This window comes from Brevibacillus sp. MER 51, assembly GCF_023714195.1.
In the GTDB taxonomy this organism is placed as follows: Bacteria; Bacillota; Bacilli; order Brevibacillales; family Brevibacillaceae; genus Brevibacillus.
In genome coordinates this window covers 1-57,671 of sequence record NZ_JAMAUS010000020.1, presented here as the reverse complement: position 1 = coordinate 57,671, position 57,671 = coordinate 1, and the positions used below count along the sequence as shown (strand labels likewise).

The window sequence follows — 57,671 nt, the reverse complement described above, 5'->3', positions numbered from 1 at the left end:
ACAAAGAAGCGCTCGTCAATACGCTGTTTCAAGAATGTGTGGGGGAGCTGCTTGAGACAATCAATGATGGTTATCCTCGCACATCTGATGACTTACGTGAGCAATTTCGGCATATTGCGAATCAGGTGATTCGCTACGCCAAAAAGAATTTGAACGCCTTGCTGTTTCTGGATTCCCATACAAACGGTCACTACCTGGACGAAGCCAGCCGCGAAGCATACATGAAGCTGCGAACATTTTTATGCGAATTCATTGAACGGGGACAAAAAAATAAGGTTATCCGTCCATTGCCAGCGGATGCATTGATTGCGATTATGGACGGGGCATTCATCGCATTGAACAAGTGCATCAAGGCTGGCGAAATCGAAGAAACCCCGGAATTGCTTGCCGGTGTAGAGGAAGCTTGCTGGGATGCGATCAGAATTCATTAATTCTGATCCTTCTTTTGAACAATTCGGAATGAATATTCATTCCGGGATACTTTTCTATAAAGCAATAGGAGTGAGGCCTACATGAATAAGACGGGAAGAAAAGTGGTGGGGATGTTGCTGATCATCTCCCTTGCAGTGATTGGGACGGCTTGCAATCAGATGAAGCAGTTAACGGAAAGCGAAGTCCAAGCCGAGGCCAAAATTGTGGAAGCGGAGCCGGTCGAGCTGAAAAGCTTCCGATCGAGCAGTGAACTGTCAGGGACACTTGCGCCTATCGAAGAGACGACTGTTTCTTTTGAAGTAGCCGGGGAAATCAAATCATTGCCATACAAAGAAGGAGATGTTGTCAAGAAGGGAGAAGTGCTCGCCCGCCTCAATGCTACAGACTACTCTCTCCAGTTGGCATTGGCAAACGCTGAGATGCATGGTGCGAGCGCCGAGCTTTCCAAAGTAAAAAACGGAGCCCGGGAACAAGAAGTTCAGCAAGCGAAAGTAGCGGTCGAAGCGAAGAAAATCTCTCGGGATCAAGCACAGAAAGACTATCAGCGCATGGAACAGCTCTATAAAAATGGGGCGATCTCCGAAACCGAATTTGAAAATGCCAAGAATGCCTTTGAACTAGCAGATAAAGATTATGCAGAAGCGCAAGAGACGTATTCGCTAGTGATAGAAGGCGCTCGGACTGAGGATATCAGCGCGACAAATGCCAGCTACCAAGGGGCGATGGTCACTCGCGATCAGGCTGCAGCTACTTTGGCAAAAACGGAAGTGAAAGCACCTATTCAAGGAACAGTGCTAGCGAAAATGGCTGATGTTGGGCAACTCGCAAGTTCAGGGGCTCCTGTCTATCGAATCGGCAACATCCAACAGTTGAAAACAGTCTTGCCTGTACCGGACAAGGACATCTCAGCGTGGAAGGTGGGAGATGAGGTCGAGATTCGTTTGTATGAAGACAAACGAATCGGAAAGGTTACGACGATTTATCCGGCGACGAACGAGCAGACGGGCACGATTAGCGTGGAAGTCGTCATTGATAACACCAAAAAAGATTGGTTTGCAGGGCAAGTCATCAGCGCAAAGCGAACCTTGTCTCAAAAGAAAGGCATTTTTGTCCCTGCCAAAACCGTTTTTAGCCGTGGTTCTGAGCCTTACGTTTTTTTGCTAGCGGATGGAAAAGCGATCAAGACCACTGTCACGATTGGCCAGTATGTTGACAATCATTTGGAAATTACTGCTGGCTTGCAAGCAGGCGACATGTTGATTACGAAAGGTGCTGATCGTTTGCTTGGCGGGGACTCTGTCACCGTGAAAGGAGGCAATCAGCCATGATCGAGTTTTTCATCAACAAGCGCAAAATCACCCTCGTTTTCTTTTCGATGCTCGTGCTGATTGGTATGTTCATCTCAGTTACGCTTCCGAAGCAAGAGCAACCAGACATTATCGTCAGCATGGCTACCATTACCACCGTGTATCCGGGAGCGACTCCTGAAAAGGTGGAGCAGACAGTCACGAAGAAGCTGGAAGAAAAAATCAACGAGGTGCAAGGAGTCAAATCCATTAGTTCGGAGTCCCGATCAGGTGTATCCATTATCAACGTGCGAACAGAGAATGACGTTGAACCAAAAACGGTGTTTGAAGATGTACGGAAAAAGGTAAAGGATGCCGAGGCCGATTTACCCGATGAAGCAGAGCAGCCCATCATCAATGATGACATGAGCCGGACTTTCATCCAGACCTTTCAAATCACAGCCAACTCTTTTGAAGAAATCCTCCAATTACGCGATATGCTTGATCTATGGAAGGATCAGCTTCGAACCGTGCCAGGCGTATCCGATGTTTCGATCCAAGGATTGCCGGAGCAGGAAGTAAAGGTCGCGGTCGATGCACAGAAGCTGCAACAATACGGCATTTCCTGGGCGCAAGTCATCCATGCTGTCCAAACGAAAAACGAAACAACACCCCTAGGTGATGTCAATATTGATACGCGAAAATATCAGCTCACATTACCAGTCAGCTATGAAGTAGCGACTTTTGAAAAGGTAGTCGTGACACGTACGCAGGAAGGAATGCCCGTCTATTTGAAGGATATTGCCACCATTTCCGACAGTACCAAACGGGTGGAGTATCGAACCTATTACAACGGGAAGCCTGCTGCGACCATTAGCATCAACGCTGAGCTGGGAAGCGATGTTCCAGCTGTGCAAAAAGCGGTGGATACGAGGCTTGCCACGTTGGAAAAGAGTCTCCCGGCGTGGGCGAAAAAAGAGCCTGTGTTTTTGCAAGTGGATCGAATCGACAGTATTTTTTCCGAATTGTATCTGGAAATGATCATTGCGATCATAGCCGTACTTTTTATTTGCATCCTTGGTTTGAATGTAACGACATCCTTGATGGTTGCATTGGCGATCCCCATCTCTTTGGCAGCTGGGATGGTGATTCTGCCCTTCTTTGGCATTACGCTCAATCAAATGACCGTATTCGGGCTCATCATTGTTCTCGGTATTTTGGTAGACGATGCAGTGGTGGTAAATGACAACATCGAGCGCAGATTATCTGTTTTGGGCGAGGATCCGTACACGGCTGCTGTAGCCGGGACGAAGGAAGTGGCCATCTCCATTGTCACTGCTACCCTTGCTACCATCTCTGCGTTTGGGCCGATCATGTTTCTGCCTGGTGATGCTGGTCAGTTTATTTTTCCGGTACCGCTCATTATCATTTTTACGATGGCGGCCTCGATGTTCATGTCACTTACGATCATTCCGATTTACCGGGAATGGAACGAGCGAAGGAACAAGAAACGGAGCAAAGCAGAGACGGACTACCGTAAGCCAGCGGGCTTATTAGGCAAACAAATCGATGCATTGACGAATTGGTATGGCGATCGTGTTCTGAAAGCCATGTTGAAACATCCGCTGAAAACAGGAGTGAGCGGAGTACTGATTGCCACTGCTATCTACGGACTCGCTGCGGTTGTTCCTGTTCAGCTTTTCCCTGATGATGACAGGCCACAGATGGTTGTGAATATAACGACGCCGATTGGCGGCAATTTACAGGAAACGGATCGAATTGCCCTGGGTGTTTCCAAATGGATCGCGAAACAGGCACACATTCAAAAGGTTGCATCTTTCGTAGGTGGCAATGCGCCACAGATGATGCCCTCAGCACCGCCGGTTGGTACAGGTGAACATGTAGCGCAATTGATCGTTACCTTTGACAATCACAAAATGGATGCGCGAAAGGTGCTGGCGCCGTGGTCGGAGCAGTTTAAGAGGATGTATCCAGAAGCCAACATCATTCCGTACAGCGTAAAGGCGGGGATGTATTCTGGTAACCCGGTTGGAATTCGGGTGTATGGGGATGATCTGCAACAGCTGTACGCGATCTCTGAGCAAATCAAGCAGCTCATCATGGAGTCAAAAGGAACGTACAACATCAACGACACGCTCGGAAATGAACAGTACTCCCTTCAATTCCATGTGAATCGAGAAAAGATGGACAAGGAGCTGATCAACGAAGCGGATTTGACCAGAACGTTGCGTTTGATCAGCCAAGGCATTCCAATGGGACAATTTGACAATGGGAGAAACTTGATCGATATTACGCTGGTAGCCGATCAGCCGGGAATGACGACAGAGCAAGTCTTCGCGCAACTCACGGTTCCGAATGCACGTGGGCAGCTTATTCCGGTTTCGCAAATTGCAGAAATGAAGCCGGATTTATCGATGCAGAGTATTCCTCGTTACAATATGTCCCGTAGTGTCACGATCACGAGTGATGTCCGAGATCGGACGGCTGCAGACGTGATGAGCGAAATAACAGCGAAAATGGAGCAATTGGAATTGCCAGACGGGTATGGCTGGAATGTAACAGGTGAAACAGAGGAGGAGTCGGAAGTTTTGCTCGATTTGGGTGTGCTTGCGATTGTGGCGGTCTTTCTCATCTTTTTGCTGATCGTGCTGCAGTTTAACTCGTTGTCTATTCCTGTCTTGGTCATGAGTACAGTCTACCTCGCCATCGCGGGCAGCTTGATCGGGCTATTTATCACTTCCACACCGATTGGATTCATGACAGTAGCAGGCTTTATCGCATTGGCGGGTATCGTCGTTCGCAACGGGATCGTACTAATCGAGTTTATTGAGGAAGCGAGGCATCAAGGCGTCTCTCTGAACGATGCAGTCATCAGGGCGGGGAAAGCAAGGTTGCGCCCGATTTTACTGACGACCTTTGCCGCAGTAGCCGGTCTGTCACCGATGGCGATTACGGGAAGCGTGCTGTTTCAGCCGCTCGCCATTACGATCATTTCTGGCTTACTGTTCTCGATGCTACTTACGCTGATTGTTGTTCCTTCTCTCTATACAGTCATAGCCATCCAGAAGGAGAAAAAGCGGGTAAAAAAGGAAGCGCAGAAGCAGCTGACAATCTGAGCTTTTCAGAAGGAATGTTCAGATCAATGGAGAAAGGGGTAGGGGCACGAAGACGAACCTTCACCAGGAAGTGAGGAAATGCAGATGGACCAAGTGAAATGGAACGTTGGAGTTATTGGCGCAGGCGTTATGGGCGAGCGCATGATGAACGCGATCCGTACCCACGAAAAATTTCGAGTAGCCGCAGTCAGTGATGTATCTTCGGAAAGAGCACAGGAAGCCGCGCAAAAGTCCGGCGATGTGCCTTGGTACACAGATTATAAGGAACTATTGAAAAAGGTAGAACTGGACGTCATCTATTTGGCGGTTCCTCCCAAGTTCCATCATGCGATTGCCTTGGATGTACTGGCGCATAAAAAGCATTTGCTCTGCGAAAAGCCATTGGCTAATTCATTGACAGAAGCGCAAGAAATGTTGGAAGCAGCAAATGACGCAGGGGTTGTCCATGCGATGAACTTCCCGCTCTACTATCAAGGTGTTTTTCCTGAGATCTCCCGCAGACTCAGAGAAATCGGAGATGTCCGCCGTATCGATATCCTGACGCATTTCCACCAGTGGCCGCGTCCATGGCAGCAAACACCCTGGCTGGCTGGTCGTGAGCAAGGCGGTTTCATCCGTGAAGTGCTCCCTCATTTCACTCACCTGACTTACGCGCTCTTCGGAGACCTGCATGTAGTTCGCTCAGAGGTAGACTATCCAGCAGATCCTGCGCTATGCGAGACTGGTGTATCGGCCTTCCTGCGTCTGACAGATGGTACCCCGGTTACGATCAATGGCTTGGCGGGTATCGCGCACGAGGAGCATTTGGATTATCGCGTGTACGGGTCAAAAGGGACGTTGAGCGTCGTGAACTGGAGTAATCTGCTTGTGGGTGGATACGGCGAAGCGCTCGTTCCGGCTGAAGTTCCACAGCAAGACCGTCTCACCCTGTTGTTGGATGAGCTGTCCGTTGCGATGAACGGTGGGGATGCCAGACTGGTTACGTTTGAGACAGGTGTGAAAGTACAGCAGGTGTTGGAAGCATTACTCGGACATGAAAAAGTACACTACATCAAATAGAAATTAGTCCACGAAAAAAGAGCAGGTAGGCAGGGGGAGCACATCCCCTCCGACTGCTCTTTTCTTTTTGCTAGGGCTTGTATGTCTGTAAAAGCTGCTCTATATGCTTGATGGCAAAATGGACATGCTTGTTATCCCGGGTGAGTCTGCTTGCCATGATGGCTCCTTCAATGGAAGAAAAGATAAACGAAGCGATGGCTTCTGCGTCCATGTCAGAACGAAATTCTCCCTGGGCAATTCCTTCTTCCAGCAATCCCTGCATGAACGAAACGACCTCTTGGTAAGCGGTGACAGCATAATCGCGAAGAACAGGGAACGAATGGTCACTTTCGACGGCTGTGTTGAGAAGCGGGCAGCCACCTTGGAGCGGGGGATTGTTTACCGCATCAGAATACACCGTTGCCATGGCTACGATTTTTGCAGTGGCCGTGTCCTGTTTTTCTAGCGCAGCCGCAAAATGTTCCTGTAACACTTCCCCCGCATATTTGAAGGCCTCTATTGCTATTTCATCTTTACTGGCAAAGCCTCTGTAGAGGGCACCTTTGGTAAGTCCCGTGGCATCCATGATGTCTTGCATGGAGGTTCCTGTATATCCGTTTTGATTAAACAGCTCTGCTGACTTCTGGATAATATGCAGCTTTGTTTTTTCGCCTTTTCGCATCGCGATAGTCCTTTCATTCCGGCCAACACGGTCTATATTCGTCCAAGTTATTGTAACATTTCTCTTGTGTACGAAAGAAGGCAATCATGTAAAATCAAAAAGAGACCGAACCGTTCGGTCTCTAAAATCGAACAAAGGGTTGTGTGACAGGTGAACCGTATCAAACCGTATTCGATTGTCATTTTCGTCGCTTGTATAGCCATCACGTATGCACTCGTGCAAAACTTTATCATCGATCCAGAAGCGAAAGGCTTTCTCAGTCACAAATCTGCTTACAACAAAGAGCGAATGAACACATCGATCTGGCTTACGGTCATGTATGTCCATTTGTTTTTCGCCCTGATTGCCCTGGTCTGTGGGGTGGCTAACTTTTCGGACAAGCTGCTCGCCCAGAACCGCAAGCTACATAAAGTAACAGGCTATGTTTATCTGTTTAGTGTGTTGGTTGTAGTAGTTACATCCGGTTATATGGCTCCTTATGTAACGGGCGGTAAAGTGGCGAGTTGGCCCTTCCACCTGTTGAACATCATTTGGCCGGCCATCACCATTACGGCGCTCGTCAAAATTAAAAAGGGTCAAGTCATAAAGCATAAGGAATGGATGGTCCGGAGTTTCGTCTTCTTGTTCACGAACATGCTGATTCATCTCGTGAAGCTGATCCTAGAGAAGGGAGTAGGGTTGCCGTATGAGCTCAGCTACACAATCAGTGTTTATGTCGCCATGATTGGACTTGTCGTGACGGCGGAGATGATCATTCGTACGAAATGGCGAGCTCCGAAAACAGCATGAGTGAGACGAAGGGCCTCTCAAACAAAAAAGCAGCGCAACAGAACCCACGAGGTTAGACTGATGCGATGCTTTTTCAATTGCTACTTTTCTTCGACACTCTCGCTTCCTTGTTTCGGGGGAAATAGTCTCTGTAACCCTCGTTTGTGGTGATATTCATTCTGCAGAAGAGTGGGTTCAACTGCGTAGGCTAGCTCGGGGCTTTCCGGTGCAACGGATTCCAATGTGATGTGGATACTTTTAATGGGGGGCTTGGGGACCTTTTTCTGTTGATTCCTCTTTTTGTTTCTACTTTTGTTTACTGGTTGAGAGTTCGCTACAGGTTCGGTGATGGTTTGCACTTCCTCCACCACTTCCATTTTTCCTTGGAAAAACAAATGGTGTGCTGTTTCGTTTATCGGATCTTTATCCCCTTCTTGCAAAACACGTAATTGAAGTTTCGATCTTTCGATGAGAAGGTTGATCTCGGGCTCTAGGAGCTCTTGGGTAATTTTTTCATGTGGATCGTCCTTCCAAAATGTATTGATCGCCTGCACATCGCCCGCAAAGTATTCCAGCTTATGTCGAGCGTAAATGTGCTTCCAGCATTTTTCCGAAATGACCACATTCACTTTGATTTTTTTATCAAATTCGGTTAGCTGGTAATCCCAGGTAAAGGTCACTTCCTTGAAAGAATCTTGTGCGTCTTGCGTGTTTGATTTCGCTGTTTTGTCTTTTTCATACCCTAATAAATGTTGCTTTGAGCCCAAATCCTCTAACTTGCCTGCTCCCGTTTTTAGCCATTCTGCAGGTACACGCTTCACATTTTTCGTTTCAGATTTGTACCAGATGGTTTCATCATAGCTTGGCTCCTCTGAAAAATCCTCACGTACTTTCTTCAAGCATGTCGTAATGTCATTCATTACTTTGGAAAGCACTTCATCCATTTGTTTGGCCAGATCTTCATGTTTTTTCGTATTGGGAAACAGCGGGGTCAAATGGTAGAGCTTACGTATATATGAATCGATTTCTCTTAGTTTCGCTGAGACTGCCTTTTCACGGGCGATGATTGTCGACTCGTCATCCATGTCTACCATCTCAATTTGTGGATCGAATTTTGAACCGGGATTCCCAGTCGTTTCTTTAAAACCAGGCACCAAGTTTTTATAGAAATTCACCAATTGAATCCTTGTGCATTTTTCCTCGTTATCGGACACCATTTTTATTTCGTTGATAAGAGTAGCGAAGGATTGCTTGGCTGCCTTAAATGTCTTATTCGGCAATTGCTGGATTTCTCCTAATAACTCGCTGAAGGTGATAAGGGAATGCTGTGAGATGGTATGATCCATTTGCATCTCATCATTTTGAAAAGCTTCGCTTCTAGCTGTTTCTGCGTTTACTCGACGCTTCGTATTATACTCATCCTCGTCCTTAAAGCGTTGGATAGGCTGTTTGTTATGCGCGATTCCTTGTCTCTGTGATTTCATTAACTGAATCAGTGCACGATTTCCAATCGACTTCTGCAGCTGGATAAGGTGTGACGGGCTATCGTGCTTGAGGGATGCAGAAGGTGGGGGCATGTTTTTTGGGACGGGCTGCTGCATAGTAGATGCTTGGGCTGAGTGCTGGAATAGATGAGACGACATGGGAAATCACCTCCAGGGGATTTGAATGAATAGAATGCAGTGATCAAGGGTCGTCCAGCATTTCGGGTTTCTGCGCAGATCTCCCGCTACTGCTGCAATGCTTTGCTCTGCATCAAAAAGTCGATAAACGTACGCATAATCCCGTGAACAGGAGTATCCTTGAGGTAAATCAGCTCGAAGTTCCTGTTGATTTGCGGCAGATTCAAGACGTCTACTTCCTGCAGCTCTCCTTCGTCCAAGTCTTTGGAGATAGCAAACCGAGGCAAAAAGGCGATGCCCAGCCGTTGTTTGACCATCCGTTTCACGACCTCGATGTTGTCAGCCTCCATGACGACATTGTTTTGTAGCTGAAAATGGCTAAACGCGTTATTGATCAGCTTCCAGTCGAGCGAGCCCCGATTGAACAAGATCAGTCGTTCACGTGCGACTTCTTCTATGGAAACCTGATGGCGAAATCCAAACGGATGGTCGGGATAAATCGCTAAGACCATGTCATCCGGCATCAGCTGAATCCGGTTAATCTGTGGATGGGTAACGGCACGAGCAATTCCGAATGATACCTCGTGGTTCAGCACCATATCGAGCACCTGATGGGAATGCCCGGTGAGGATCGTCAGCTTGATTTTTGGGTACAGCTGCTGGAATTGCTGAACGAGGTCAGGCAAAATGTAAAAGGCGGAGACAAAAACGGTAGAGATGGTCAATTCTCCCTCTACATCGCCTTGCGATCGCTGAATCGCTTGCTGTCCCTCCTGCAGCATGTGCATGATGTTTTTCGCATAGGGAAGGAACAGATCGCCTTCTTTTGTAAGAGAAATCGTATGACCCGTACGTTGAAACAGCTTACAGCCCATAGTCGTCTCGAGTGCCTTGATCCGCATGCTGACCGTGGGCTGTGACAGATAGAGCAAATCAGCCGTTTTGCTGAAGCTCCCGGTCAGAGCGACAAAGATGAATGCTTCTATTTGCTCCATATTCATGAGTAGTGGCTCCATTATGTGAATTTTTAAATCGTACGAGAAAGTTTACGTGCTTCACAGTGTGAAAGCGACCATGTTTAAACTTTCCGCAAAAACGCGGCTGTTCCTCCTCGAACATGCCTCGATAATGTTTTCTTAAGGGACTTATTGCAATAATTTATTGGATTCGCTCTTCAAAATACATTACCTTAAAATTAACAGAATAGGTAGTGTTCTCAAAGGAAATTAGGACAAGGGATGGATACAGATGGCCAAGATGCCGATTATCGATTTGCACTGTGATGCGCTTCTGAAAATTTGGGAGAAAAATGGGGCTCTGTCCTTTGCGGATGCAGACGAGCTGGACGTCAACAGGAACCGGCTACACGATGGCGGGGTAAAACTGCAGTGTTATGCGATCTGGACATCACCTGAATTGTCCACGGAGCAACGTTTTCAAAAAGCTTTGGATCAAATTCATTACTTTTATACAGAGGTTCTCGGAAAACATCCGGAAATGAAACAAATCCGTGATTGGAGCGATATCGACCGTTTGCAAGAGGGAGAGATCGGAGCGTTGCTAACGTTGGAAGGGGTAGAGCCAATCAGCAACGATTTGAAGAAGCTGCATATTTTTTATCAGCTGGGGGTTCGCTCTGTAGGTCTCACCTGGAACTTCGCAAATCTCGCTGCAGATGGAGCGCTTGAACCGAGGAATGCCGGACTGACGACCTTTGGCAAGGAAATCATTCAGTTCCACAATGAGCATAAAATGCTCACGGACGTCTCACATCTGGGGGAGAGCAGCTTCTGGGATACGATTGAGCTCGCTACATACCCGATCGCGAGTCATTCAAATGCACGAGCGATCTGCGACCATCCACGCAATCTGACGGATGAACAGGCAAAAGCGTTATTTGCCAAAGGCGCGAATGTACATGTCGTCTACTGCACCCAGTTTATCAAGGAAACGACACCAACAACGATTGATGATCTGATCAAACACATCGATCATTTTTGTTCACTCGGTGGCGTGCGTCATATCGGGCTCGGCTCTGACTTCGACGGCATTACCGCAAAGGTTGTGGGCTTGGAGCATGCGGGACAGAGTCAAAACTTGATCAACGAGCTGCTCAAGCATTATAAGGAAGAAGAAGTGCGCGGGTTTGCCTATGAGAACTTTCTTCGCAATCGTCCGGTGTAAGCGATCGGCACAGCCTTACGAAAGGAAAGGAATGGAAGGCATGACGAAAAAAATTCGGCGATTCGGTGCGACAATCGGGAGGCTGCCGGTCGGTGAGAAAAATGACATTACGGATGTAGCCGGAGTCCGAGTCGGACATGTGACGATCCAGCGTGAGCTAGACAACGGGGACTATGCATGCACCGGTGTGACAGCCATTTTGCCACATGGCGGCAGCTTGTTTCGCGAAAAGGTAACCGCAGCCAGCTATGTGATCAATGGCTTCGGCAAAACGACGGGACTCGTGCAGGTAAATGAGCTGGGGGTGTTGGAATCGCCGATCATGCTCACCAATACGTTTTCCGTTCCCGCGGTTGCGCAAGGGACTCTGCAATACATGCTGGATACAAACGAAGAAATCGGGGACACGACGGGGACGATCAACATTGTCGTGGGCGAATGCAACGATGGTCATCTCAATTCCATTCGCCGCTGTGTCGTGCGTCCAGAGGATGCTAGGGAAGCGATTCAGAACGCAACGGACCGGGCTGTAGAAGAGGGAGCTGTCGGGGCAGGGACGGGGATGGTTGCCTTTGGCTATAAAGGTGGTATCGGCTCGTCTTCTCGTATCGTGGCGGCTGAAGAGCAGACGTTTACATTGGGGGCTTTGGTACTCAGTAACTTTGGCAACAAGAATGATTTCTTGGGAGCAAATCTGTTCACAAGCTGCATAAGCAATGAAAACGCAGTGGAGAAGTCCGAGGATGGCTCCATCATCATCGTACTGGCGACAGATGCGCCGCTCAGTGATCGACAACTGCTTCGGGTAGCCAAGCGCGCAGGAATCGGCTTGGGACGCACAGGGAGCCATTTTGGGCACGGGAGCGGCGACATCGTCATCGCTTTTTCCACAGCCCAAAAGATTCCACATCAGACAACAGCCATTGCGGAAACGCGCGTACAACTACGCGAGGATCACCCGATCATGAACGAGCTGTTTGCTGCTGCGGCGGAAGCGACAGAGGAAGCGATCTACCATTCTCTTGCGCAAGCAGTCACAACTACGGGAAGAAAAGGACGCATCGTTCATGCGTATTCAAGTCAAGGCTTAGGAGAGTAATAACATAACCCTACAACTGGTGACATACCTTGAGTGTAAAGAGGCGCATGGTGTGAAACAGGAGGTAGGGTATGTACATTGAAGTCGAAAAGGGTGTCACAATTTTCGTTGAAGACCTCAATCCTGGTCCGAATAGCAAAACGATTTTTTTCGTTCACGGGTGGCCGCTCAACCATAACATGTTTTCCTACCAATTCAATGTACTTCCCCAGCATGGGTTCCGTTGTGTTGCCATGGAACGGCCAATCGGACAAACCATGGAGCGGCTATACGTATGATCGCTTGGCAGATGACATCTATGTTGTTTTGGAAGCATTACAGATAAGGGATGCTTTCTTGCTAGGCTTTTCGGTGGGCGGAGCCATTTCGATTCGGTATATGTCTCGGTATGAAGGGCGTCATATTTCCAAATTAGCGTTGGTGGATGCGGTTTCTCCGTCCTTTGTGAAAATGCCGGGTTCTCCATACGGCGTCTCGAAGGAGCAAGCGGAGGGGTTGATCAGTCAGATGTACGCCAATATGCCTGAGTTATTAAACACGGTTTCATTACAGTTTTTCAATCGAAATTTAGGGACTGCTACGCTCCAGTGGTTTGTCAAAATGGGGCTGGACTCCGCTTCCTATGCGCTCATCAAAATCATGCAAGCAGCAGCGAGAGAGAATGTAATCAATGACTTGAGCCAAATCAGGGTGCCAACCGGAATCTTTCATGGGATTCACGATCAACTGATTCCATTCAAAAGCGCCGAGCTCACCCAGCAGCAAATCAAAGGGTCAAAGCTGTTTCCGTTTGATAACAGTGGACACGGCTTGCCGATTTGTCAGGCGGATGATTTTAATAAGAAGCTGATCGAGTTTGTTCAATCCTAATTCCTAAGGGAACGGACAGCCGATATTTCTGCCAAAGTGCAGGATATCGGCTATTTCTTTTCGAATTTACCAAAATATATTATTCAATAGCACATGGAAAAACAACGAATAAGGATGGGGAAATTGAAGAAGAAACTGTGGATTTCTATACTACTTACAGCAATAGTTGTAGGAGGGTTTTATTCCCTTGTGAAAGGGAATCCTCCATTGGATATTGGTACCCTAGCTTCAAGCAATGATCATAAATCTGTTGTTGTGGGAATGGGTAATAAGGGCTTTGGTGAAGTGAAAATCATAGATGTTTCCGTGAATAACGATGAAAAACCATCAGAGACAAAAGTGCAGGTTAGTAATGCTTTACAAGGCTTCATCATAACGGATGATTATGATAATCCGGACTCCAAACCGTATGGATTTCAGAATATAGAGGATATAGCGATAAAAGCTGGCACAGCTACAAAAAGCGATGAAATGTATGGACTTAGTCTCATTCATCATGAAGCAATAAACAGAGTGAATATAAAGTACAGCTATCTTGGGATGACATTTGATGAAAGGGTGTTCTTTAAAGTGGGGGTAAATCAATGAGTCAAATGAAAGTAGCGCGGGAAGTAAGCGTGAAAAGGAGTGTTCCAAGGGCATGTTGAATGGAATGAACCACACAAGCGTTTCAGCTCTGGAAGCATTTGTGCAACAGTTCATGGAGAAGGAAAAGGTGCCGGGGCTCTCCCTTGGCATCTCCATGAATGGTGAGACCATCTATCAAAAAGGCTTTGGTGTCATCGATCTGGGAACGAATCAGCCCGTAACACCCGGGACCATTTTCGGCATCGCGTCGGTTACCAAATCGTTTACCGCTGCCGCCATCATGCAGCTCGTGGCAGAAGCTAAGCTGTCTGTTGACGACCCGATTCGCAGCTACTTGCCTGATTTACAAGTAAAGGGGTACATACATACTGACAAAATCACGATCCACCATTTGCTCTCTCATACTTCAGGGGTTCCACCACTGCAGCGCCGTGAAGAACTGACGAAACTCCCCGAGCATATTGCCTATTTGAACGAAGTCCAATTTGCCCCCCTTGGTATACCAGGTGAGTATATCAGTTACAGTAACGACATGTTTCTTCTGCTGGGAGCCATTATCGAGCGTATCACTGGGCAGCGCTACCGTACCTATGTAACAGAACGCCTGCTAGTGCCGCTGGAAATGAATCGCTCGACCTATAACCTAGAAGAAGTCGTTCGCTTTGCGGATGTCTCCGTCCCTTATATCAAAGGGGAGGAGCAGCAACTGAAAAAGGTACCATGGCCCACACTCGGCAATTATGAAGTGGGGGGAGGCATTCGCTCGAATGTCGTCGATTTGCTGAAATACGGTCAGCTCTATATCAATGCCGGGCGTTATAAAGAGCAGCAGGTAGTAGATGGAGCCTTGCTTAGAGCCATGTGGCAGCCGGTTCATCGACTGACAAAAGATGCCTGGTATGGCTATGCGCTCAAAACAACCCCCGGTTATGCAGGAATAACGCTAGTGGAGCATGGGGGAGGTCAGCCCGGAGTGTCGTCGAACTTTGGCTTCGTTCCGGAAAAAGGGCTAGTCGTCACTGTTCTTTCCAACCTGGAAAACGTGCCAATCCGAAACGTCTGGTTGGCTGCCGTGAATGCTGCCCTTGGTTTATCGCTTGCACACAAAGAAGACGAAGCCCTGCTCTATACGCCAACGAGAGAAGAGCTACAGAAACTCGTCGGGACGTACACGTCAGGGGAAGGCGGAAGATTGCGACTCTTCCTTCGAGATAATGCTCCTGTAGCAGAGGTAGCTGGTATGGAGTATGCGTTACGAGCCAGTAGCCACGATACGCTGATCGATGTACAAAATGGTCAACCCCTGCGCTTCTTTTTCAAAAAACAGCAACAAGCATGGGCGGTTCTTATGGGGCTGAGGATGCTCTGTAGGAGCGAAGACAAGTTCTAGGCTGACTCCATAAATGAAGCAGCGGCGACCGAAGACATGATCATAAAGTCTTCGACTCGCCGCTGTTATGACTGTATTGGGATTCCACTGTCTAGGCTAAATAATGATACGTCGAGATTAAAAAGGAGAGAATGCAAAGAACGAGTGCCGGTATTGCTTTCGGAAAAGGATCTCTAGCAATCACAAGTAGAATGAAGGCAGCTACCAACATGGTCACGCCTAAAAGCAATCCAGATAATAATGCCGCGATCGAAAACCATATTCCAATAATCAAGCCAATGGAACTGATGATCTCGATAAAGCCAGTTAAGAAGTTAAAGATGGGCGGGAGTCCAAAGCGGTCAAATTCATTCGCCATTTTACCGGAAATAATTTTTGTACCTGTAAACATAAAGAAGATCGCTACAATGACTTGCAAAACGATTAGGATCATGATGGCTTCCTCACTTTCGTTATTCATTATCAGACTAAGTGTATGCTATAGCATGTATTTGATGGAGAAAATACCTGATCTCTATTTATTCATCTTTTACGACTTGATAGAGTTTGTCGAGCAAAGCATGCAATTCCGCAATCTCTACATCGGTAAGGTTTTGCGTTACATGGTTATGCGCCTCGGTAACAACGGGTAGAAGCTTTGATTTTAGCTCCATCCCTTTGTCACTCAGTAACAAGTTATGTGAGCGTCGATCCGCGTCATTTAAAGTGCGAATGACGATTCCCTTTTTTTCAAGCGAGTAAATCATTCTGACGACGGTGGTTTGATCGCGGTCAATCGCGTCCGAAAGTTCCTTTTGTGTGATCGCTCTTTCTCCATCCATGACACTGAGAATGCCCCATTGCTCTGGCGTGATCTCCAATTGCTTTAACCTCTTCTTAAAATAGTTCGTCATTTTCATATCTGTACGGTGAAGAAGAAATCCAGTCAGATTGAATAATTCCATAGAGAATCCAAACCCCTTTGTTTATATGCTATAGCATATAAGATGCTAACGTATTTGTTCCCGTTAGTCAAATAAAGAGTGTCAGGGAAGCCTCATTGAAAAAAGAGTAAAGAAAACGAAAAAATGGGTAAAGATATTAAAACTTATAATTCAGAAAATTTAATATAATACGAACTGTCTAATAAAAAGATTATGAGGGGGTTCGTGTATGGGATTTCGTTCCTGGATTTCTGTGGCGCTCCAATTAACGATGGCGACAGCATTGCTTGTAGGCTGTAGTCAGCCGGCGGCCACTTCTGACTCAGCATCGCCGTCAGATGCGAATGGCGTCACGCTAAAAATGGTCGAGAGCATTACTAGCCCACAACGAACTGCGCTGTTAAAAGAAATGCTAACCCAGTTTGAAGCGAAGAATCCGGGGATCAAAGTCGATCTGATTTCACCTCCATTTGAAGGAGCGGATCAGAAGATCACGCAGATGCTGATGGCAAAAGAAGAGCTGGACGTACTAGAGGTACGCGAATTCAATGCCAAGCAGTTTTCGATGAACGGCTTTATTGAAAATTTGAAGCCCTACACAGACAAATGGCAAAATTACGATCAGCTGACTGACGTCGCCAAACGTCGAGCCACTTGGGTGGACAAAACTCCTTATTACATTCCGAATGGACTGTACCAGCGCGTTTTGTATTATCGGACGGACTGGTTTGAGGAAGCAGGGATCGAAGTGCCGAAGACGTGGGATGAGCTGTTGGTCGCAGCCAAAAAGCTGACGGACCCTGCCAAAAACCGCTACGGGTACAGCTTTCGGGGAGGAGCGACCGGGTGGGATTACGCGCTGATCACAATGTGGGCCTACAACGGGACAGAGGTCGACCCTGACTCTGCCTTTTTCATGAAGGATGGACGCACGCTCTTCTCCACCCCACAATCATTGCAAGCCATGCAGTATTACAAACAGCTTTACAAGGAAGCCTCTCCAAAAGATTCTGTGAGCTGGGGCTTTCAGGAGATGGTCCAGGGCTTTGTAGCGGGTTCGACTGCCATGCTGATTCAAGACCCTGACGTCATTGATGGAGCCAAGGAGAAGATGCAGGAAGGGACGTGGGCAACTGCTCCGATTCCGCTTGGTCCTTCGGGTGTTGCCCAACAAGTAGTCGGAGGACCGGGCTGGGGAATGACTTCGTACTCGAAGCACAAGGAAGAGGCGTGGAAGCTGATTGAATTCCTCTCTGATCCCGAACAGAGCACTCATTTTGCGAAAAAGACTTCCACAATTCCTGTCGTGAAAAGCGCGGCAGAAGATGAATTTTACAAGACGGGTTACTTCCAGCCGTTTATTGAGATGAGCCAGCAGCCGACGAAGTTCCTCGATGTTTCACGTCCTGTGGACTACAAAGGCTGGGGAGCTTGGCAAAGCACGGCGGATAAAGATATTCAGAGCTTTTTGCTCGATCAGCTCACCGCAGAGGACTTATTGAAAAAATGGGATCAATACTGGACAAAAGAAAAAGCCGAGCGAAAGTAGACGTGGGGGGATGGTAGCTTGGACACACAAAAACCCATCGTCATGATGACGAAGCAGGTTGTGCCGGAAGGGAAGAAATCGTTCCGAATCTCCAAAGAGGGTCGCTTTATATTTTTGTGCCTCTTGCCCGCCATTTTGTTTGTTTCCGTCTTTACGTATTATCCACTCGTGCGTGGAATCATCATGTCTTTTCAGAACTACACGCTTTTTGATTTGATGAATATTCAGTTCATCGGGCTGGACAACTTTGTGAACGTACTGACAAGCCCGGACTTTCCGCGTGTTGCCATGAACAGCTTTTACTGGGTGTTTTTCTCCCTTGTCTTTCAATTGCTGTTTGGATTCATGCTGGCCCTCTTGATGCGTAAAAAATTTCGCGGGAGAGGGATATACCAGGCGTTTGTCTTTTTCCCGTGGGCGATGTCCGGCTTTCTGATTGGGCTGATTTGGCGATGGATGTTCAATGCCCAGATTGGCGTTATTAACGATTTGCTCTTGAAAACGGGTCTGATCGATGCGCCGATCTCCTTTTTGGCGGATGGCACTTGGGCGATGGCTGCGGTCATTATCGCGAACATTTGGTATGGAATCGCCTTTTTTGCCATCATGATTCTGGCTGCCCTGCAATCGATCCCGGAGGAGCTATACGAAGCGGCGGCGATGGATGGAGCGGGGCGGACTCAGCAGTTTTGGCGGGTGACACTGCCGTATATCATGCCTGCGATGCTGGTGACGATCCTGTTGCGGGTCATCTGGATTCTCAATTTCCCGGACATTATTTACGCGATGACGAATGGAGCTCCTGCAGGCTCCACGCATATATTCGCTACCTACATGATCGATAAAGTCATCTTTGGACAAGACTACGGGCAAGCGTCGGCTGTGGGTGTCATCATCGTAGTGATTTTGATGTTGTTCACCATCTTCTACGTGAAAGCGACCAAAGTAGAGAAGGGAGGGGACTTCTGATGCACCGTGAACATCTAGGGTGGAGGACTGGCAGAGCAATTGTCTTGACCTTGTTTCTTGCGTTTGCGATTTTCCCGCTGTATTGGATTATCATTACGTCACTCAAAGGTCAAAAGGAAATCTTTTTGCTCCCGATTCAATATTGGCCGGAGCAGGTGACGTTGATCAACTACTTGGAGATCTTTCAGATTTCCCACTTTCAGGTGTACATCTGGAACAGCTTTCTCGTTTCCTTGGTCGCTTCGGCTATGGTCGTGTTCATCTCGATGCTCGGCGGTTACGTGTTGGCCCGCTTTTCGTTTACAGGCAAGCGTCAGGTGATGTTCGGATTTCTCGTCACCCAAATGATTCCGATGTTCATAGGCATGGCGCCGTTGTACATGATGATGTCCAAGATGCACATCTTAAACAGCCTGTTTTCGTTGATGCTCATTTACACGGTCATGCTCATTCCATTTTGTACGATCATCATGTCCGGCTTTTTCCAACGGATACCCAATGCCTTGGAGGAAGCGGCGATGATGGACGGCTGTTCCCGATTGAGCGCCCTGTTTCGCGTCATCGTCCCGATCATGCTCCCCGGAATTGCCGCCACATTTATTTTCGCCTTCGTTCAATGCTGGAACGAGCTGATTATGGCGGTTCTGTTCATTGATGAAGAGTCAGTCAAAACGATTCCCGTCGCGATGAATGCCTTCATCAAAAAATACGATATCGAATGGGGAGCGATGTCGGCGGCTACGGTGCTGTCAGTCATCCCGACGATGCTGTTGTTTGCGTTTTGCCAAAAGTACTTGGTGGAAGGGCTCACACAGGGTGCTGTAAAAGGCTAGAGGTAGTCCCGCATGCCAGCTTGGTACGCTGTCTCATCGTCGTTTTCCAAACCGAACAACGCTTCCTCCAAGGCAAATGTACTCCGGTAAAATCTCATCCTAGTCATCACCTGCTCAAGCTGGGGGTACACCGGAGTGAAATGCTGCAAGAACGATTCCCCGTAGCTCGCGCAGAGTCCTGCGAGATCGTAAGCAGGATCGCCTACACAAGAGCCGCCAAAGTCGATAATGCCTGTGATGCGTTGTTTTGCAGGGGAGTACAAGATATTCCCTGTGCCAAAATCTCCGTGAGTCAGGCAAGGCTGAAAATCAAAGTGAGCAGGGTCAGCCAGGTATGCTTCAAAGCGCTCTGCTACATCTTTCTTGGCTTGCTCACGCATGGCTGGGAACAACTGCGAAACAATCTGTTCATACAGCTCTGTCAATTGCTTGGCCATATCAAAATCACCAGGGATAAGCTCCGGGAGCAAGGCGGTGACGGGAAGCTGGTGCAGTTTATGAAGAAATTGTGCCAGCTGGGCAGCGACAGTCGGTAAGGAATGCGAGGCTGCTTGAAAAGCTTCTCGGGTAAAAGGCTCACCTTCGAGTTGCAGATATCCGGCAAACACCCGCCCAGGTATTTCCTCAGCAAAGGACAAAAAGATCGGAGCCGGAATCGGCAGGGAGAGATATGGTTTTACTGTGCGTAAAATGCTCGTTTCGATCTTCAGTTGCTCGATACCGGCGGAGTATTTCGGAAAGCGAAACACATACGCGTCATTGACGATAAGCACATCATTGTTTTGGCCCATCTTGTTAAAGTAAGCGGAAGTGATGGTCAATTCTGGATACATTGCTTGAATGTGTTGAATATACGCTTGCGTTGTCGTTGTCATCATGATTCTCCTTCCAATACCCCGCATTTCGAAAAAAGAGCACTCTCCCCTTAGGAAAGTGCTTTTTTGTATTTACGATGCTGCCAGTTCAAATCTGACGAGCGTTTCTTTGGTGTTTGCGAGCTTTTCTAGTTCAACAATTCGCCAGTTAGGGGAGATTGTCCTGCGCATCCACGCCAATGCGTCGTCTCGTAAGCGAACGCGGTGCAGTGCTGTTTCCTCAACGTGATAGTCACGCTCCGCTTGGATGTTGTAGCGTTTGTTCAGCAAAAATTTGATCCCGTTAAAAGTGGTGAACTTGATCTGGTAGCCTTCGCGAATCGCAGCTTCCAGCGTAGAGGGATCATTTTTGGACAGTTCAAAGAGATGGGTGTAATCGTACTTGCCGCCCTCCACGTCCGAAAAAGGCGCAGGGTCACCTTTTCTCAGCTTGTGGATGATTTCTTCATCGACGAATCCATGGGCACGGGCTGCCTCTAACAGCATCGTTTCCCACTGGGATAGTTTTACGGTAGACATGGACTGTCCCTCCTCTTAGCACGATGTAACGGTACAGATTCGCCCGCTTTCTCCCAGTATAAAGCAATGAAATTGTACTTCTCAACTACAATTCCGACTGTTTTACTGTGAAAAGTGCGGCGAACTGCTTTGCTCAGGATGAGAGTGAGGAGAGGTTCTTCTTTTCACGCGGCTCCTTGGAGGTTGTAGTCAAGGTCACGCCTGCAATGATGAGAATCGCACCGAAAAACTGTACGGCTGTTACAGGCTTTGCCAGCAATAATAAGCCGAAAAGCATGGCGATAAATGGTTCGAGATTGGCAAACATCGCGGCTTTGGCAGCCCCTACCTTCTGTAGTTGGCTGTTCCAGATTAAGGTCACTATGCCGTGCATAACGACAGCGGTGACAAACAAGAGAAGCCAGGATGAAAGGCTGGTGCTTACCGTAGCCGTAGGGATGCTGATCAGGACAAAAGGCAGCATCGATCCGAAGCCGATCAAATTGGATACGAGCGTCGTCACGAGTGGAGGGAGTCGATGTCCCAACAACCTGACGAGGATGATCGAGGTAGCGAATGTCAGCATCGTCAATACAATCCAGAGGATACCGACATCAAAATGCAGCTCTGCCCCTGTATAAATGACGAATAAAACGCCTGATGTACCGATCACCGAACCGATTGCCAAGCGACCGGTCAGTGATTCTTTCAAGAATAAGGCAGCCAAGAGAGCGGTAGTAATCGGCGTCAATGCCAGGATCAGGGCAGAGGTGGTCGGATCAGCTGTAACGAGCCCTTTGTAGAAGGACCACTGGTTAATGAATACGCCGACAACTCCCAATACCGCGAGCAAAAGCCAGTCCGTACGAGAGAGCTTTGGCATTTTCAGACGTCCTCTGGACCAGATGAGCAGAAACAACACGATAAACAAGAGACGCATAGCTGACAAAAAGAGCGGAGAAAACTCGGCGACGAGCATTTTCCCGAAGACGAAATTGCTGCCCCAAGCGGTTACGCAAAAAATGAGCAGCAAGTAGGAGCGTAGCATAGGATTCGTTCCTTCCTGTGGGTCAGCGAGTGTGATCCGGCGTTCGGATGTACCGTTTCCATAGCCAGGTCATGGACAAGTAGGCCGTTAAAACCAGAGCTGTACATAAGGAGGCAATCCAGATTGCCATCATCGGATCGACGTACATCCGGCTGCTATAGCCTGCGACGAATCCCATTACTGCGCTGATCAAAATGAAAGTAGGTGCTTTTCCCTTTGTCAAAACAATGACGACGACAGGCAAAAACAGCGAGGCATACATAATGCCAAAGAAGAACAGTAAATCCAGCAAGGTCGGCTTGAAGTAGATCGTCAAACCATACGAAAGAGCACCGATGGCAATGGCAAGGATGTAGCCCAAACGTATTTTTTGCCGTTCCGAAGCGTCTGGGCGGAACAGCTGATACACATTGTTGACCATCAGACTGATCATGGAATGAAGACCTGCACCGAAAGCGGACATGATTGCTCCAAAGGCACAGAGGACAAATAATACAAGCAAGATCATCGTGTCAATCTTGCGTACGAGATCAAACAACAGCGAGTAGATATCATCAAATCCGCCCGTAAAAAGGACGATGATGATCAGCGAGGAGAACGCCAGGGGTACGGTGGCAAAAATGAGCCCGGACACCAGAAAGGTAGGGACGATCTTTTTCTCTTCCATCATATAAAGCCGCTGCCACGATGCCTGATCGACAAACACTTGACCAAACCCGATCAACAGTCCGGTAATGATAAAAAAAAGACCCTCGTTGTTGTTGAGCACCAGAAGGTAAGGATGGTACAGGCGCAGTCCGTTATAGACGTGCTCGACACCTTTTCCGACGAAAAAGTAGACGGGAATCAGGATAATGGCTGCAAACGTAATGACAATTTGCACGATGGCAAACCGATGGATCGAGCGGATTCCCCCGATGCCTGCAAACAGCACACAAAACCCGAAAAAACAGAGCAAGCCGAGCGGGATCGGTAAGCCAAACAAGATGTTGAGCAATACGCCCCCAGCCATCCCCTGAACGAACATCGCTTCGATCGTCGTAATCAAAAGGATGATGATCATCAACCAGTAACCAAACGGATGCAGCTTGTCCCGCATGTAATCCCCGATGGTCATCCCTTCTGACAACTCACGCCGGACCTTTCGCCCAAGCAGTCCAAACATACTGAGGGCAAATGCTCCCATCAAAGCGAAGCCGATCCCGCCAAATATTCCGTATTTGACGAGTGCTTCCGGTGAACCGAAGATCGTGTTTCCGGTCACCCAGCGGGCGAGGATCGAGACGACCCCAAGCCCGATGCCGATCTTTGCTGCACCTACCACGTATTCGCGAAACGATAAGTAGGTCAAGATACATTCCCCTTGTCCCGGTATTCTTTCGGGGTTTTCCCCACTACCTTGCGAAAAATGGTGCTGAAATAGTGTTGGCTGTTGAAGCCAGTCCGCTCGGCAACCGTCGATATGCTCCAATCAGGATGAGCAATCAGGAACTTCTTCGACATTTGAATGCGGTACTGCATTAAATACTCAGAGAATGAGACGCCTACTTCTTCATGAAAACGGCGGCTCAAATAGGTAGGATTGATATGGACTTCTGCGGCAAGATCAGCCAAATTCAGCTTCTCCGCGAATTTTTGATGAATGATGTTCATCGCATCAGAAATAATTCGGGTGTAAGCAGAGAGGGCAGGGCTCTTCTGATATTTTTTCAGAATGTCGACCAGCTCGCTCTCAATGACGGGCTTCGTGATGTAATCCACGACACCGAGGCGGATCGATTGTTTGGCATAATGAAAATCTTGATATGCCGTTACAATGATGAGCTCGATGTCTTTGTGCTGGGCTCTCAGCTCCTCGCCAAGCACCAGCCCGGATTTCCCCGGAAGATTAATGTCCAGAAAGGCGAGATGAAGAGGAACCTTCTGGCTGATCGCCATGGCCTTGCTGCCATCTGCGGCCTTGTAGAATTTCCACAAGGGGAACATGGGCTGAATCAAATACTCGAGTTGGTCCAGCTCCAATGGTTCGTCATCCACGAGTAATACGTTCATCTTCTCACCTCAGATCGATTTGTTCATACGTACAGGGCCACCTGACAGACACAAGAGTTCCTCCCTCAGATATCGGAGCAAGCTCCAGATGTGCATGATCACCAAAACAAAGGTGGAGCCGTCTGCGGATGTTATCCAACCCGTGACCGCTCTTCTCATGTGGCTGTTCGGTTTCGATCTCACTTTCATTCTGGAATGCTGTAAGTCCGGAAGAACCGTTGTCGATGACCGTAAGCAGGACATCGTCATCTTGTCGGCTTATGCGGATGTCTATGATAGCTTCGCCCATTTTTCGTTCCAATCCATGCTTAAATGCGTTTTCCACGAGCGTTTGCAAGACGAATGGCGGTATGGATGCCTGCAAGAGATCATCTGCACAATCTAGCTGAACCCGGAGCCGATCGCCGAAACGCAGCTTTTGAATCTCCAAATATTGCTCCGTGTACGTAATCTCCCGCGCCAATGAAATCAACGGCTCTGTGGATTTGTATTTGAATTTGAGAAACTGGGAGAGGACTTCGAGCGCTCTCACCAGTTCCTTCGTTCGGTTTAATCGCGCCAGACTCAGAATGACATTTAGCGTATTAAACAAGAAGTGAGGCTGGATTTGTTGATTCAATTGATTGTAGAGCGCTTGCTGAAGCTCTTTTTCCAGCTCGATCTTTAGATTTTTGTTTTCTAATAGATCAATCCGCTTCTCGAAAATAAACAGAAACAATAAAGCAATAGCTCCTACGATAGGAGCCAAAATAAACAGCAGAATGAGTAGTGTGAAACCTTCGAAGCTTATCATGAGATCCCTTCTGTATAGATAGATTTTGCAGTTACCATCATATCATGCTGCTACGTGATCTCTTGCGTTTTTAGAAAATTTTAATCTCTCTATGATTAGACTTGGGCAAGGTGGCAGGCGACTTGGTGCGTGTCGTGCAAACTCGTCAGCCCAGGTACTTCTGTTTTGCAGCGATCAATCGCATACGGGCAACGCGTATGGAAGCGGCAGCCCTGAGGAGGATTGATGGGAGAAGGTACATCTCCGCGCAAAATGATCCGCTCCTGCTTTTTGTTGATATCCGGAACGGGGATCGCAGACAAAAGTGCCTGCGTGTAAGGATGCTGCGGGTTGTCGAACAGCGACTTTTTATCCGCGATCTCTACCACTTTACCGAGGTACATCACCATGACGCGATCCGAGATGTGACGAACGACGCCGAGGTCATGGGAGATGAACAAATACGTCAGCTTGAATTGCTTTTGCAACGATTTCAGGAGATTCAGCACTTGAGCCTGAATGGATACGTCGAGTGCCGATACGGCTTCGTCACAAATGATCAGCTTCGGCTGCATCGCGAGCGCACGCGCAATCCCGATTCGTTGGCGTTGTCCACCGCTGAACTCATGCGGGAAGCGGTCAATTTGGTCCGGACGCAAGCCTACATAGCCGAGCAGCTCGATAATGCGATCACGGCGTTGATGGGCAGGTACGATATTTTGAATCGCCAACGCTTCTCCGAGAATAGCGGATACAGATTGGCGCGGGTTGAGCGAAGCAAATGGGTCCTGGAAAATAACCTGCAAATGCTTGCGCATGTCGCGCATTTGCTTCTTGGACATCGCCAGTAGATCTTGTCCCTCGAATAGTACCGTTCCGCTCGTCGGTTCATCCAGGCGGAGGATGGCACGACCGGTAGTAGATTTGCCACAACCGGATTCGCCTACAATACTCAGTGTTTCTCCTTCATGGATCGTGAAGCTGATGTCATCCACGGCTTTTACATGGTTGACGGTACGGCCTAAAATGCCGCCTTTGATCGGGAAGTGCTGCTTGAGATTTTTTACTTCCAGCAGTGGTTTTTTCGTTGGATTCGCTTGTGTCGTCATCATGATCATACCCCCACTTCCGTAGCAGTCTTGGTGTCGCCGTCCCACTCAGACGTATACATCCAGCAGCGTACTTTGCTTCCGTCTGCATACTCCAAGAGCTCTGGAAGCTTCGTATGGCACAGCTCTGTTGCATGCGGGCAGCGTGGAGCGAAGCGGCATCCAACTGGCATGTTGAACGGACTTGGTACATTTCCTTTAATCGCTTGCAGCTCTTCTACATCCTCATCCAGACGGGGGAGGGAATTCATCAGCCCTACTGTATAGGGATGGCGTGGATTCGCGAACAGATTTTGTGCAGTCGTGTACTCCACCACTTTTCCTGCGTACATGACCGCAACGCGATCGCATGTTTCAGCAACAACGCCTAGATCGTGGGTAATCATGATAATACTCATGCCCATTTCGACTTGCAGCTTTTTCATCAGCTCGAGAATCTGAGCCTGAATGGTAACGTCCAAAGCGGTCGTCGGTTCATCCGCGATCAAAATTTCCGGGCGGCAGGCGAGAGCCATCGCGATCATGACCCGTTGACGCATACCCCCAGACAATTCATGCGGCTCTTGAGTCGCGCGTTTTTCCGGGGAAGGAATACCGACCAGACGCAGCATGTCTACTGCCTTGTCCCATGCTTCCTTCCGTCCCATGTTTTGGTGCAGGCGCAATACCTCTGCAATTTGCTCCCCAACCGAATAAACCGGATTCAGCGAGGTCATTGGCTCTTGGAAAATCATCGAAATCTCGTTGCCGCGGATTGCGCGCATGTCTGCTTCCGATTTTTTCGTCAGATCTTGCCCTTTGAAAAGGATTTCTCCTCCTACAATTTTTCCCGGAGGACTGGCAATCAAACGCAGGATCGAGAGGGAAGTGATACTTTTTCCACAGCCCGATTCTCCTACCAGACCTAGTGTCTCTCCTCTATTTAGAGAGAAATCAACGCCGTCCACTGCTTTACTGACGCCATCTTCTGTGAAAAAATGCGTTTGCAGATTGCGAACGTCCAGGATGATATCTTGTTGTTCCGGCATGGTGATCCCTCCTTAGTTCAGATCAATTCGTTTATTAAAGTAGCGATACAATACATCGACGAGCAGGTTCACGAACACGAAGATAATGGAAGCGATCAGTACGCCGCCTTGTACGACAGGCAAATCACGCATGCGGATCGCATCGACGATCAGACGGCCCAAGCCGTTAATGGCAAAGACAGATTCTACGAGAACCGTACCACCCAAAAGGAAACCGAACTGCAAGCCCACGACGGTAATAATCGGGATCAGCGCGTTTTTCAAAGCATGCTTGTAAATGATGACTGTTTCACGCAAGCCCTTTGCTTTCGCTGTGCGGATGTAGTCTTGACGTACGACGTCGAGCATACTGGAGCGAGTCATACGAGCAACGATGGCAGCCCCGGCAGTACCGAGTGTGATCGCTGGCAAAACCATGTGCTTCCAGGTGCCCCAGCCTGCGACCGGGAAGAGTTGCAGCTTGACGGAGAACGTGTAGATCAAGCTCAAGCCGAGCCAAAAGCTTGGCAAGGATACACCGAGCAAGGCAATGACCATGATCGTAATATCTGCAGCAGAGTATTGCTTGGTAGCAGAAATAATCCCTGCGATCATCCCGAGGACAACCGTTACAAAAATACTGGCAACGGCGAGCTCGATGGTAGCAGGCAAGCGTGCCATAATCTCATCCCACACGGGGAGATTGGAGCGAAGTGATGTCCCTAGATCGCCTTGGAACACATTGACAACATACTGCGCGTACTGAACCATAATCGGCTGATCCAAGCCGAGCTGAGTGCGCATTTTCGCAATCGTTTCTGCAGAAGCGCCTTCACCAGCAAGCAATACAGCCGGGTCGCCAGGAACCATTTGCATGATCAAAAAGACGACCAGAATAACACCGAGCAGGACGGGAATCATCTGCAGCAGGCGACGGGTAATGTAAACAAACATGTAGCATTCCCTCCTATTGTTTCATTCGTGGATCGAGAGCGTCCCTGAGGCCGTCCCCAAAGATGTTGAAGCCGAGAACAAGAGTTGCAATAGCGAAACCAGGGAACATGGCCAGATGCGGAGCGGTAAACAAGAAGTCGCGTCCGTTACTGAGCATGGCGCCCCACTCCGGCAGAGGAGGCTGTGCTCCCAGTCCGAGGAACGAAAGGCCAGCCGCGGAAAGAATCGCAGTAGCGAGGCGCATCGTTGCCTGTACAATAATAGGAGACAAAATGTTTGGAAAAATGTGTCTAAAGATAATCGTGAAGTCATTGGCACCGAGTGAGCGGATCGCATCGATGTACTCCAGTTTTTTCACGGTCAAGGTTGAGCCGCGGACGATCCGTGCAAATACAGGAATCGAGAAGATACCAACGGCGATCATCACGTTAAAGAGACTTGGCCCTAAGGCACTGACAATGGCTAGAGATAGCAAGATTCCCGGGAAGGCGAGCAGGACATCGATGATACGGGAGATGACTGTATCTACCCAGCCCCCGTAGTAACCGGATAATAAGCCGAGAATAATTCCGAAAAATGCACCAATAAAGACGGCAACAAATCCGACGGACATCGAGAGCTGTGTCCCGTATAAAAGACGGCTCAGTACATCCCGACCTTTGTCATCGGTACCCATCCAGTGTTCAGAAGATGGTGGCTTCAACTTGTTAACCAAGTCAATCTCATATGGATCATGGGGAGCGATAAATGGTGCCAACAGGGCAATCGCGATGTAAAAAATCACGATACAGCCGCCTACCATGGCGAGTTTGTTTTTTCGTAGTTTCCTGTAAAAAGTCCGCCATCTGCTAGGGCGTGCAGCCGCTGCTTTCGGCGGAAGAGCTTGATTGGTTGGTGCGATCTCAACCTTCATGGTGTAACCCCTCCTTTGCTTACGTCAAAGTTATCAGAAAAATGTACGAAGTAAAGGCAATTTGAACAAGTCGTAAAAATAGTGAAAATAGACGTAAAGATTGTGCAAATCAAGTCTTTCCGCTTCCTAGATAATGGGGGAGAAAGGAATGGAGAGAGACAAAGAGAGGGTGGATAATGGATGGGCGTTACCTATTGGTTGACCAATGTTCGTTTGGAGACGGGCTACCGTCGGGAAAACGGTGTCGTCACGGGGACAGAGGCATCCTTGTTTCACATTTTGGTTAAAGACGGAAAATTCGCGCGTATTGTACCAGCGACAGAGAAGCTTACAGACGATATTTTGCAAAAGGATGCAAAAGGCTTATTGGCACTCCCATCTTTCGTAGAGAAGCATGTTCATTTGGACAAGACGCTTCAGGGAGAACCATGGCGGGCTGTTATTCCTGTGTCCAATATCATTGAACGCTGTGAAATAGAAAAGCGCACACTGCCGGGATTGCCGACAACTACACAAGAGCGTGCGGAGAATCTGCTGGAGATCCTCTTGTCCTATGGCTCGACACATGTGCGTACACATGTGGACATTTACCCGGAAGTGGGAATCTCCAATTTGGAATCAGTAAAAGCAGCATTAGCAACCTACGCGGATCGAATCACCCACGAGATCGTGGCATTCCCGCAGCATGGCTTGTTGCGTACAGACGCAAAAGCACTCTTGCGTGAGGCATTGCGCCAAGGTGCGACTCATGTCGGGGGCGTGGACCCAGCTAATGTGGATGGCGATATAGAAGAATCCTTGCACCAAATGATGGAGCTGGCGGTAGAAGCAAACGCAGGTGTGGACTTGCATTTGCATGACCCGGGACATTTGGGAACCTACACAATGAAGCGACTGGCAGCAATGACCGTGGATGCTGGCTGGCAAGGCCGCGTAGCAGTCAGCCATGCGTTTGCGCTCGGAGACATCCCAGTGCAAGAAGCAGAAGAGATGGCGACGATTCTGCGGGAAGCAGGCATTACGATTATCACCAGCGTGCCATTTAGCCGCGTGATCCCACCTGTACAGCTACTGCACCAAAATGGGGTAGACGTTGCGGTCGGCTGCGACAACATTTTTGACACCTGGCAGCCATACGGAAATGGTGATGTGCTGGAACGCCTCTGGCGACTGGCAGAACGCAATCGTTGGCTGGACGAGCTGTCTCTGTCTCAATCTCTGCGTTTTATCACGGGTGGCAAAACGACGCTGGATGCCAACGGAACACAGCTATGGCCTGCACAAGGGGAAGACGCTAGCCTGATCCTCGTGGATGCGACCTGCTCGGCAGAAGCGATTGCGCGCCGTGCAGATCGACACGCTGTATTCTTCAAAGGCAAGCTCGCTTCTGGGCAAGTGGAAGAAGTGAACGTTTAAGAGGGGGAAAAGCCGGTGAAATCTTCTCCTTATTGGATCGTCAACGCTCGACTGGAAATCGGGTATGAGAGGGAAGAAGGCGTGATCAGTGGAACGCGGACAGAGCTGTGCGATTTGCTTATTGAGCATGGAAAAATCACACGCATTGTCCCTTCCAGTGAAATTTTGGAGGATGGGCTGCCTAAAAAGGACGCGAAAGGCTTACTGATCTTGCCGTCTATGGCCGAGAAGCACATTCATCTGGAAAAAACGTATTACGGCGGCCCATGGAAGGCAACAACTCCCGTAAAAAACTTGTTCGAACGCCACGCTGAGGACAGAGGGCTGTTGCCGATGTATCTCAAGCAGGCACAGACAGGAGCAGAAAATATTCTCTCGCTGCTGGTGGAAACAGGAGTGACGCATGTTAGAACGCATTGTCATGTGGACTCACAGGTTGGTCTTGGGTTTATGGAAGGAATGAAAAGTGCGTTTGAGACGTATGCAGACCGTGTCTCCCACGAAATTGTTGCTTTCCCGCATTATGGGATGCTGCGTACACAAGCACGCGACATGGTACGTGAGGCACTGCGTCAAGGCGCCACTCATGTAGGCGGCGTCGATCCGGGTGGAGTAGACGGCGACATCGAGCGTTCCCTGCAAACGATGCTAGAGCTGGCAGTCGAAGCAGATGCCGACATTGACATGCATTTGCATGATCCGGGGCATCTCGGCGTGTTTACGATGAAGCGCCTCGCTGCTCTGACGGAAGAGGCAGGCTGGCAGGGACGTGTCACGATTAGTCACGCGATGGGATTGGGCGATGTATCACAGGAGGAAGCTAAAGAGATGGCACAACGACTCGCCTCGCTTGGCATTTCTATTGCATCGACCGTGCCAATCAATCGCCCGACCATTCCGATTCCGTTGCTGCATCAAGAAGGGGTTGCCGTCATGCTCGGCAACGATAGCCTGACAGACAACTGGACCCCCTTTGGCAGCGGAGACTTGTTGGAAAAAGCAGGACGACTGGCAGAACGCTTCCGCTTGACGGATGAAAGATCGTTAGGCGTAGCACTCGGCTTTGTGACAGAAGGGCGGATCACTCTCGATGACACCGGGAATCGCCTGTGGCCATTGGCTGGAGATGAGGCGAGCCTGATGGCGGTCGAAGCGACATGTTCAGCAGAAGCAGTTGCGAGACGTGCGAAGCGCAAGGTCGTGCTTTTCCAAGGCAACCGGGTAGCGGGTGAGTGGTAGTACTACTTTTAAATAGAAAGGATGTCATGGATAGATGTCTACAGCCTATTGGATAACCAACGTCCGCTTGGAGAGCGGATACCGCAAAGAAAATGACAAGGTGGTTGCTACAGATACTGAAGTGGCGCATCTATTAATCGAAGACGGACGAATTGCGCAGATCGTGAGTGGAGCCGCTCCACAAACCGAGCTGCCAACGAAGGATGCCAGCGGTCTGTTGGCACTGCCGTCATTTAGGGATATGCACATCCACATCGATAAAACGTATTATGGCGGCCCTTGGAAAGCCGTGACGCCAGTAAAAAACATCTTGGGTCGACTGGAAGAAGAGAGCCAGCTCATGCCGAAGCTGCTGCCAACAGCACAAGAGCGCGCAGAAAAAATGCTGGAATTGCTGCTGTCCGCAGGCTCCACCCATATTCGCTCCCATTGTAATATCGATCCGTACATCGGACTCAAAAACCTGGAAGCGACGATGGCAGCACTGGAAACCTTCAGCGGCAGATTGCAGTGCGAGGTCGTTGCCTTCCCGCAGCAGGGGCTTCTGCGAAGTAACCAGGTGGAGAACATCCGCCAAGCCTTGAAGATGGGTGCGACCTACGTTGGCGGTGTAGACCCGGCGACCGTGGATCAAAACATTGAGAAATCGCTCGCTACCATTTTTGAGCTGGCAGTGGAAGCGAATGCACCCATCGACGTTCATTTGCATGACCCGGATCATCTCGGGGTGTTTACATTCAAGCGTCTTGCTAAAATGACCGAAGAAGCAGGGTGGCAAGGTCGGGTTACCATCAGCCATGCCAATTCCCTTGCAGACATCAGTCTGGAAGAAGCAGGGGAAGTAGCAGAAATGCTCGCTGGCTTGGGCATTTCGATCACTTCCACTGTACCTGTGAACAGAGGGACGATCCCGATTCCATTGCTGCATGAAAAAGGCGTGTCTGTTTCTCTCGGAGACGACAGTATTACCGATCACTGGTCGCCATTTGGTCAAGGTGACAGCTTGGAAAAAGCGGGCCGATTGGCTGAGCGCTTCCGCATGCAGGACGAACGTTCCCTGTCCCAAGCACTGGGCTTCATTACAGGTGGGAAAACGCCGCTGGATAAAGAGGGCAACCGCCAATGGCCGAATGTTGGCGACGAAGCGGATATTGTATTCGTTCATGCATCCTCGGCAGCAGAAGCAGTTGCACGCCGCGCGAAGCGCCAAGCTGTGATGTTCCGCGGGAATGTCGTTTCTGGGGCTTTGTAAGATCGAAAAGAAAATCTATAACAAAAACAGACACGCGATTGTGACGTGTCTGTTTTTGTGTTCATTTGCCTGCACCTAAAATGCATGGCACCAGCACAAAGGATCATCTCCCCCACAATGTGGGCAACACCCCCCTGTATAGCGAAGTCGAATTTGATCTGAATGGAGCACACCATAGTCGGTAATCGGTTCGACGCCCGGGATTGGTTCGTCCGGGGTCTCGCGCACTTTCATGTCCGACCACTTTCCGCTCCAGGAACATATACGGCACGTTAATCTCTCAGCTGTAGGGTGCAATGCATTCTCGATGACGATCATACATTCTTGACTGTTGGTATTACAGGTAGGACAATCGTGAAGTTTCATGATTCATCACCTCTCAAGTTTGCATACATCCTCAAAATAATCGACAATAACCTCACGGAATTCTTGGGCAGCGCGCGAAATGTACCGACTCTTGTGCCATAATAATGCGATTTCCCGTACCAATTCGTGATTCTCGACTCTTAGATACGAGATTTGTTCACGAGAATCTCTTGCCGTGCTTGGTATGAAGGCTATGCCGATTTCTGCTTCCACCAGTTGGATCAGCCTTGCAGGTTCATCTCCCTCATACACATAGGTGGGTGCGAATCCAACCGACTTGCATATAGCGTCCACGAGATCGCGTGTACCGTACCCTTTCTTGACACCGACAAACGATTCATCCTTCAGCTCTGTCAAAGATACGATGCTTCGGTCTGCCAGTCGATGTCCCCTTGGAACAGCTACGAGGATAGGGTCAATGAACACGATTTGACATTCGATGTCATCGTCTTGTACAGGAGGGGAGGACAAGCAAAAATCGACCTCTCCTCTATGAAGAAGCGTAACCATTTCCTGGGTGGTCAGCATTTGTACATGAAATTGGATATCAGGCCGCTTTTTCCGAAACTCGCGAAGGATATTCGGCAGCGTGCTTGCAGTAGTCACCGCTAATTCAAGAGTACCATGCTCCGGGTTGGATAGGTCGCGAAGCTCCAGTTTCCCTTGTTCCAATTCAAACAGAGCTCTTTCCACCCGACAGAGGAATTTGCTTCCGAACTCATTCAGACGCAGCTTTCTCCCTGTACGATCAAATAGCGGGACTCCCAGATCGTCCTCTAATCGTTGAATCGTTTTACTAAGGGACGATTGGGTCACATGCAGGCTTCGTGCAGCTTCGGTCACATGCTCCATACGAGCAACGGTAAGAAAGTATTGCAGTTGAAGAAGTTCCATTTAGTTCCTCCATTCATTCCTTTGAATCAATGGAATCATAACATAAAATGCGTTGGAGTAAATGTTTGATTTCCAGTACGATATCATCAAAAGCGCTTTAAGGAGGGCTGAAAATGGGTGCTCACAACAGGTGGTTGATGATTTCCGTTGGACTAGGGATATTGTTGAACCCGTTAAATTCTTCGATGATTTCTGTTGCGATTGCAAGGCTGCAAAATGTGTACAGTCTTGATTTCACGGTTGTTTCGTGGATGATTTTCTCGTTCTACATTGCGAGTGCAATCGCTCAACCTGTCATGGGAAAGGCAAGTGATTTGTTCGGACGCAAGAAGATATTTCTTACCGGACTTGTCGTATCTTTCGTTGCTTCCTTATTGGCTCCATTATCTCCAAACTTTGGGTGGCTCATTGTGTTCCGAATTGTGCAATCGATTGGAACAAGCATGATGGTTGCCGTTGGAATCGCCATTGTACGAATCCATATTACGGAGAAACAAGCGACTGCGCTTTCCGTACTGTCCATATTCCTGTCTGGAGCAGCTGCGATTGGACCTTTTATTGGCGGGGTATTGCTTCATTATTGGGATTGGTCTGCGATCTTTCTCGTTAATATTCCGTTCGTGGTGGCGAGCTTGCTGTTAGCCTGGAGGATGATTCCAAAGGATGGATCGGCAGCATCTGTTGCACATAAGATGTCCTTTCGAAAATGGTTGGAATTGATTGATGCAACAGGGATCATGCTATTCGCGGTAGGTCTGGTTGCACTGCTCGTTGGAGTGCTTTTTGCAAAATCATCGGGGCATGTCTCTTGGTGGCATATCCTGGTTGGAGGGATCGGCCTCGTTACACTGGGGGCTTTCGTACGACATGAGTTAAAAACGACTTCTCCGTTTATTCCGCTGCGGACATTCGCGAAGTACCCTGCGATGACGTGGGTCAATATCGAATTCATGCTCGTTAACGTCCTTTTTTATTCGCTTTTTTTCGGCCTTCCATCCTACCTGCAAATCGTTCGTCATGTCAGTGAGTTCCATACAGGAATGCTCATGCTCAGCTTAGGTTTATGCTCCCTCATTGTGTCTCCACTAGCAGGACGATGGATTGATCACTCAGGACCTCGGCCGGTATTGCTCACATCCGCCATGCTGATGACATTTGGGTCATTGTGGATCGTGACGTTAAAGCAAGATTCACATGTGATCAGTGTGTGTGTGGCGTTAGCGGCATTCGGCATTAGCAACGGGTTAAACAATGTCGGCATGCAAGCAGCCTTGTTCAAAAGCTCTCCAAAAGAAATCATAGGCGTAGCATCCGGATTATTTCAAACATCCAGATACCTGGGAACCATTCTCTCCTCATTATTGATCGGCATTGTAATGGGAGATAAGTTCAGCGCCGAGGGTTTGCAAGTGCTTGGCATTATCCTCACGACAATCGCGCTGTCTTTGGTACTCATGAGTTGGCGACGGGAATCAGGGCAGCGAGGAGAGTCGTAGGTTCGCTCATCCCTATTCAAAATCGCAGGCATGATCCATAACAAATTGTTTGAATTTTTCAGTGGCAGGTGATAAATATCTCCCTTCTACCCAGGCAATTCCAATTGTCCGTTGGCACTTCGGGCTTTTGACAGGGATTTGTGTGATCTTACTCTGGTCCGTTCCTTTTAAATTGGGCAACAGGGAGATTCCCAGTCCAGCAGCGACCAGTCCTGCAACGGTATCTGCTTCCTCTCCTTCAAAGGTAATGGGAGGTGTAATTCCCGCTTCCTGAAACAATTGCTCGACAGTGATACGAAGGGAGTATCCTTCTTTTAAATGGATAAAGGATTCATCCGCAATCTCTTCCAACGTAATCGAGGTACGATTTGCATATTTGTGGTCTTTCGGGACAATCACAAAAAGTTCTTCATTCCAAAGCGGCTTCCATACATAGGGAGATTTCATATCCATAGGAGCAAGTAGACAAAGATCAAACTCTCCTCCTTGCAACTGATTCATAAGCGTATGGGAGGGACCTTGTCCGAGTCGAAAATGAATGTTGGGGTAGAGGGAGCGAAAAGAAGCCAGTAAATCAGGGATACGACTGGTACTTAACGTGTGCAGAAACCCAAGAGATACCTCTCCCTTATCTGGATCAAGTAAATCCATGATTTCTTGTTTTCCCTCATGATATTCCTTCATCATATTTTCGACTCGCTTTAAAAAGAGATGACCATATTTATTGAGCCGAATGGAGCGTCCCTGACGGTCAAACAGAGGAACGCCTATTTCATCCTCAAATCGGGCAATCGAACGACTGAGGGCAGACTGGGAAATCGAGAGAGCTTCGGCCGCTTGTGTCACGTGTTGGATTCTTGCCAGGGTTTGAAAATATTCGAACTGTTGCCATTCCATTCGAAAGCACCACTTTCCGTTTAGAGTTTTCATTACATAAATGCATGAAAAACATGATTATAATGAATTATACATCATAGATAAATGGTGGTACCATGAAACCATAATCATCCTGAAATGATATGGTGATCGCATGATACAACAAGGTACAGCACTCTTCCGCAAAACCAGCTTTGCTTTTTTTGCCGCTGGTTTCAATACGTTTGCGATTCTTTATTGCGTACAGCCCTTAATGCCGGAATTTTCAAAAGAATTTTCGGTTAGCCCAACGACAGCAAGCCTTTCCCTCTCCATTACAACAATGGTTCTTGCCGTCAGTATGCTCGTTCTTGGTTCGCTGTCTGAAGTATGGGGACGCAAGCCAATCATGATCGTTTCCATGCTCGCTTCGTCTGTGTTTTGTATTCTCACAGCATTCAGTTCGAATTTTCATGTTCTCCTGGTATTGCGAACGATTGAAGGGATTTCATTGGCGGGTTTGCCCTCCATCGCAATGGCCTATCTTGGAGAAGAAATCGAATCCAAAAGTCTGGGAGCGGCAATGGGTCTCTATATATGCGGGAATTCCATTGGGGCTGTGTTTGGCAGGGTTTTCTCAGGTATGGTGAGTGACTACTTCGGCTGGCAGATCGCAATAGGGGGGATTGGTCTCATCAGTTTGGCTGCCACACTGATTTTTTGGAACACCTTACCACCGTCACAAAATTTTAAGGCACGCCCATTCGTAATAAGAAAGTTAGGTCTGTCTTTAGTAGACCATCTAAAGGCTCCAAGTCTCATTTGTTTATTTGTCATCGGCTTTATACTATTAGGGAGTAATGTAGCGTTGTTCAATTACATCGCTTATGTATTGCTCGAAAAGCCTTATTCACTCAGCCAAACATTTATCAGTTGGACGTTTTTAATTATGATCATCGGAATGTTCAGCTCCGTCTGGACAGGAAAATTAATAGATCGTCACGGTAAGCAAAATTTGTTATTCATAAGCTTGTTTCTCGCATTGATCGGCGTCTGTTTGACGTGGGAAGCGAATCTCATGATGAAGATAGCAGGACTTGGAATTTTTACTTTTGGATTTTTTGGGGCGCATGCGGTTGCAAGCAGTTGGGTAGGACAGCTTGCTTTACAGAACAAAGCACAGGCCTCTTCTTTGTATTTATTTTTCTACTACACGGGTTCAAGTGTAGGAGGAACACTTGGGGGATTGTTTTGGTCCGCATACGGATGGGGAGGCGTCATCAGTATGAATGTCGGCTTTCTCCTAGTCGGCTTCATCCTTTGGGCGTGCGTCTCAAAAATGGTGCAGAACGCGAAGAAAGTGACCAAAATTGCCGAGACTTGTGCCTCAAAATAAAGAAACGGAAAAACTCAGTATCGTTTGGAGATACGAAGTCTTTCCGTTTTTTTATAGGTCAAACGATAAGCCGAATGCCAACGCCATTAAGACGGCGAAAGCGCCACCTGCAAGCGAACCAGCGAGATTGACCGCATCGTTGTTCCAACCAGTGCGACCGCGGATTCGTACGGCTGGCATGCCACAATGACGAGCTTGCTCGATTTCACGACCGCAAGCTGTGCAACGGTACATTTGCTGCCAAGTCGCACCGATCCACGAATCAACCAGTGACCCTATTACGCCAGCCAGTCCTGCTATGCCGATCCAAGCTGCCAGTCTAAGGGCAGGTGTGATCACATCCGGCGCGGGTTGATCGGTTACCGCAAGCAGCAACCACGCTGCACCGCCGATAAATAGTCCACCGGCAAGCGATGCACCCATTCCCAGGCTAGAAACGCCACCGGAAGTGCCAGGCGGAACACACTGCCCCGTTTTGATTGATCGCGGAGGCTTCCGGCTCAGGCCGCCGATTTCTGTTGCCCATGTATCGGCTGTGACCGCTGCCATCACGCCGAGGAACGCGTACCACCAAAGCGGATGCGCCCACACCCAATTTGCTACACATAACAGTAATCCGAGCCCTCCGTTTGCGAGCACCTGGCCAGCATCGCGTCTCCCCGTTTTCTCATAACCGCTCTCGGCCTCTTCCTTTTTATGCTTTTTCCACTTGGATAATAAAGTGGACGAGACAAAAAATGCGATGAGGGAGCCGAACCAGATAGGGCTTCCGAGTGCGTACATCACGGTGCCCAGTATCACCGCCGCCAAAAAGCCGGAACCAGACAGCGACCGTTTTACATAAGCCGCCCCTGCAATCCCAGCGCTGCAGGCCAGACCGATTAACCACTCCACAGTTTCCCGCCCCCTTTGCTTTGAACTATTATACCTCGGAAGTAGGCAAGATGAGCGGTTTCCACTAGAAAATGGTAATGACAGAATAGAGGAGTAACAAACACATGCCCATATTGATTTGCTTATCGTATTTGGCAAAAACCTTTTGAAATGCCGCCCCAAATATGACCCACAATAATAAAGCCGCGCACCCGATCAGTATCGTTGCACACATGGAAAAAAGCATGGCCGCTTGTGAATCATGGTACGGCAGTATGAAAGTTTATCGTGCTATGTTCGAAAAATACCTGGAAGAACGAGGGCTTGCCTTTTCTCAAATGATGGAACTGTGGAGCATTGAGGCAATCAAACGATGTGTAAGGAGTGGGCTAGGTATCACTTGTTTGCCGTTAATGACTGTAAAAGAGGAAATTGAGCAGAGAAAGGTAAAGATCATTCCCTGTGACAGCAGCTTTCCTACTATTTTTGCGCAAGTCGTTTATCACAAAAACAAATGGATTTCTCCAGCCATGACGGAGTTTATTGCGATAACGTTACAACATGCAAAAGTTGGGCATAGATAGACGTGTTGTACGAACGGGTATCTTAATAAAGAAAGGATGATTTGTTATGATGACTTCTCTTAAAGAGAATGCGGTGTCGTTTTTGCAACTGGTAGCGTCGGGGAAGGTGCGGGAAGCATACCAAAGATACACTAGTCCGAATTTCCGCCACCATAATCCCTTTTTCCGTGGCGATGCTCATTCTCTCATGCTCGCAATGGAAGAGAACGCCGCAAAGAATCCGCATAAGATTCTCGAAGTGAAACGTGCCATCGAAGAGGGGGATATCGTTGCCGTCCATTCCCATGTAAAGCAAAACCAAGCGGATCTTGGGGGAGCTGTGGTCCATATCTTCCGTTTTCATAACGACCAAATCGTCGAATTGTGGGATGTAGGCCAGCCCATACCTGCTGATTCTCCCAATGAGAATGGAATGTTCTAAGACAGTAAGTACGGCAGCCAGTGCATTTGGCTGCCGTTTGACCTTACTCAAAGATTGTCATTTCCTTCCTATCGATATCTAGCACTTTCATTTTCACCAAACCGCCAAGATGATGTGGCACGAAATCAGACAATTCTTTAAGCGCCATATGGAACTCATCGCTTCTTGTTTCATCGATTAATTCAATACAGAGGAATGCATTTTTCGTGTTTTCTGTTAGCATCGTCCTCTGAGCTTCACGCCAATTCCAGCATCTGCATATGGCACCGACATCGTCTTTATAAACAATTTCTCCTTCATATGGAGAAGCATTTTCATCCTGTCCCAATGGGATAAACGGTTCGCTGCCATTTGCTTGCGTTAGCCGAATATCGCCTACAAAAGTGTCGATATCTTCTCCGCCACACGGAAGTCCATAACGCAGTGAAATGGAATTATAGATGTCAACAAGCGGGTTTATGGTTCCGATCGGATTGCCATTTTTCACTCTTTTTAATAAAGCTTCAATGGAGCACCTTGCCCCTTTCTTCGTCTTGAATTTCTGAAAAGCTTCTCGCCAAACGGAAATGACAGGATTACTGCTGAATTCCTCCAGACGTAAAAATTTATGTGCTTCCTTCTCTGCCTCCTGCAGCAGCTTCTCGTATTTTTCAACGTCCCTACGTGAATTATCAATCCCCTGGCAAATCACGATGCCTATTTTTGCATGGGGAAATAACGACCAGAAATCATCTTCAATGAGAAATTTCGACATAACCTATCTCTCCGTTTCCTTTCACTAATTATGTTTTGGAGGGGCTCGCAAAGGCAGAGAAAATCCCGAGAGCAATATATAAATAACCAGTGATCCGATTCATTACCTTTGAACTCGCCCTACTACCCACAATCCGCTTTCTCATACTTGCTGCGAGAAAGGCATACAGACCATCGCTAACAAAAGCAAGGATAATAAATATCGTTCCTAAAAGCAAAAATTGAGCGGTGACTGACCCGGCAGTAGGTGATATGAATTGCGGAAAGAAGGCTAAAAAGAAGAGTGCTGTCTTGGGATTCATTACCTCTACAAGCGCTGATTCGTAAAAAACCTTTCGTAATTTTTTGCGAGGGGCTTTTGGAATGTCAGAAGCCGTGCTATCAGCTTTAGAAAGTAATGTCTTACACCCCAGATAGATAAGATAAGCAGCACCCAGGTATTTCACGATATGAAAGGCTGTTGCTGATGTCATCAGGATCGCAGAAACGCCAATTGCCCCAGCTAAAACGTGAACAGAACCACCAAGAGACACTCCTAGAACTGATACCAGACCAGCTTTCTTCCCTTGATCGATACTTCTTGCCATAATATAAAACACAGCTGGTCCAGGTATGATTAACAATGTAGAAGCGGCAATGACAAATAGCCAAATAGTTGAAAACTCCATAAGAAGCAACTCCTTGTTGTATCTATAGGCTGATCATTTAAATAACTCTTTTCGTTGCTCACGCATCCACTGAGCAACCTGAATCTCCCCTTGATCATTTGATTTTTCAAGCTCTGCCACAATCGATTGATAATCGGTGTTGTTGCGATTTTGACTCATTTTGGCTGCCCCTTGGATCGAGGTGATTTCAATTTCAAAACCAACGATTCCTTTCATTTCTCTCTCAAGCAATTCAGGATCAAATGTCTCCCAGAGCCGACCATTTTCTCGGTGAGATTCATAGTGTGTCAGCATCGTATCCAAAGCCGACTTGAGTTCCTCTTTCGTCAGAATACGTGCTGTCCCATACGCATGTACAGCGAGATAGTCCCATGTGGGAACCTGTTCACTCTCATACCAGCTTGAGGAAATGTAAGCGTGCGGTCCTTGAAAAATCAGCAAAACATCTCGATTGTTATCCAACGTTTTCTTCTGCATGTTTCCGTATGCAATGTGCCCAGTTGCATAGATTTTCCCTTCCTCTTCACGAATTTCCAACGGGATATGCGTAGCCAACGGGCGATGTTCATCAACCGTAATCAATAGGGCAAACGGATTAGACTTCATCATCTGAACGGCCTCATCATGTTCCATACGATATTGCTTAGGAATGTACATAGGAAGCACCCTTTCAACTTGTATTTGAACCAAGAGTATGATACAAACTGACATAAAAAAAGATACAATAACAAAAAAATGTACATGTCAGGAGAGGTGTTAATGAAAAATACCATTTTTACATTCAAGGATAACTCTCCTAAATACAAACAAATCTACGACAAATTTAAATCATTTATTGAACAAGGCGATATTAAGGCGGATGAGCCATTGCCCTCCATTCGTCAGCTTGCAGATTCCTTACATGTAAGCCGTAATACAACATTAATGGCGTATGAACAACTTGTTGCGGAAGGGTACATTCGTGGAGAGGGACGAAAAGGGTATTTTGTAAATGAGTTAGAGCCCGTTTTACTTCAAGAGGCCCGCGGTTCTTCTACTCACAAGCAAACAGAGCCGGTACCATCTGTTCGCATTGATTTTCGCGCAGACGTCGTCGATCAATTGCATTTCCCTTTAAAAACATGGCGGAGGATCTCGAATCAAGTATTAACGGAAAAGGACAGCTTTCGGTACGGGGAACCTTTTGGTGAATGGATTCTACGTGAGCAAATCGCAGCGTATTTACTCCAATCTCGTGGGGTGAGAACAGAACCAGATGCCATCATTATCGGCAGTAGTACCCAACAAATGCTTGTGTATCTCGGTCTGGTCCTGAAACATGATTTTTCCAGCGTGATTGTGGAAGACCCTGGTTATGATGGCGCTAGAAAAGCTTTTCAATTAAATCGTTTTACATTGGAAACGTTACCTGTTTATGAGAAAGGTGCTGATTTTTCACACCTGGAACATAGGAAATCACGATTGATTTATGTAGCGCCGTCGCATCACAGTCCATATGGGGTCAGTATGCCCATTCAACAAAGGCATGCACTCATCCATTGGGCAAAAAATAGGCAAGGATATATTATCGAAGACGATTATGATAGTGAATATCGCTATACCCAACAACCATTTCCGGCTCTCGCTTCCATCGATTCAACGAGAGTGATTTATTTCGGGAATTTCTCGAAATGCTTTCTGCCAGGGATTCGTTTAAGCTATATGGTGTTGCCACAGCCACTGATCAGCTGTTATAAAAATCAATTCGCACATTTCGAGAGCACCACTTCACTCCTTAGCCAATTCGCCATGGCGAAATTTATGGAAGAAGGGGAATGGAATCGCCATATTAAACGCATGCGTCTTGTTTATAAACGAAAAATGCAGCACTTCGTTTGTGAATTAAGGAAGCATTTCAAAAATCATATCTCTATCATCGGAGAGCAGTCAGGTTTGTACGTATTAGTCAAAGTACACCTGGAACGCTCAGAAGAATGGCTCATTCAACAAGCTTCTCTTCAGGGAGTTAAAGTCTATCCGACTTCACTCTTCTTCATAAAAAACAAAACGGAAGAACCGATTATTAAACTTGGTTTCAGTAATTTATCAACTGATGAAATTCAGCTTGGTGTAAAGCTCTTAACAAAGGCTTGGTTACAACATGACGGGTTCGATAGCTCAAGCTTTTAAGCCCGAACAAACACCCAAACTGGTAGGAGAAAAAAGAAGAAATAAGCGAAAGTCTTTGGGATACCAACCGAATTCTTCTTTTTTCTCCCCACCACCAAAGGCTCGATTTAGACAAAAAAATAAAGGCTTCCCTGAAAAATCAGCGAAGCCTCCGTGGTCTATCTGGTTACTTTGTTTCTCCCATTCTCTCCAAAGCACCATGCACAATTTTCCCTTTAAACATAACAGCAGCCCGACGAGATTTTCTCGCAATCGCTTCCGCTGAGCAGGAGCTTTCTGCAAACACGATGCTTGCCACGTCCCCAACCTTCGGCCATGCACGGTTGCCATCTTTATCGAGGGTTGTTTTTCCTCCGGTGATGAAGTATAGGGATTGCACCAATGATTTCTCATCGACCCAACGGTAGCGCTCGACGAGACGGTTTAGCTTATCGAGCATATCGCCTGTTCCATATGGCGACCATGAATCGTAGAACCCATCATAGCCAAGTGCGACATGTACGCCTTTGGCATGAAGCATCGGAACAGGTGGCATTGCCCGATTAATCGGAACGGTTGTCATGATCATCGTTCCCAGCTTGGACAATCGATCGGCCATGTCTGAGCTTTCTTCCAGCGACACATCTCCGAGCGCAAAGGCATGACTGATGCCCATGCGGTTCTGCCAGCCTGCTTCCTCGGTCAGATCGAGCAATCTTTTGATCGTATAAAAGCCGAGTGTCCCCGGATCATGCAGATGAATATCGACATCCGCATCTGCTTCCACTGCAATGTCCATCATTTCACGCAAGGAGCCTTCCAACTCATTATCGATCCCAGCCGGGTCCAAGCCCCCAACCAGTGTAGCGCCTTCCTTCATTGCTTGTCTCATCAAGGAGCTTGCTTGTGTGCGCAGGAGCCCCTGCTGCGGGAAAGCGACGATTTCATACGTCAGGCGATCACTGTACTCTTCCAAGGCTGCACGCACACCCTCCAGGTTTTTCAGGCCAATGTATGGATCGATGTTGACGTGTGTGCGTACATGTGTGGCACCGCCTTTGATATGGAGCTGGAGCATCGCTTGTGCGCGCTCTTTGGTCGTCCCTGTCATCAGCGGCATTTCTTTTGCTTCGAACTCCAAGCGATCGATCAGTTTTTTCGGAGGAAGGCAAGATTTCCAGGTTGCGCCCGCATACGTTTTATCCAGATGATTATGCTTTTCAACAAAAGAGGGGAGGGCCAATAAACCTTTTGCATCTTCTTGCGGTAAAGTGGTGTCGAGTGGTTCGTTCGCCGATACGATCTCTGCGATTTTGCCGTTTTCGATCTTCAAATGACAGATTTCCGAGAGTGTGTGAAAGACGCCGTCTTCTCCTGTTTCAAAACCTTTATCGAGACGAACGTTGGTTAACCAAAAAGCTTGCATCACTAGAAATCAGCCCTTTCTCTATCTTGCAAGTAGTGGATGAGAGTCCAGTCTAGTTGTCTTCATTAATTGTAGTGAATATTTCGAACAAGGTTGTTCATCTTCTTTACTAGTTTTTGCATGATCTTTACGTATTGTGTGGAATCTTGCCTGTTTTCGAAAAGGAGTAAAGATTGTGCAAATACATGTAAAGGTTTTGAAACAAATTTTACAGAATATTTCCTATAATAACGAAGGATGCAATGGAGTGAAGAAGCCGGAACGAGAAAGATAGGGAGGATCGTCATGAAAAAGAAAATAACCGCAAAATATGTCATCGGTTTTGACGGCGAAGATCATGTGATTATCAAAGATGGGGAAGTCGTTTACGAGAATGACACCATTGTTTATGTGGGGCACGATTTTGATGGCCAGGTAGATGAAGTGATCGATGCGGGCAATGCAGTAATCAGTCCGGGCTTCATTGACCTGAATGCGTTGGGTGATATTGATCACGATATCGTACATTTGGAGCAAGCTTCTGCTCGAAGCAAAAATATGCTTTGGTCAGAAGACTACTACCGCAGAGGCTACCATGAGGTAATGACCCCTGAGGAAGAGGCATTCAAATCCCTTTACGCCTACAGTCAATTGATTCTTAATGGGGTAACGACAGCGATGCCGATTACATCCGTCTTCTACAAGCGCTGGGCGGAAACGTATGAGGAGCTGGCAGCGGCAGCCGATCATGCAGGGCGCTTGGGATTGCGTATGTACATGGGGCCGAGCTACCAGTCTGGTATGCGTGTCGTGAAGGCTAATGGAGAGATCGAAGTACTGTGGAACGAATCAGAAGGACAAGCAGGTCTGGAGCGGGCTGTACAATTTGTCAAAGATTTCGATGGGGCTCACAACGGACTCATCCGTGGAATGCTGGCACCAGAGCGAATCGAGACTCAGTCTGTAGAGAACCTGATCAACACAAAGCGTTACAGTGAGGAACTCGGATGTCCGATTCGTCTGCATGCTGCGCAAGGTCTCTACGAATATACGGAAATCCATCGTCGTCACAACAAATCACCGATTCAGTTCCTGAATGAGATCGGCTTCCTCGGAAAGAAAACGGCAATTCCGCACGCACATTTCATTCCAGGCTTTAGTAAGGCGAAATTCGGAGAGGGAGACGATTTGGCGATCCTCCAAGAGACAGGTACGACTGTGATTCACTGTCCGCTCGTAGTCGGTCGCCACGGCGAGGCACTCGAATCGTTTGCCCGTTACAAGCGTCGTGGCGTCAACATCGCGATTGGAACTGATACGTTCCCGCCTGACTTCATCCAAAACATTCGCACAGCCAGCATGCTGTCCCGTTTGGTGGAAGGCGATGTCGCGGATTCCTGCTACGCGGATATTTACCGCGCAGCGACATTGGGCGGAGCACGTTTCCTTGGAAGAGATGATCTGGGACGATTGGCGCCGGGGGCAAAAGCAGATATCATTGCCATCGATCTGGACGGTTTCCACATGGGGGCGGTTGATGATCCAATCCGCACGATCATCACGTGTGGCTCGGGGCGTGATGTAAAGCTCTCCATAATTGCTGGACGCACCGTAATGAAAGACCGTCTCCTGCCAGGAGTTGATCTGGAAGAGATCAAAGCGAAGGGACAGCGTTACTTTGACAAAATGCGTCTGGGCTACGTCGAGCGCGACTATCAACAGCTGGGCGAAAAAGAGCTGTTCAAGCCTTCTTTTCCAATCGTGAGCAAACCATAGCCTGTACAAAAAGAAGAAGCACAATCTGCTAGAAACGGCGGATTGTGCTTTTTTCACTTACCGGATGAACCCGCCTTCGGAATGCATAATCTGTCCGGTAATCCACTCCGCTTCGTCACTTGCCAAAAAGGCGACAAGACGTGCTGCATCCTCGGGCTGTCCAATCCGTCCGAATGGAAATTGCTGCAAAAGGTAATGTTTGATTTCGTCGTTCATCCAGCCTGAATCGGTGGGCCCAGGATTTACAGCGTTGACCGTAATCCCTCGCGTAGCTACTTCGGCAGCAAGTGTCGTCGTCAGGGCATCCACGGCTCCTTTTGTTGCCGCATACGCGATCTCACCAACCATCGGGCCTTTGGACTGACCAGATGTCATGTTGATGATTCGGCCTCCGCGTTGTTGGGAGAAGCGACGTGCAAATTCCACACTGAGCATCGTCGTTGCCCGGACATTGATGGCATAATGTGCGTCCAAACTGCCTATATTCAGCGCCTCGTAACCGTCATTTGTCGAGTAGCAAGCGTTGTTGACGAGGATGCTTGGCTCACCAAGTTGTGCTGTAGCTGCGTCGAGCACCTCCTTGTAGGCATCAGGCTGAGACAGGTCGACCTCGATTCCCGCACATCTGACCCCGTAGCGTCTGATCTCTTCCTGCAAGATGGCGGGTTCATCCTTTTGAAACCCATGCGCCATGGAATGGTCATAGGCGGTCCAGTACGTATGGAATATATCGGCTCCGTGTGAGGCAAGCATTTTACAGATAGCAGCCCCAATCCCTTGAAGGCGGCTGGCTCCTGTTACTATGGCAATTTTTCCGTGCAGGCCATGGTGCGTGGTCATACATATCCCTCCTCATTCTGTCTCTATCCATTCTTTTCGGGATACCTATTCCCGTCATCCTGCCTATGAAGAAAAAAATTGATCACGAAATGATTGCGAAGTTTTCGCTAAATAACCATAAAATGTAGAGGCAGGAGAAACTTACGCTGGAAATCATGCAAAATTGTTGCTATTTTGTATATATAGGAAGTTTCAAATCGTGGTTTTCATACTAAGGGAGATGTAGAAGATGGAGTGTCAGTTAACAATTACCCGGACAGAACAGAAAAAAGAGAAACCAGCTTCTGACAAGCTGGGGTTCGGTGTTCATTTTACCGATCATATGTTCACCATGGATTATACAGAAGGTAAAGGATGGCATGATCCACAAATCGTCCCTTACTCTCCGCTGACATTGGACCCGGCAGCAATGGTGTTCCATTATGGGCAAGCTGTCTTTGAGGGTTTGAAAGCTTATCGCAACCAAGAGGGCAAGGTTAGCTTGTTCCGTCCTGATCAAAACTTCAAGCGTATGAACCGTTCGCTTGAGCGTATGAGTATGCCGTTGATCGACGAGGAATTCATGGTCGAGGCATTGAAACAGTTGGTGGCAGTAGATAAAGAATGGATTCCAACCGAAAGCGGACAGTCTCTCTACATTCGTCCCTTCGTAATTGCGACAGAGCCATGCTTTGGTGTGCGCGCTTCGCATACGTACAAATTGGTAATCGTGCTCTCTCCGGTTGGAGCGTACTATGCGGGTGGCATGCAGCCCGTGAAAATTTATGTAGAAAACAACTACGTTCGTGCGGTAAGAGGCGGAACAGGAAACGCAAAAGTGGCAGGTAACTACGCAGGCGGTCTGAAAGCACAAGTGGAAGCGAAAGAAAAAGGCTATGAGCAAGTGCTGTGGCTCGATGGCGTAGAGAACAAATATATTGAAGAAGTAGGAAGCATGAACGTGTTCTTCAAGGTAAAAGGGGAAGTGTGGACCCCAGCATTGAACGGAAGCATTCTGGAGGGGATCACGAGAGATTCGACCATCCAATTGCTCAAGGACTGGGGAATTCCAGTCGTAGAGAAGCGGATTTCCATGGAAGACCTGCATACCGCTTACGTCAACGGTGAGCTGGAAGAAGCATTCGGCACCGGAACAGCTGCTGTTATTTCCCCGGTCGGTGATCTGAACTGGAACGGGCATCAGATGATCATTAACGGTGAAAAAACAGGGGAATTGACGATGAAACTGTACGACGAGATGACAGGAATCCAGTACGGTGAGCGTGAAGACAAGTTTGGCTGGTCGGTAAAAGTGACAGAATAGTCACACCAGCAACATAAGAGGCATAGCCTTCTCTTTTTCGGGAGAGGGCTATGCCTTTTTTGAGATGGAGAAGGAACATTCAATTTCGCGTGGGTACTGGTAAGTCCAAGTATTTCACCTCTTGACAGGAGGTGTGTAAAATATTACCTTTTGTGGTAATACCACAAATATTTGTTATAGGACCAGCAACGTAGGAGGCGATCATGACAATGGAGAAAAAAGGGGGAAAGAAAGAACGGTCGTCGGATCAAATTGAGAAGAAATTAATCAAAGCAATTTTGACCCGCGAGTATCCTGCAGGAAGTACGCTGCGGCCCGAACGGGAGTTGGCAGAGTACTACGGGGTAGGCAGGCCAACCGTTAGAGAAGCACTGCAACGCTTGGAAAGAGATGGCTGGATCACTGTGCGGAAAGGACATCCGGCAATTGTCAACGATTATTGGCATCAAGGCAATATCATGACCCTTGTCCATATCATACAAAACCACGATGATGTTACGGATGAGTTTATTTCGTACTTGCTGGAACTGCGGATATCGTTGGCTCCTGTTTACATTCGTAACGCGGTTGCTGCTCATCAGCCAAAGGTAGTCGCATTGCTTGCCAATCTCGATCAACTGAACCCTGATGCTGATTCTTATGCAGCGTTTGACTTGGAGCTGCAGAAAAATCTGACGAGGCTTTCCCCAAATCCTATCTATTTACTGATTGTAAACAGTCTTGATTCCTTTTATCTAAAAATGGCGCGAAAGTATTTTTCCATCCCGGAACATCGCGAGGCATCTTGGCACTATTACCATCAGCTTTTGAACGTCGCTTTGCAAGGAGATTACATCGAAGCAGAGCGTGTAGCCAAAAAGGCAATGGAAAAAAGTTTGGAGCTGTGGAGAAACCGAATCGTGTTGGAACATGACAAGTGAAGGAACACAAGAGGAGGGCGTTTCTGTTGAAGGCAAAGTTTCTGAAGGAATTCTTTACGTTTCCGGATATCCTCATCATGAGCATTCTATTCCTGATTAGCTTGTCTTTCACTATTTCTGAATGGTACGTGTTGAAAACATGGGTGGCACTCGTTGCGGGGATGATTGGATATGCGGCAAGCGAATACTTGATTCATCGATTTCTCTTTCACCTCAAACCGCCTCGAAATCCATTTTTTCTCCAAATATTAAAGCGCTTACATTATGATCATCACTCCGATCCGAACAACTTGCACCTGCTATTCTTGCCCGTTTGGTACAGCTTGCCGCTCATTGCAGGAACCGGAGCCATTTGTTATCTGCTTACTTCCGACATGATTGCGACCAATGCCTTTGTTACAGGCGTGATCGGATTTCTGCTATTTTATGAATGGACGCATTATATCGCTCATCGTCCGGTTCAACCCATATCTCCATGGGGGCGTTGGATGAAAAAGCTCCATCTATGGCATCACTTCAAAAATGAACATTATTGGTACGGTGTTACCAGTCCAGTTTTTGACGTCATGCTGGGAACTTTCAAGAATGAACAGGATGTTGAGAAAAGTTCGACGGTGAGGGATCTGGAAAGACGGTGGGACAAAGATGTTGAAGTGTAATTGGTCTTTCATGCACGGCCATCCCTTTTTGAGGGATGGTTTTTTTCTTTAGATTTATAAGCTACCGATAAACGCCAAAGCTGGTGAGAAGAAAAAAGCACAGGGCTCGCAGACCTTGACAACGCCTACCTAGTCGGAACTTCAAAAATGGGACCACGCTTGTCGAACACTTCTTCCTCGAGAAACTTCCGCCCGTAGGGTGGCTTTGGCTCGACGGTCCCCTTTTTGAAGTGGAGATGTCCAGTGAATCCCCCTTGCTAGCGTGTCAGTGTCGAAGAGAACTGTGCTTTTTCTTCTCCTCCACTATATAGGCACCTTCAATAGAGTTATTTTGAACATTCAAAAACGACATAGTAAAGAAAATGAAAAGAAAGGTAAAGATAATGAAAAGATTAATAGTAAGAAAATTAGTAATATTTAGTCATGCCATTTTCTTTTCATTCTATCATCCAGAACAAGGGGGCATTTACAGTGAAGAAGAAGCACATGCTCGGCTCCATTCTCGCCCTGTCTGTCTTGGTTTCCACAGTCTTGGCAGGCTGTGGTGGCAGTCAGACATCCAATGGGACGAACTCCGCGTCCAACTCCAATCAAGCTTCGACTAGCCCCGCGTCTTCATCGGCCGCAGCGGGTGGAGGCGGTACCCTGATTATTGCGCGCTTGTCCGATGCGAATAATTTGGACCCGCATTTCAGTACCCAGATTAATTCCATGGCAGTGACGCAGCACAAGATCTATGAAGGTCTGGTCATGTTGGATCGGAATAGCGAGTACAAACCTCTTTTGGCAAAGGAATGGAAACAAAAGGATGATGTCACGTGGGAGTTCACACTGCGTGACGGTGTTACCTTCCACGATGGGGAGCCTTTTCATGCAGAAGCGGTGAAAAAGACGATCGACCGCATTTTGGACAAAGACAATCCGACTCCCAAAGCAAACATGTTTGGCATGATTAAAGAGGTGAAGGTCATTGACCCGCTGAAGGTAGAGATTATTTTACATTATCCGTTCGCAGGGCTCTTGTCCGTACTGGCGAGTGCCGAGGGTGGCATCATTAGTCCAAAGGCGATTAAGGAATTCGGCAAAGAGTTGTCCAAGAAACCAGTTGGGACGGGACCATTCACCTTTGAATCATGGACGCCTGGACAAGAAATCGTCTTGGTGAAAAACGAGAAGTATTGGGGCAACCAACCGAAACTGGAAAAAGTCGTTTTCAAGACCATTCCTGAGGATGCGACACGTGTAGCCATGGTGGAGACAGGTGAAGCTCATGTCGCAGAACAGCTACCGGTCACTGAACTGGAAAGGGTACAGAACTCGCAGAGCATGTCTTTAGGCCGGTTCGAATCATTCGCGGTTGACCATATCGGGATGAACGTCAAGCAGAAGCCTTTTGACGATGTTCGCGTCCGTCAGGCCATCGCCCATGCGATCGATAAGGAAGCGATTATTAAAGGGGTTTATAACAATGTCGGAAAGGTAGCTATCTCGTCATTAGGGCCAAAAGTCATCGGCTACAGCCCGAATATTAAAACGCCGGAATACGATTTGAACAAAGCGAAGCAATTGCTCACTGAGGCAGGCTACGCCAACGGATTCAAGGCAACCATCTATCTCAATGACAACAAGGCACGGATCAATGTGGCAGAAGTGCTGCAATCCCAGCTGAAGGGAATCGGCATCGACTTGCAGATTCAAGTGATGGAGTTCGGAGCGTATCTGGAATTGGCGGCAAAAGGGGAAGCGCAAATGTTCATTAGTGGCTGGGGCAATGCCACTGGAGATGCAGATTACAACCAGTACAACCTCTTCCACAGCACGTCAGCAGGTGTGCCAGGCAACCATTCCTTCTACAATAATCCAAAAGTCGATGCGCTGATTGAAGCGGGTCGTAAAGAAAAAGATCCAGAAAAGCGCAAGGAAATCTACGCAGAGGCGCAGCAAATCGAGATGGAGGAGGTGCCGCTGCTGCCATTCCGCAGCAGTGAAAACCTCGCAGCCATTGCAAAGAATGTACAAGGTGTGTACATCAGTCCATCCGGGTACATTGACCTGAGCCAAGTCACGATTCAATAGCAGGAGCTAGAGACCTTCTCCACCAAATGGAGAGGGTCTTTTTTTAGTAGATAAGAATTTATAAAAATTCATACCGACATGGATGACTTTTGCCCTTTGGGTATGAAGGCTTCACCAAAAATTGGTGAAGCCAGTATTGTGGCTGCGGTGGGGAGAAGAATATTTCCAGTCTAGGCTCCAGGCTCCGTCCTGCTGAGGGATAAGACTGTCCGCTCCGAAGGGATTTGCGGGGAAACGCAAAAGTGGTAGCCGCTTCGTCGCGCGGGCACGGTTGCGTTTCTTTTGCCCGCAAATCCCTTCTCCGCTTGGTAGGACTCCACAAGTCGCTACGTCTGGAAATATTCTTCTCTGCCGTGACAGATCACATTCTTCCATCTTTTAAGGCTTTTAAAACTCGTTTAACACGGAAAGCTCGTAGAGGAGGCAGGCGAAGATCTTTGGTAAACCGACCGAGACGGAATGCGAAAAGTTAAAAGTGAAAAGTGAAAAGTGAACACGCCCTTAAGCGTCCACCTCTGAAACACATCCTGAAAGGACCACTTTGGACGCGGTTTCGCTTTTGGCATGGAGTCGTGCAGCGAATCCCCCAGCGGGTGGGACAAGAAGCTGAGCGTTTTCTCCTGTTCCTCCACACCTTTACAGCAGCATATACTCCAAGTCTATTTTGATTACATGATTCGCACAAAAGTAGAAATACTGAAAAAAAGAGTAAAGAAAGTGAAAATACAAGTAAAGAGAGTGAAAATATAATGCCAGAATAGTGGGTAAAATGAAATATGCGCGAATGGTCAAAATATTCAAGTGCATCTGGCGCAAAAAACGGTCACGACCGTTTTTTTGACCGCAAGCGGTCACATCAACATTTATGAAAAACGTCGAGACGTTTTTCACAAAACAGGGGGATAACTACATGAAAAAGACGCGCTTTTTCCAGACGCTGCTTGCCATGACCGTTGCGGTTTCTACTGCGTTGGCAGGCTGCTCACAAGCACCTGAAGCAGGAGGGAGTACCAATTCTTCGGGGCAAACCAATGCTTCATCACCAGCTGGCAAAGAAGGCGGGACACTCGTCATCGCCCGCTTGTCTGATGCGAACAACCTCGACCCACATTTTCTAACGCAAATCAATTCCGCCGCCATCATTCATCATAAGGTATACGAGGGTCTTGTTCGGATGGACAAAGAAAGCAAATATGTAGGTTCACTCGCTTCTGAATGGAAGCAGCTCGATGATGTGACATGGGAATTCAAGCTTCGCTCTGGTGTGACATTCCACGATGGCACGCCATTCAATGCGGAAGCTGTGAAAAAGACGATTGCACGTGTTCAAGACCCGGCTGTAGGCTCTAACCGCGCCAATTTGTTTGAAGCCATCAAAGAAATAAAGGTCGTGGACGATACAACGGTTCAATTCATCCTGCACTATCCATACGCACCGCTCCTGTCCGTGCTCGCCAGTGCAGAGGGAGGAATTTTGTCACCAAAAGCGATTGAACAGTATGGAAAAGAATTGACCAAGCATCCAACGGGAACAGGGCCTTATAAATTCGAATCATGGACACCTGGTCAAGAAGTTGTCCTGGTGAAAAATGATAGCTATTGGGGCGATAAACCGAAGCTGGACAAAGTCGTCTTCAAGACCGTTCCAGAGGATACGACCAGGCTTGCGATGGTCGAGACAGGAGAAGCGAATGTAGCTGAGCAATTGCCAGTGACAGAAGTCGATCGGGTGAAAAATTCTCCGAGTATGACACTTGGTCGTTACCCTGCTTTCGCTAGCGATCATATCGGGATTAACAACTCGAAGAAGCCATTCGATGATGTACGCGTTCGTCAAGCAATTGCACATGCGATCGATAAGAAAACCATCATTCAAGGGGTCTACAACGATGTAGGGACGGTCGCTCATTCCTCCATTACCCCGTCCATGGTTGGTTACAGCCCGAATGTAAAAGACTTGCCTTACGATCTGGAAAAATCCAAAAAGTTGTTGGCGGAAGCTGGATACGCGAACGGCTTCAAAGCAACGATTTACTTAAATGATAACAAGGCACGAGTGAGCTTGGCAGAGGTGTTGCAGCAACAGCTGAAACAAATCAATATCGATTTGGAAGTGAAAGTGCTAGAGTTCGGTGCTTATATTGAAGCAGCCAACAAAGGCGAAACGGAATTGTTCCTCAGCGGTTGGGGCAATGCCACAGGCGATGCAGACTACAACCAATACAACCTGTTCCACACGAAGTCGCAAGGGGCAGCTGGCAACCATGCTTTCTACAGCAATCCGGAAGTGGACAAGCTGATCGATGATGGCCGCAAAGAGAAAGACGAAGAAAAACGGAAGCAAATCTACGAAAAAGCACAGCAAATCGAAATGGACGAAGCCGCAATGGTACCGTACCGCTTCTCTGAAAACCTCGCAGCGATTCAAAAAGGCGTAGAAGGAGTTTGGATCAGCCCAGCAGGACACATTGAGATCGATGCTGTAACGTTGCCATAATTTCAGCAAAAAGTGCTTTATGATCAGCATAGCTTTGCCCATTGGGAACGAGCTATGCTGATTGATTATACAAAGAAAGATTAAAATGGGGGCGTGTCTAATGAAAAAACAGAAGAGGCTAGGTTCAATGCTGGCAGGTATCCTGAGCGTTGGTCTCGTGCTTACAGGCTGTTCATCGGGTACAGAGCAAAGTGCGGCAGGGGCTCCGACTGCGAAGGAAGCTCCGGCAACAGATCAGACGCTGGTGATTGCACGGCAGTCTGACGCAAACAATCTAGATCCGCACTTTATTTCAGCGATCAATGCAGCGAGTGTGGTCCATCACAAAGTGTACGAGGGTCTTGTCCAGCGAGATGATAACATGGCGTTCAAGCCGATGCTAGCCACGGAATGGAAGCAGTTGGACGATGTCACCTGGGAGTTCAAGCTGCGTCAGGGGGTCAACTTCCACGATGGTACGCCGTTTAACGCCGAAGCGGTGAAAGCAACATTCGCACGCGTCCTCGATGAAAAGGTCGCCTCTCCACGTGCGTCTCAGTTTAAGATGCTTTCGGAAATAAAAGTAGTGGATGATTACACCGTGCAATTCAAGCTAGCCTACCCGTATTCCCCATTGCTGTCGATCCTCGCCAACCACGAAGGAAGCATCATCAGTCCAAAAGCAATAGGGCAATACGGCAAGGACCTGAGCAAACATCCCGTCGGCACAGGGCCGTTCCTATTTGAATCGTGGACACCTGGCCAAGAGATCGTACTCGTGAAAAATGACAACTACTGGGGAGAAAAGGTGAAATTCAAGAAGGCTGTCTTCAAAGTCGTACCAGAGGACACGACGCGCGTAGCCATGGTAGAGACGGGAGAGGCGCACATCGCTGAACCATTGCCGGTGACAGAAATTGACCGCGTCAGTAATTCCCCTCAAATGAGTTTGTACCGGACAGAGGGCTTGGGGACAGATTTTATCGGGTTCAATACCAAGAAAAAACCGTTTGACGACATCCGTGTTCGCCAGGCGATCAACTATGCGATTGAGACTGATGCGATCATCAAAGGTGTGTACAACGATGTAGGAACGAAAGCGAATTCCGCAATGAGTCCGAAGGTTCTTGGATCCGATGGGGCGTTAAAAGGATACGAGTTTGATCCGAATAAGGCGAAGGTCTTGTTGAAAGAAGCAGGCTATCCGGACGGCTTCAAGACAACCCTGTGGACAGGCGATCGCAAGGAACGGATTAATGCTGCGGAAGTAATTCAGTCCCAGTTAAAGGGAATCGGCATTGAAGTAGAGGTGAAAGTACTTGAGTATGGAGCCTATTTGGATGCTGAAGACAACGGTGAAACAGAGTTGTTCATCAGCGGATGGGGCAATGCCACTGGAGACGCTGACTATAACCAGTACAATCTGTTCCACTCCAGTTCTTTGGGCAAAGGCGGTAACACAACGTTCTACGTGAATAAAGAAGTGGACAAGCTCATCGAAGAGGGGCGTCGCGAGCAGGATACGGAAAAACGAAAGCAAATCTATGCAAAGGCGTTGGAGATTGAAAAGCAAGAAGCACCAATCGTCCCGATCCGCAATCTTGAACATGTCGTTGCAATCAGCAAAAACATCAAAGGCTTCTGGATCAGCCCTTCAGGGTATATGATGATCAACGGCATTACGATTGAATAGCGCAAACATTTAGAGAGAAAAGGATGGGAGACGGAGCATGAAAGAAAGCCTATGGATCAAAAATGCGAGCCTGGAATGTGGTTATTCCGAGACGAATGGCATCGTGACGGGAACAAAGACGGATCTTTTCCACGTCTTGCTCACGGACAGTCGCGTTGAGAAAATCGTAACTGCTTTGTCAGATATACCTGATGGGGTTTCTGTGTGGGATGCACAAGGCCTACTGATGCTGCCTTCTTTCCGGGAAATGCACATTCATTTGGACAAAACATTTTATGGAGGTCCGTGGCAAGCTGTTCTTCCTGCTCCCAATCGTTTTTTTCGAATCGAGCAAGAGCAGGAACTATTGCCTCGCCAACTTCCCGTCGCTCGTGAGCGTGCAGAAAAGCTGTTGGAGTTAGTGCAATCGCACGGCGCTACTCACGTGCGGACGCATTGCAACATTGACCCGGTCATTGGATTGAATAATCTGGAGGCCACATTGGAAGCATTGGCAACTTACCGTGAAAAACTTTCCTGGGAAATTGTCGCATTTCCCCAACATGGCTTGTTGCGCAGTGATTCTGTTTCCCTCGTTCGTGAGGCAATGAAGCATGGAGCTGGCCTCGTAGGTGGTGTCGATCCTGCCACATTTGACGATGATATCGAGAAATCACTTGATACGATGATGGACATAGCGGTGGAAGCGAATGCGGATGTGGACATTCACTTGCACGAGCCTGGTCATTTGGGCGTTTATATTATGAAAAAATTGGCTGTGATGACAAAGGATGCGGGTTGGCAAGGTCGAGTCACTGTCAGCCATGCTTACGGGCTAGGAGAGGTACCGACTGCTGTGGCAGAAGAGGTCGCGGAGCTTTTCGCCGAGCAGCAAATCGCTATCATGTCGGCTGTTCCCATTGATATGCCGACCATCCCGATTCCGTTGCTTCATGCCAAAGGCGTCCATGTTGGTTTGGGCAATGACAACATTACTGATCATTGGGACCCATTTGGAACCGGAGATATCTTGCAAAAAGCAAACCGTCTGGCTGAACGGTTCCGGTGGATTGATGAGCGATCTCTATCGCGTGCACTGGGATTCGTTACAGGTGGCGTGACTCCACTGGACCAAGCTGGCAATCAGGTTTGGCCGAAAGTCGGAGATGAGGCAAATGCGGTTTTCGTCCGTGCCAAATGCTCCGCCGAGGCAGTGGCTAGACTATCTCCGAAGGAAGCAGTGTTTTTCTCGGGCAAGATGGTTTGGCAGAAACAATAAAGAGTAGGAAATACGATCCGATCTTCTTAAGGAGGTCGGATTTTTCATGTGCTTTAAAAGTGGCTGTAGTGGGAAAGAAGTGCATTTCCAGTCTACGCTTCAGCCTCCGCCCTGCAAGGGGGGGTGACTGCTCGCTTCGAAATAAATGGCGGGAGCGCTTCAAACGTAGAAGTTTCGAGGAAGGGTTTCATAAGTTATTATGAACGAGGACAGCCCCTATTCGTAACTTCGTAGGTTACTCTGGCTACACTAAGGGCAAGTACGCCAATAGACAGAGCGCTACAATACGAAAGGAGCTGCTACTTA

Annotated in this window: 51 protein-coding genes and 1 pseudogene (1 of these 52 running past the window's edge); 29 read left to right on the top strand and 23 right to left on the bottom strand. The window is 48.0% G+C overall.

What is annotated here, in order from left to right:
• From M3630_RS27230 to M3630_RS27215, 4 genes are all read left to right on the top strand, one after another.
• Window positions 1–431 carry the 3' portion of a TetR/AcrR family transcriptional regulator gene (locus M3630_RS27230; protein WP_173608727.1) on the top strand. It extends 145 nt beyond the left edge of the window, so the window shows 431 of its 576 coding nt (coding positions 146–576); its start codon lies beyond the left edge, outside the window; the stop codon is at window positions 429–431.
• 81 nt (window positions 432–512) lie between these two features.
• Entirely contained in the window at window positions 513–1,760 is a 1,248-nt protein-coding gene (locus tag M3630_RS27225) for an efflux RND transporter periplasmic adaptor subunit (RefSeq protein WP_251254168.1), read from the top strand.
• Window positions 1,757–4,855 carry an efflux RND transporter permease subunit gene (locus M3630_RS27220; protein WP_251254167.1) on the top strand — a complete coding sequence of 1,033 codons (3,099 nt, stop codon included), beginning with the start codon at window positions 1,757–1,759 and terminating at the stop codon, window positions 4,853–4,855. The genes M3630_RS27225 and M3630_RS27220 overlap by 4 nt, the downstream gene beginning before the upstream one ends.
• Before the next feature lie 84 nt (window positions 4,856–4,939).
• Window positions 4,940–5,914 carry a Gfo/Idh/MocA family protein gene (locus M3630_RS27215; RefSeq protein ID WP_353057267.1) on the top strand — a complete coding sequence of 325 codons (975 nt, stop codon included), beginning with the start codon at window positions 4,940–4,942 and terminating at the stop codon, window positions 5,912–5,914.
• Window positions 5,915–5,984: 70 nt separating this feature from the next.
• On the opposite strand, the gene M3630_RS27210 is transcribed toward M3630_RS27215, so the two are convergent.
• Entirely contained in the window at window positions 5,985–6,575 is a 591-nt protein-coding gene (locus M3630_RS27210; RefSeq protein ID WP_251254165.1) for a TetR/AcrR family transcriptional regulator, read from the bottom strand.
• A gap of 150 nt (window positions 6,576–6,725) precedes the next feature.
• Between M3630_RS27210 and M3630_RS27205 the strand changes: the two genes are divergently transcribed.
• Entirely contained in the window at window positions 6,726–7,364 is a 639-nt protein-coding gene (locus M3630_RS27205; protein WP_251254164.1) for a DUF2306 domain-containing protein, read from the top strand.
• 80 nt (window positions 7,365–7,444) lie between these two features.
• On the opposite strand, the gene M3630_RS27200 is transcribed toward M3630_RS27205, so the two are convergent.
• Together M3630_RS27200 and M3630_RS27195 are read right to left on the bottom strand one after the other, a co-directional pair.
• A complete protein-coding gene (locus M3630_RS27200; RefSeq protein WP_251254163.1) occupies window positions 7,445–8,986 on the bottom strand; it encodes a hypothetical protein in 1,542 nt (513 codons plus the stop codon).
• Between the two features lie 86 nt (window positions 8,987–9,072).
• Window positions 9,073–9,966, bottom strand: coding sequence for a LysR family transcriptional regulator (locus tag M3630_RS27195; protein WP_106654350.1), 894 nt, complete (start codon window positions 9,964–9,966; stop codon window positions 9,073–9,075).
• 247 nt (window positions 9,967–10,213) lie between these two features.
• Here M3630_RS27195 and M3630_RS27190 point away from each other — a divergent pair, with 247 nt between their 5' ends.
• The 5 genes and pseudogenes from M3630_RS27190 (at window position 10,214) to M3630_RS27170 (ending at window position 15,096) form a co-directional block, all read left to right on the top strand.
• The gene (locus M3630_RS27190) at window positions 10,214–11,149 is read left to right on the top strand and encodes a dipeptidase (protein ID WP_251254162.1); all 936 of its coding nucleotides are present in this window, start codon (window positions 10,214–10,216) and stop codon (window positions 11,147–11,149) included.
• 40 nt (window positions 11,150–11,189) lie between these two features.
• On the top strand, window positions 11,190–12,248 hold the full coding sequence (locus M3630_RS27185) for a P1 family peptidase (RefSeq protein ID WP_251254161.1): 1,059 nt from the start codon (window positions 11,190–11,192) through the stop codon (window positions 12,246–12,248).
• A 71-nt stretch (window positions 12,249–12,319) separates the two neighbouring features.
• Window positions 12,320–13,118: pseudogene (locus tag M3630_RS27180) on the top strand (alpha/beta fold hydrolase).
• A gap of 114 nt (window positions 13,119–13,232) precedes the next feature.
• Window positions 13,233–13,706 carry a hypothetical protein gene (locus M3630_RS27175; RefSeq protein WP_221867646.1) on the top strand — a complete coding sequence of 158 codons (474 nt, stop codon included), beginning with the start codon at window positions 13,233–13,235 and terminating at the stop codon, window positions 13,704–13,706.
• A gap of 64 nt (window positions 13,707–13,770) precedes the next feature.
• Complete coding sequence (locus M3630_RS27170; protein WP_251254178.1) at window positions 13,771–15,096, top strand: serine hydrolase domain-containing protein; 1,326 nt, start codon at window positions 13,771–13,773, stop codon at window positions 15,094–15,096.
• Between the two features lie 91 nt (window positions 15,097–15,187).
• Here the strand turns inward: M3630_RS27170 and M3630_RS27165 are convergent, their stop codons facing one another.
• Both M3630_RS27165 and M3630_RS27160 read right to left on the bottom strand, forming a co-directional pair.
• The gene (locus M3630_RS27165) at window positions 15,188–15,529 is read right to left on the bottom strand and encodes a DoxX family protein (RefSeq protein WP_173608716.1); all 342 of its coding nucleotides are present in this window, start codon (window positions 15,527–15,529) and stop codon (window positions 15,188–15,190) included.
• A gap of 85 nt (window positions 15,530–15,614) precedes the next feature.
• Window positions 15,615–16,040: a MarR family winged helix-turn-helix transcriptional regulator gene (locus tag M3630_RS27160; RefSeq protein WP_173608715.1), complete on the bottom strand. Its 426-nt coding sequence runs from the start codon at window positions 16,038–16,040 to the stop codon at window positions 15,615–15,617.
• Between the two features lie 208 nt (window positions 16,041–16,248).
• Between M3630_RS27160 and M3630_RS27155 the strand changes: the two genes are divergently transcribed.
• The 3 genes from M3630_RS27155 to M3630_RS27145 are packed head-to-tail and all read left to right on the top strand — an operon-like array spanning window position 16,249 to window position 19,370.
• A complete protein-coding gene (locus tag M3630_RS27155) occupies window positions 16,249–17,568 on the top strand; it encodes an ABC transporter substrate-binding protein (RefSeq protein ID WP_251254160.1) in 1,320 nt (439 codons plus the stop codon).
• Between the two features lie 18 nt (window positions 17,569–17,586).
• Window positions 17,587–18,537 (top strand): carbohydrate ABC transporter permease, encoded by a 951-nt coding sequence (locus tag M3630_RS27150; RefSeq protein WP_251254159.1) that lies wholly within the window; start codon window positions 17,587–17,589, stop codon window positions 18,535–18,537.
• Window positions 18,537–19,370, top strand: a complete 834-nt coding sequence (locus tag M3630_RS27145) for a carbohydrate ABC transporter permease (RefSeq protein WP_251254158.1) — start codon at window positions 18,537–18,539, stop codon at window positions 19,368–19,370. The genes M3630_RS27150 and M3630_RS27145 overlap by 1 nt, the downstream gene beginning before the upstream one ends.
• On the opposite strand, the gene M3630_RS27140 is transcribed toward M3630_RS27145, so the two are convergent.
• The 10 genes from M3630_RS27140 to nikC form a co-directional block, all read right to left on the bottom strand.
• Window positions 19,367–20,245, bottom strand: coding sequence for a phosphotransferase family protein (locus M3630_RS27140; protein WP_251254177.1), 879 nt, complete (start codon window positions 20,243–20,245; stop codon window positions 19,367–19,369). The two genes, M3630_RS27145 and M3630_RS27140, sit on opposite strands and share 4 nt — an antisense overlap.
• A gap of 72 nt (window positions 20,246–20,317) precedes the next feature.
• Window positions 20,318–20,764: a hypothetical protein gene (locus M3630_RS27135; protein ID WP_221867652.1), complete on the bottom strand. Its 447-nt coding sequence runs from the start codon at window positions 20,762–20,764 to the stop codon at window positions 20,318–20,320.
• A 133-nt stretch (window positions 20,765–20,897) separates the two neighbouring features.
• Entirely contained in the window at window positions 20,898–21,791 is an 894-nt protein-coding gene (locus M3630_RS27130; protein ID WP_251254157.1) for a DMT family transporter, read from the bottom strand.
• 22 nt (window positions 21,792–21,813) lie between these two features.
• Window positions 21,814–23,142 (bottom strand): sodium:solute symporter family transporter, encoded by a 1,329-nt coding sequence (locus M3630_RS27125; RefSeq protein ID WP_173608709.1) that lies wholly within the window; start codon window positions 23,140–23,142, stop codon window positions 21,814–21,816.
• Window positions 23,139–23,843, bottom strand: coding sequence for a response regulator transcription factor (locus M3630_RS27120; RefSeq protein ID WP_173608708.1), 705 nt, complete (start codon window positions 23,841–23,843; stop codon window positions 23,139–23,141). Before M3630_RS27120 ends, M3630_RS27125 begins: the two co-directional genes overlap by 4 nt.
• Before the next feature lie 4 nt (window positions 23,844–23,847).
• The gene (locus M3630_RS27115; protein WP_251254156.1) at window positions 23,848–24,636 is read right to left on the bottom strand and encodes a sensor histidine kinase; all 789 of its coding nucleotides are present in this window, start codon (window positions 24,634–24,636) and stop codon (window positions 23,848–23,850) included.
• Between the two features lie 95 nt (window positions 24,637–24,731).
• The gene (locus M3630_RS27110; protein WP_229087987.1) at window positions 24,732–25,727 is read right to left on the bottom strand and encodes an ABC transporter ATP-binding protein; all 996 of its coding nucleotides are present in this window, start codon (window positions 25,725–25,727) and stop codon (window positions 24,732–24,734) included.
• A 2-nt stretch (window positions 25,728–25,729) separates the two neighbouring features.
• The gene (locus M3630_RS27105) at window positions 25,730–26,752 is read right to left on the bottom strand and encodes an ABC transporter ATP-binding protein (protein WP_173608706.1); all 1,023 of its coding nucleotides are present in this window, start codon (window positions 26,750–26,752) and stop codon (window positions 25,730–25,732) included.
• A gap of 12 nt (window positions 26,753–26,764) precedes the next feature.
• Window positions 26,765–27,685, bottom strand: a complete 921-nt coding sequence (gene nikB / locus M3630_RS27100; RefSeq protein WP_142495485.1) for a nickel ABC transporter permease — start codon at window positions 27,683–27,685, stop codon at window positions 26,765–26,767.
• A gap of 13 nt (window positions 27,686–27,698) precedes the next feature.
• A complete protein-coding gene (gene nikC / locus M3630_RS27095; protein WP_173608704.1) occupies window positions 27,699–28,598 on the bottom strand; it encodes a nickel transporter permease in 900 nt (299 codons plus the stop codon).
• Between the two features lie 180 nt (window positions 28,599–28,778).
• Between nikC and M3630_RS27090 the strand changes: the two genes are divergently transcribed.
• Genes M3630_RS27090 through M3630_RS27080 form a run of 3 tightly spaced genes read left to right on the top strand, consistent with a single transcriptional unit; the run spans window position 28,779 to window position 32,505 of the window.
• Window positions 28,779–30,014, top strand: coding sequence for an amidohydrolase (locus tag M3630_RS27090; RefSeq protein ID WP_251254155.1), 1,236 nt, complete (start codon window positions 28,779–28,781; stop codon window positions 30,012–30,014).
• 15 nt (window positions 30,015–30,029) lie between these two features.
• Window positions 30,030–31,253, top strand: a complete 1,224-nt coding sequence (locus tag M3630_RS27085; protein WP_251254154.1) for an amidohydrolase — start codon at window positions 30,030–30,032, stop codon at window positions 31,251–31,253.
• 34 nt (window positions 31,254–31,287) lie between these two features.
• Window positions 31,288–32,505 carry an amidohydrolase family protein gene (locus M3630_RS27080; protein WP_251254153.1) on the top strand — a complete coding sequence of 406 codons (1,218 nt, stop codon included), beginning with the start codon at window positions 31,288–31,290 and terminating at the stop codon, window positions 32,503–32,505.
• 372 nt (window positions 32,506–32,877) lie between these two features.
• Here the strand turns inward: M3630_RS27080 and M3630_RS27075 are convergent, their stop codons facing one another.
• Window positions 32,878–33,765, bottom strand: a complete 888-nt coding sequence (locus M3630_RS27075; RefSeq protein ID WP_251254152.1) for a LysR family transcriptional regulator — start codon at window positions 33,763–33,765, stop codon at window positions 32,878–32,880.
• Window positions 33,766–33,878: 113 nt separating this feature from the next.
• Here M3630_RS27075 and M3630_RS27070 point away from each other — a divergent pair, with 113 nt between their 5' ends.
• Complete coding sequence (locus tag M3630_RS27070; RefSeq protein WP_251254151.1) at window positions 33,879–35,261, top strand: MFS transporter; 1,383 nt, start codon at window positions 33,879–33,881, stop codon at window positions 35,259–35,261.
• 12 nt (window positions 35,262–35,273) lie between these two features.
• Here M3630_RS27070 and M3630_RS27065 read toward each other — a convergent pair whose 3' ends face one another.
• Window positions 35,274–36,158, bottom strand: a complete 885-nt coding sequence (locus M3630_RS27065; protein WP_251254150.1) for a LysR family transcriptional regulator — start codon at window positions 36,156–36,158, stop codon at window positions 35,274–35,276.
• Window positions 36,159–36,291: 133 nt separating this feature from the next.
• Here M3630_RS27065 and M3630_RS27060 point away from each other — a divergent pair, with 133 nt between their 5' ends.
• Window positions 36,292–37,512 (top strand): MFS transporter, encoded by a 1,221-nt coding sequence (locus tag M3630_RS27060; protein ID WP_251254149.1) that lies wholly within the window; start codon window positions 36,292–36,294, stop codon window positions 37,510–37,512.
• A gap of 51 nt (window positions 37,513–37,563) precedes the next feature.
• Here M3630_RS27060 and M3630_RS27055 read toward each other — a convergent pair whose 3' ends face one another.
• Window positions 37,564–38,406, bottom strand: a complete 843-nt coding sequence (locus tag M3630_RS27055) for a DUF92 domain-containing protein (RefSeq protein WP_251254148.1) — start codon at window positions 38,404–38,406, stop codon at window positions 37,564–37,566.
• A 212-nt stretch (window positions 38,407–38,618) separates the two neighbouring features.
• On the opposite strand from M3630_RS27055, the gene M3630_RS27050 reads away from it, so the two are divergent.
• Window positions 38,619–38,969, top strand: coding sequence for a LysR substrate-binding domain-containing protein (locus M3630_RS27050; RefSeq protein ID WP_251254147.1), 351 nt, complete (start codon window positions 38,619–38,621; stop codon window positions 38,967–38,969).
• Window positions 38,970–39,015: 46 nt separating this feature from the next.
• Window positions 39,016–39,390, top strand: coding sequence for a nuclear transport factor 2 family protein (locus tag M3630_RS27045; RefSeq protein ID WP_251254146.1), 375 nt, complete (start codon window positions 39,016–39,018; stop codon window positions 39,388–39,390).
• A 43-nt stretch (window positions 39,391–39,433) separates the two neighbouring features.
• On the opposite strand, the gene M3630_RS27040 is transcribed toward M3630_RS27045, so the two are convergent.
• Genes M3630_RS27040 through M3630_RS27030 form a run of 3 tightly spaced genes read right to left on the bottom strand, consistent with a single transcriptional unit; the run spans window position 39,434 to window position 41,468 of the window.
• A complete protein-coding gene (locus M3630_RS27040; protein WP_251254145.1) occupies window positions 39,434–40,144 on the bottom strand; it encodes a B3/B4 domain-containing protein in 711 nt (236 codons plus the stop codon).
• A 28-nt stretch (window positions 40,145–40,172) separates the two neighbouring features.
• On the bottom strand, window positions 40,173–40,811 hold the full coding sequence (locus M3630_RS27035) for a LysE family translocator (protein WP_251254144.1): 639 nt from the start codon (window positions 40,809–40,811) through the stop codon (window positions 40,173–40,175).
• Window positions 40,812–40,844: 33 nt separating this feature from the next.
• Entirely contained in the window at window positions 40,845–41,468 is a 624-nt protein-coding gene (locus tag M3630_RS27030; protein ID WP_251254143.1) for an FMN-binding negative transcriptional regulator, read from the bottom strand.
• Window positions 41,469–41,570: 102 nt separating this feature from the next.
• Here M3630_RS27030 and pdxR point away from each other — a divergent pair, with 102 nt between their 5' ends.
• Complete coding sequence (gene pdxR / locus M3630_RS27025) at window positions 41,571–42,980, top strand: MocR-like pyridoxine biosynthesis transcription factor PdxR (RefSeq protein WP_251254142.1); 1,410 nt, start codon at window positions 41,571–41,573, stop codon at window positions 42,978–42,980.
• 166 nt (window positions 42,981–43,146) lie between these two features.
• On the opposite strand, the gene M3630_RS27020 is transcribed toward pdxR, so the two are convergent.
• On the bottom strand, window positions 43,147–44,388 hold the full coding sequence (locus tag M3630_RS27020; RefSeq protein WP_251254141.1) for an amidohydrolase family protein: 1,242 nt from the start codon (window positions 44,386–44,388) through the stop codon (window positions 43,147–43,149).
• A 282-nt stretch (window positions 44,389–44,670) separates the two neighbouring features.
• On the opposite strand from M3630_RS27020, the gene M3630_RS27015 reads away from it, so the two are divergent.
• Window positions 44,671–46,140: an amidohydrolase family protein gene (locus tag M3630_RS27015; protein ID WP_251254140.1), complete on the top strand. Its 1,470-nt coding sequence runs from the start codon at window positions 44,671–44,673 to the stop codon at window positions 46,138–46,140.
• A 57-nt stretch (window positions 46,141–46,197) separates the two neighbouring features.
• Here M3630_RS27015 and M3630_RS27010 read toward each other — a convergent pair whose 3' ends face one another.
• Window positions 46,198–46,980, bottom strand: coding sequence for an SDR family oxidoreductase (locus tag M3630_RS27010; protein WP_173608687.1), 783 nt, complete (start codon window positions 46,978–46,980; stop codon window positions 46,198–46,200).
• 229 nt (window positions 46,981–47,209) lie between these two features.
• Between M3630_RS27010 and M3630_RS27005 the strand changes: the two genes are divergently transcribed.
• From M3630_RS27005 to M3630_RS26975, 7 genes are all read left to right on the top strand, one after another.
• Window positions 47,210–48,283 (top strand): branched-chain amino acid aminotransferase, encoded by a 1,074-nt coding sequence (locus M3630_RS27005; RefSeq protein ID WP_251254139.1) that lies wholly within the window; start codon window positions 47,210–47,212, stop codon window positions 48,281–48,283.
• A 203-nt stretch (window positions 48,284–48,486) separates the two neighbouring features.
• Window positions 48,487–49,203, top strand: coding sequence for a GntR family transcriptional regulator (locus M3630_RS27000; protein ID WP_251254138.1), 717 nt, complete (start codon window positions 48,487–48,489; stop codon window positions 49,201–49,203).
• Between the two features lie 26 nt (window positions 49,204–49,229).
• Window positions 49,230–49,862, top strand: coding sequence for a sterol desaturase family protein (locus M3630_RS26995; RefSeq protein WP_251254137.1), 633 nt, complete (start codon window positions 49,230–49,232; stop codon window positions 49,860–49,862).
• Window positions 49,863–50,333: 471 nt separating this feature from the next.
• Window positions 50,334–51,938, top strand: coding sequence for a glutathione ABC transporter substrate-binding protein (locus M3630_RS26990; protein WP_251254136.1), 1,605 nt, complete (start codon window positions 50,334–50,336; stop codon window positions 51,936–51,938).
• Between the two features lie 910 nt (window positions 51,939–52,848).
• The gene (locus tag M3630_RS26985) at window positions 52,849–54,435 is read left to right on the top strand and encodes a glutathione ABC transporter substrate-binding protein (RefSeq protein WP_251254135.1); all 1,587 of its coding nucleotides are present in this window, start codon (window positions 52,849–52,851) and stop codon (window positions 54,433–54,435) included.
• Between the two features lie 100 nt (window positions 54,436–54,535).
• A complete protein-coding gene (locus tag M3630_RS26980; RefSeq protein WP_251254134.1) occupies window positions 54,536–56,107 on the top strand; it encodes a glutathione ABC transporter substrate-binding protein in 1,572 nt (523 codons plus the stop codon).
• Window positions 56,108–56,144: 37 nt separating this feature from the next.
• Window positions 56,145–57,365 carry an amidohydrolase family protein gene (locus M3630_RS26975; RefSeq protein ID WP_251254133.1) on the top strand — a complete coding sequence of 407 codons (1,221 nt, stop codon included), beginning with the start codon at window positions 56,145–56,147 and terminating at the stop codon, window positions 57,363–57,365.
• The last annotated feature ends 306 nt before the right edge of the window (window positions 57,366–57,671 follow it).

Coding starts and splice junctions, on each gene's coding strand:
- M3630_RS27010 (WP_173608687.1), bottom strand. CDS start 46,980: ATGACCACGCACCATGGCCTGCACGGAAAAATTGCCATAGTAACAGGA.
- M3630_RS27050 (WP_251254147.1), top strand. CDS start 38,619: ATGGAAAAAAGCATGGCCGCTTGTGAATCATGGTACGGCAGTATGAAA.
- M3630_RS27015 (WP_251254140.1), top strand. CDS start 44,671: ATGAAAAAGAAAATAACCGCAAAATATGTCATCGGTTTTGACGGCGAA.
- nikC (WP_173608704.1), bottom strand. CDS start 28,598: ATGAAGGTTGAGATCGCACCAACCAATCAAGCTCTTCCGCCGAAAGCA.
- pdxR (WP_251254142.1), top strand. CDS start 41,571: ATGAAAAATACCATTTTTACATTCAAGGATAACTCTCCTAAATACAAA.
- M3630_RS27130 (WP_251254157.1), bottom strand. CDS start 21,791: ATGCTACGCTCCTACTTGCTGCTCATTTTTTGCGTAACCGCTTGGGGC.
- M3630_RS27210 (WP_251254165.1), bottom strand. CDS start 6,575: ATGCGAAAAGGCGAAAAAACAAAGCTGCATATTATCCAGAAGTCAGCA.
- M3630_RS27000 (WP_251254138.1), top strand. CDS start 48,487: ATGACAATGGAGAAAAAAGGGGGAAAGAAAGAACGGTCGTCGGATCAA.
- M3630_RS27060 (WP_251254149.1), top strand. CDS start 36,292: ATGATACAACAAGGTACAGCACTCTTCCGCAAAACCAGCTTTGCTTTT.
- M3630_RS27195 (WP_106654350.1), bottom strand. CDS start 9,966: ATGAATATGGAGCAAATAGAAGCATTCATCTTTGTCGCTCTGACCGGG.
- M3630_RS27040 (WP_251254145.1), bottom strand. CDS start 40,144: ATGTCGAAATTTCTCATTGAAGATGATTTCTGGTCGTTATTTCCCCAT.
- M3630_RS27035 (WP_251254144.1), bottom strand. CDS start 40,811: ATGGAGTTTTCAACTATTTGGCTATTTGTCATTGCCGCTTCTACATTG.
- M3630_RS27185 (WP_251254161.1), top strand. CDS start 11,190: ATGACGAAAAAAATTCGGCGATTCGGTGCGACAATCGGGAGGCTGCCG.
- M3630_RS27135 (WP_221867652.1), bottom strand. CDS start 20,764: ATGTCTACCGTAAAACTATCCCAGTGGGAAACGATGCTGTTAGAGGCA.
- M3630_RS27175 (WP_221867646.1), top strand. CDS start 13,233: ATGGGGAAATTGAAGAAGAAACTGTGGATTTCTATACTACTTACAGCA.
- M3630_RS27120 (WP_173608708.1), bottom strand. CDS start 23,843: ATGAACGTATTACTCGTGGATGACGAACCATTGGAGCTGGACCAACTC.
- M3630_RS27045 (WP_251254146.1), top strand. CDS start 39,016: ATGATGACTTCTCTTAAAGAGAATGCGGTGTCGTTTTTGCAACTGGTA.
- M3630_RS26975 (WP_251254133.1), top strand. CDS start 56,145: ATGAAAGAAAGCCTATGGATCAAAAATGCGAGCCTGGAATGTGGTTAT.
- M3630_RS27030 (WP_251254143.1), bottom strand. CDS start 41,468: ATGTACATTCCTAAGCAATATCGTATGGAACATGATGAGGCCGTTCAG.
- M3630_RS27220 (WP_251254167.1), top strand. CDS start 1,757: ATGATCGAGTTTTTCATCAACAAGCGCAAAATCACCCTCGTTTTCTTT.
- M3630_RS27005 (WP_251254139.1), top strand. CDS start 47,210: ATGGAGTGTCAGTTAACAATTACCCGGACAGAACAGAAAAAAGAGAAA.
- M3630_RS27155 (WP_251254160.1), top strand. CDS start 16,249: ATGGGATTTCGTTCCTGGATTTCTGTGGCGCTCCAATTAACGATGGCG.
- nikB (WP_142495485.1), bottom strand. CDS start 27,685: ATGTTTGTTTACATTACCCGTCGCCTGCTGCAGATGATTCCCGTCCTG.
- M3630_RS27140 (WP_251254177.1), bottom strand. CDS start 20,245: ATGACAACGACAACGCAAGCGTATATTCAACACATTCAAGCAATGTAT.
- M3630_RS27170 (WP_251254178.1), top strand. CDS start 13,771: ATGAACCACACAAGCGTTTCAGCTCTGGAAGCATTTGTGCAACAGTTC.
- M3630_RS27105 (WP_173608706.1), bottom strand. CDS start 26,752: ATGCCGGAACAACAAGATATCATCCTGGACGTTCGCAATCTGCAAACG.
- M3630_RS26985 (WP_251254135.1), top strand. CDS start 52,849: ATGAAAAAGACGCGCTTTTTCCAGACGCTGCTTGCCATGACCGTTGCG.
- M3630_RS27225 (WP_251254168.1), top strand. CDS start 513: ATGAATAAGACGGGAAGAAAAGTGGTGGGGATGTTGCTGATCATCTCC.
- M3630_RS27075 (WP_251254152.1), bottom strand. CDS start 33,765: ATGGAACTTCTTCAACTGCAATACTTTCTTACCGTTGCTCGTATGGAG.
- M3630_RS27190 (WP_251254162.1), top strand. CDS start 10,214: ATGGCCAAGATGCCGATTATCGATTTGCACTGTGATGCGCTTCTGAAA.
- M3630_RS27090 (WP_251254155.1), top strand. CDS start 28,779: ATGGGCGTTACCTATTGGTTGACCAATGTTCGTTTGGAGACGGGCTAC.
- M3630_RS27160 (WP_173608715.1), bottom strand. CDS start 16,040: ATGGAATTATTCAATCTGACTGGATTTCTTCTTCACCGTACAGATATG.
- M3630_RS27145 (WP_251254158.1), top strand. CDS start 18,537: ATGCACCGTGAACATCTAGGGTGGAGGACTGGCAGAGCAATTGTCTTG.
- M3630_RS26980 (WP_251254134.1), top strand. CDS start 54,536: ATGAAAAAACAGAAGAGGCTAGGTTCAATGCTGGCAGGTATCCTGAGC.
- M3630_RS27070 (WP_251254151.1), top strand. CDS start 33,879: ATGGGTGCTCACAACAGGTGGTTGATGATTTCCGTTGGACTAGGGATA.
- M3630_RS27165 (WP_173608716.1), bottom strand. CDS start 15,529: ATGATCCTAATCGTTTTGCAAGTCATTGTAGCGATCTTCTTTATGTTT.
- M3630_RS27200 (WP_251254163.1), bottom strand. CDS start 8,986: ATGTCGTCTCATCTATTCCAGCACTCAGCCCAAGCATCTACTATGCAG.
- M3630_RS27110 (WP_229087987.1), bottom strand. CDS start 25,727: ATGATGACGACACAAGCGAATCCAACGAAAAAACCACTGCTGGAAGTA.
- M3630_RS27065 (WP_251254150.1), bottom strand. CDS start 36,158: ATGGAATGGCAACAGTTCGAATATTTTCAAACCCTGGCAAGAATCCAA.
- M3630_RS27215 (WP_353057267.1), top strand. CDS start 4,940: ATGGACCAAGTGAAATGGAACGTTGGAGTTATTGGCGCAGGCGTTATG.
- M3630_RS27080 (WP_251254153.1), top strand. CDS start 31,288: ATGTCTACAGCCTATTGGATAACCAACGTCCGCTTGGAGAGCGGATAC.
- M3630_RS27115 (WP_251254156.1), bottom strand. CDS start 24,636: ATGATAAGCTTCGAAGGTTTCACACTACTCATTCTGCTGTTTATTTTG.